This is a genomic window from Vibrio splendidus (assembly GCF_024347615.1).
Taxonomy (GTDB): Bacteria; Pseudomonadota; Gammaproteobacteria; order Enterobacterales; family Vibrionaceae; genus Vibrio; species Vibrio splendidus.
In genome coordinates, this window is the sequence record NZ_AP025508.1 from 3,684,786 (window position 1) to 3,742,456 (window position 57,671).

Genomic DNA, 57,671 nt, shown 5'->3' on the forward strand with positions numbered 1-57,671 from the left:
CTTCACCCCAGTCATGAACCACAAAGTGGTGAGCGTCCTCCCCGAAAGGTTAAACTACCCACTTCTTTTGCAGCCCACTCCCATGGTGTGACGGGCGGTGTGTACAAGGCCCGGGAACGTATTCACCGTGACATTCTGATTCACGATTACTAGCGATTCCGACTTCATGGAGTCGAGTTGCAGACTCCAATCCGGACTACGACGCACTTTTTGGGATTCGCTCACTATCGCTAGCTTGCTGCCCTCTGTATGCGCCATTGTAGCACGTGTGTAGCCCTACTCGTAAGGGCCATGATGACTTGACGTCGTCCCCACCTTCCTCCGGTTTATCACCGGCAGTCTCCCTGGAGTTCCCGACATTACTCGCTGGCAAACAAGGATAAGGGTTGCGCTCGTTGCGGGACTTAACCCAACATTTCACAACACGAGCTGACGACAGCCATGCAGCACCTGTCTCAGAGTTCCCGAAGGCACACCTGCGTCTCCGCTGGCTTCTCTGGATGTCAAGAGTAGGTAAGGTTCTTCGCGTTGCATCGAATTAAACCACATGCTCCACCGCTTGTGCGGGCCCCCGTCAATTCATTTGAGTTTTAATCTTGCGACCGTACTCCCCAGGCGGTCTACTTAACGCGTTAGCTCCGAAAGCCACGGCTCAAGGCCACAACCTCCAAGTAGACATCGTTTACGGCGTGGACTACCAGGGTATCTAATCCTGTTTGCTCCCCACGCTTTCGCATCTGAGTGTCAGTGTCTGTCCAGGGGGCCGCCTTCGCCACTGGTATTCCTTCAGATCTCTACGCATTTCACCGCTACACCTGAAATTCTACCCCCCTCTACAGCACTCTAGTTCACCAGTTTCAAATGCAGTTCCGAGGTTGAGCCCCGGGCTTTCACATCTGACTTAATGAACCACCTGCATGCGCTTTACGCCCAGTAATTCCGATTAACGCTCGCACCCTCCGTATTACCGCGGCTGCTGGCACGGAGTTAGCCGGTGCTTCTTCTGTTGCTAACGTCAAGAGATAACGCTATTAACGTTACCCCCTTCCTCACAACTGAAAGTACTTTACAACCCGAAGGCCTTCTTCATACACGCGGCATGGCTGCATCAGGCTTTCGCCCATTGTGCAATATTCCCCACTGCTGCCTCCCGTAGGAGTCTGGACCGTGTCTCAGTTCCAGTGTGGCTGATCATCCTCTCAGACCAGCTAGGGATCGTCGCCTTGGTGAGCCATTACCTCACCAACTAGCTAATCCCACCTAGGCATATCTTGACGCGAGAGGTCCGAAGATCCCCCTCTTTGGCCCGTAGGCATTATGCGGTATTAGCCATCGTTTCCAATGGTTATCCCCCACATCAAGGCAATTTCCTAGGCATTACTCACCCGTCCGCCGCTCGACGCCCATTAACGCACCCGAAGGATTGTTAGTGTCGTTTCCGCTCGACTTGCATGTGTTAGGCCTGCCGCCAGCGTTCAATCTGAGCCATGATCAAACTCTTCAATTTAAGATTTTGTGACTCAACGAATACTGACTTCAAAACTAATATTTACCGCTCTTTCGAAAAAGAACAGAAACATGTAATTCTAAAGCTATTACCATTCCAACAGAATGGTAATGAATTGACTGTGCCAAAATTAAGTAAACTTAATTTTGTATTGGTCACTCAGTTCATTGAAATCAATTTTGTTACCGAAGTAACTGCCATTCCTAAGAATGACGTTTTGATATTCATCAACGAGTGCCCACACAGATTGATAGGTTTAAATTGTTAAAGAGCGTGTTCTCTAAAAAGAGAACGCTTTCAGTGCCTTAGCACTTAAGCAGGACGCGTATAATACGCTTTCCACTTTGAAAGTCAACATAAAACTCTAAGAAACTTAGAACTCTATGGTGACTTGTCTATTAAATAGACAAAGTCGAAATTAAAGCCTGGCGATGTCCTACTCTCACATGGGGAAACCCCACACTACCATCGGCGCTATTGTGTTTCACTTCTGAGTTCGGCATGGAATCAGGTGGGTCCACAATGCTATGGTCGCCAAGCAAATTTTAAAATTCGGAAAGCTGCTTCTCTATTTAATAGAGCTATAAAAGTATTTCTCTTCAAACGCATTCAAGGTCTGTACATCTGAGTCCACAAAACCCCTTGGGTGTTGTATGGTTAAGCCTCACGGGCAATTAGTACAGGTTAGCTCAATGCCTCGCAGCACTTACACACCCTGCCTATCAACGTCGTAGTCTACGACAACCCTTTAGGACACTTATAGTGCCAGGGAAAACTCATCTCAAGGCTCGCTTCCCGCTTAGATGCTTTCAGCGGTTATCGATTCCGAACTTAGCTACCGGGCAATGCCATTGGCATGACAACCCGAACACCAGAGGTTCGTCCACTCCGGTCCTCTCGTACTAGGAGCAGCCCCTTTCAATTTTCCAACGCCCACGGCAGATAGGGACCGAACTGTCTCACGACGTTCTAAACCCAGCTCGCGTACCACTTTAAATGGCGAACAGCCATACCCTTGGGACCGACTTCAGCCCCAGGATGTGATGAGCCGACATCGAGGTGCCAAACACCGCCGTCGATATGAACTCTTGGGCGGTATCAGCCTGTTATCCCCGGAGTACCTTTTATCCGTTGAGCGATGGCCCTTCCATTCAGAACCACCGGATCACTATGACCTGCTTTCGCACCTGCTCGAATTGTCATTCTCGCAGTCAAGCGGGCTTATGCCATTGCACTAACCACACGATGTCCAACCGTGTTTAGCCCACCTTCGTGCTCCTCCGTTACTCTTTGGGAGGAGACCGCCCCAGTCAAACTACCCACCAGGCACTGTCCGTAATCCCGATTCAGGGACCAACGTTAGAACATCAAAACTACAAGGGTGGTATTTCAAGGACGACTCCATCACATCTAGCGACGCAATTTCATAGTCTCCCACCTATCCTACACATGTAGGTTCAATGTTCAGTGCCAAGCTGTAGTAAAGGTTCACGGGGTCTTTCCGTCTAGCCGCGGGTACACTGCATCTTCACAGCGATTTCAATTTCACTGAGTCTCGGGTGGAGACAGCGTGGCCATCATTACGCCATTCGTGCAGGTCGGAACTTACCCGACAAGGAATTTCGCTACCTTAGGACCGTTATAGTTACGGCCGCCGTTTACCGGGGCTTCGATCAAGAGCTTCGACCGAAGTCTAACCCCATCAATTAACCTTCCGGCACCGGGCAGGCGTCACACCGTATACGTCATCTTACGATTTTGCACAGTGCTGTGTTTTTAATAAACAGTTGCAGCCACCTGGTATCTGCGACTCTCGTCTGCTCCATCCGCAAGGGACTTCACTGATAAGAGCGTACCTTCTCCCGAAGTTACGGTACCATTTTGCCTAGTTCCTTCACCCGAGTTCTCTCAAGCGCCTTGGTATTCTCTACCCGACCACCTGTGTCGGTTTGGGGTACGATTCCTTACAATCTGAAGCTTAGAGGCTTTTCCTGGAAGCATGGCATCAATGACTTCACTACCGTAGTAGCTCGACATCGTATCTCAGCGTTAATGAAAGTCCGGATTTACCTAAACTTTCCGCCTACATACTTGAACCTGGACAACCGTCGCCAGGCCCACCTAGCCTTCTCCGTCCCCCCATCGCAATTGTAAGAAGTACGGGAATATTAACCCGTTTCCCATCGACTACGCCTTTCGGCCTCGCCTTAGGAGTCGACTTACCCTGCCCCGATTAACGTTGGACAGGAACCCTTGGTCTTCCGGCGAGGGAGTTTTTCACTCCCTTTATCGTTACTCATGTCAGCATTCGCACTTCTGATACCTCCAGCAGCCCTTACAGACCACCTTCAACGGCTTACAGAACGCTCCCCTACCCCACATACCCTAAGGTACGTAGCCGCAGCTTCGGTGTATAGCTTAGCCCCGTTACATCTTCCGCGCAGGCCGACTCGACCAGTGAGCTATTACGCTTTCTTTAAATGATGGCTGCTTCTAAGCCAACATCCTGGCTGTCTGAGCCTTCCCACATCGTTTCCCACTTAGCTATACTTTGGGACCTTAGCTGGCGGTCTGGGTTGTTTCCCTCTCCACGACGGACGTTAGCACCCGCCGTGTGTCTCCCGGATAGTACTTACTGGTATTCGGAGTTTGCAAAGGGTTGGTAAGTCGGGATGACCCCCTAGCCTTAACAGTGCTCTACCCCCAGTAGTATTCGTCCGAGGCGCTACCTAAATAGCTTTCGGGGAGAACCAGCTATCTCCAGGTTTGATTGGCCTTTCACCCCTAGCCACAAGTCATCCGCTAATTTTTCAACATTAGTCGGTTCGGTCCTCCAGTTGATGTTACTCAACCTTCAACCTGCCCATGGCTAGATCACCTGGTTTCGGGTCTAATCCTAGCAACTGTACGCCCAGTTAAGACTCGGTTTCCCTACGGCTCCCCTAAACGGTTAACCTTGCTACTAAAATTAAGTCGCTGACCCATTATACAAAAGGTACGCAGTCACACCACGAAGGTGCTCCTACTGCTTGTACGTACACGGTTTCAGGTTCTATTTCACTCCCCTCACAGGGGTTCTTTTCGCCTTTCCCTCACGGTACTGGTTCACTATCGGTCAGTCAGTAGTATTTAGCCTTGGAGGATGGTCCCCCCATATTCAGACAGGATATCACGTGTCCCGCCCTACTCGTTTTCACTGATTATGATGTGTCGGTTACGGGGCTATCACCCTTTGTTGCGAGACTTTCCAGACTCTTCACCTGCATCATTAAAAGCTTAAGGGCTAATCCAATTTCGCTCGCCGCTACTTTCGGAATCTCGGTTGATTTCTCTTCCTCGGGGTACTTAGATGTTTCAGTTCCCCCGGTTTGCCTCCTGTTGCTATGTATTCACAACAGGATACTTGCTTATGCAAGTGGGTTTCCCCATTCAGGAATCCCAGACTCAAAAGGTTATTACTACCTAATCTGGGCTTATCGCAAGTTATTACGCCTTTCATCGCCTCTGACTGCCAAGGCATCCACCGTGTACGCTTAGTCACTTAACCATACAACCCGAAAGGGTCTTAGCGTATGGCAACTAACCAAGGTTTTTGGTTGTCATCAAGAAGGGTTAATTCTTGATAACTGTTTGCTGGACTCAATTGTGAATCAATGTAAACATTGATTCGAATACAAGACACTTGAATGTGTTTGTTGTGTCTATCTAATGAAAGATAAACATTGAGAACTTTTAAATTTGATTGAATTACTCGTAAGTAAATCAATCAGTCAGCTTTCCAAATTGTTAAAGAGCATAAAGCAAAAAGCTTTAATCAATAACTTACGTTATTAATTAAAGCTCTGGCTTTAACTAAATCTAAACCATCAATCTGTGTGGACACTCATCGTGACTATCTTCGTATAAGGAGGTGATCCAGCCCCAGGTTCCCCTAGGGCTACCTTGTTACGACTTCACCCCAGTCATGAACCACAAAGTGGTGAGCGTCCTCCCCGAAAGGTTAAACTACCCACTTCTTTTGCAGCCCACTCCCATGGTGTGACGGGCGGTGTGTACAAGGCCCGGGAACGTATTCACCGTGACATTCTGATTCACGATTACTAGCGATTCCGACTTCATGGAGTCGAGTTGCAGACTCCAATCCGGACTACGACGCACTTTTTGGGATTCGCTCACTATCGCTAGCTTGCTGCCCTCTGTATGCGCCATTGTAGCACGTGTGTAGCCCTACTCGTAAGGGCCATGATGACTTGACGTCGTCCCCACCTTCCTCCGGTTTATCACCGGCAGTCTCCCTGGAGTTCCCGACATTACTCGCTGGCAAACAAGGATAAGGGTTGCGCTCGTTGCGGGACTTAACCCAACATTTCACAACACGAGCTGACGACAGCCATGCAGCACCTGTCTCAGAGTTCCCGAAGGCACACCTGCGTCTCCGCTGGCTTCTCTGGATGTCAAGAGTAGGTAAGGTTCTTCGCGTTGCATCGAATTAAACCACATGCTCCACCGCTTGTGCGGGCCCCCGTCAATTCATTTGAGTTTTAATCTTGCGACCGTACTCCCCAGGCGGTCTACTTAACGCGTTAGCTCCGAAAGCCACGGCTCAAGGCCACAACCTCCAAGTAGACATCGTTTACGGCGTGGACTACCAGGGTATCTAATCCTGTTTGCTCCCCACGCTTTCGCATCTGAGTGTCAGTGTCTGTCCAGGGGGCCGCCTTCGCCACTGGTATTCCTTCAGATCTCTACGCATTTCACCGCTACACCTGAAATTCTACCCCCCTCTACAGCACTCTAGTTCACCAGTTTCAAATGCAGTTCCGAGGTTGAGCCCCGGGCTTTCACATCTGACTTAATGAACCACCTGCATGCGCTTTACGCCCAGTAATTCCGATTAACGCTCGCACCCTCCGTATTACCGCGGCTGCTGGCACGGAGTTAGCCGGTGCTTCTTCTGTTGCTAACGTCAAGAGATAACGCTATTAACGTTACCCCCTTCCTCACAACTGAAAGTACTTTACAACCCGAAGGCCTTCTTCATACACGCGGCATGGCTGCATCAGGCTTTCGCCCATTGTGCAATATTCCCCACTGCTGCCTCCCGTAGGAGTCTGGACCGTGTCTCAGTTCCAGTGTGGCTGATCATCCTCTCAGACCAGCTAGGGATCGTCGCCTTGGTGAGCCATTACCTCACCAACTAGCTAATCCCACCTAGGCATATCTTGACGCGAGAGGCCCGAAGGTCCCCCTCTTTGGCCCGTAGGCATTATGCGGTATTAGCCATCGTTTCCAATGGTTATCCCCCACATCAAGGCAATTTCCTAGGCATTACTCACCCGTCCGCCGCTCGACGCCCAACAAATCCTCCGAAGATTCAATGTTGTCGTTTCCGCTCGACTTGCATGTGTTAGGCCTGCCGCCAGCGTTCAATCTGAGCCATGATCAAACTCTTCAATTTAAGATTTTGTGACTCAACGAATACTGACTTCAAAACTAATATTCATGTAAACATGAACATGTAATTCTAAAGCTATTACCATTCCAACAGAATGGTAATGAATTGACTGTGCCAAAATTAAGTAAACTTAATTTTGTATTGGTCACTCAGTTCATTGAAATCAAGTTTGTTACCGAAGTAACTGTTATTACGCTCTTTCGAAAAAGAACCAATAACGTTTTGATATTCATCAACGAGTGCCCACACAGATTGATAGGTTTAAATTGTTAAAGAGCGTGTTCTCTAAAAAGAGAACGCTTTCAGTGCCTTAGCACTTAAGCAGGACGCGTATAATACGCTTTCCACTTTGAAAGTCAACATAAAACTCTAAGAAAACTTAGAACTCTATGGTGACTTGTCTATTAAATAGACAAAGTCGAAATTAAAGCCTGGCGATGTCCTACTCTCACATGGGGAAACCCCACACTACCATCGGCGCTATTGTGTTTCACTTCTGAGTTCGGCATGGAATCAGGTGGGTCCACAATGCTATGGTCGCCAAGCAAATTTTAAAATTCGGAAAGCTTATCTAAAAGTTATTTCTCTTCAAACGCATTCAAGGTCTGGTATATCTGAGTCCACAAAACCCCTTGGGTGTTGTATGGTTAAGCCTCACGGGCAATTAGTACAGGTTAGCTCAATGCCTCGCAGCACTTACACACCCTGCCTATCAACGTCGTAGTCTACGACAACCCTTTAGGACACTTATAGTGCCAGGGAAAACTCATCTCAAGGCTCGCTTCCCGCTTAGATGCTTTCAGCGGTTATCGATTCCGAACTTAGCTACCGGGCAATGCCATTGGCATGACAACCCGAACACCAGAGGTTCGTCCACTCCGGTCCTCTCGTACTAGGAGCAGCCCCTTTCAATTTTCCAACGCCCACGGCAGATAGGGACCGAACTGTCTCACGACGTTCTAAACCCAGCTCGCGTACCACTTTAAATGGCGAACAGCCATACCCTTGGGACCGACTTCAGCCCCAGGATGTGATGAGCCGACATCGAGGTGCCAAACACCGCCGTCGATATGAACTCTTGGGCGGTATCAGCCTGTTATCCCCGGAGTACCTTTTATCCGTTGAGCGATGGCCCTTCCATTCAGAACCACCGGATCACTATGACCTGCTTTCGCACCTGCTCGAATTGTCATTCTCGCAGTCAAGCGGGCTTATGCCATTGCACTAACCACACGATGTCCAACCGTGTTTAGCCCACCTTCGTGCTCCTCCGTTACTCTTTGGGAGGAGACCGCCCCAGTCAAACTACCCACCAGGCACTGTCCGTAATCCCGATTCAGGGACCAACGTTAGAACATCAAAACTACAAGGGTGGTATTTCAAGGACGACTCCATCACATCTAGCGACGCAATTTCATAGTCTCCCACCTATCCTACACATGTAGGTTCAATGTTCAGTGCCAAGCTGTAGTAAAGGTTCACGGGGTCTTTCCGTCTAGCCGCGGGTACACTGCATCTTCACAGCGATTTCAATTTCACTGAGTCTCGGGTGGAGACAGCGTGGCCATCATTACGCCATTCGTGCAGGTCGGAACTTACCCGACAAGGAATTTCGCTACCTTAGGACCGTTATAGTTACGGCCGCCGTTTACCGGGGCTTCGATCAAGAGCTTCGACCGAAGTCTAACCCCATCAATTAACCTTCCGGCACCGGGCAGGCGTCACACCGTATACGTCATCTTACGATTTTGCACAGTGCTGTGTTTTTAATAAACAGTTGCAGCCACCTGGTATCTGCGACTCTCGTCTGCTCCATCCGCAAGGGACTTCACTGATAAGAGCGTACCTTCTCCCGAAGTTACGGTACCATTTTGCCTAGTTCCTTCACCCGAGTTCTCTCAAGCGCCTTGGTATTCTCTACCCGACCACCTGTGTCGGTTTGGGGTACGATTCCTTACAATCTGAAGCTTAGAGGCTTTTCCTGGAAGCATGGCATCAATGACTTCACTACCGTAGTAGCTCGACATCGTATCTCAGCGTTAATGAAAGTCCGGATTTACCTAAACTTTCCGCCTACATACTTGAACCTGGACAACCGTCGCCAGGCCCACCTAGCCTTCTCCGTCCCCCCATCGCAATTGTAAGAAGTACGGGAATATTAACCCGTTTCCCATCGACTACGCCTTTCGGCCTCGCCTTAGGAGTCGACTTACCCTGCCCCGATTAACGTTGGACAGGAACCCTTGGTCTTCCGGCGAGGGAGTTTTTCACTCCCTTTATCGTTACTCATGTCAGCATTCGCACTTCTGATACCTCCAGCAGCCCTTACAGACCACCTTCAACGGCTTACAGAACGCTCCCCTACCCCACATACCCTAAGGTACGTAGCCGCAGCTTCGGTGTATAGCTTAGCCCCGTTACATCTTCCGCGCAGGCCGACTCGACCAGTGAGCTATTACGCTTTCTTTAAATGATGGCTGCTTCTAAGCCAACATCCTGGCTGTCTGAGCCTTCCCACATCGTTTCCCACTTAGCTATACTTTGGGACCTTAGCTGGCGGTCTGGGTTGTTTCCCTCTCCACGACGGACGTTAGCACCCGCCGTGTGTCTCCCGGATAGTACTTACTGGTATTCGGAGTTTGCAAAGGGTTGGTAAGTCGGGATGACCCCCTAGCCTTAACAGTGCTCTACCCCCAGTAGTATTCGTCCGAGGCGCTACCTAAATAGCTTTCGGGGAGAACCAGCTATCTCCAGGTTTGATTGGCCTTTCACCCCTAGCCACAAGTCATCCGCTAATTTTTCAACATTAGTCGGTTCGGTCCTCCAGTTGATGTTACTCAACCTTCAACCTGCCCATGGCTAGATCACCTGGTTTCGGGTCTAATCCTAGCAACTGTACGCCCAGTTAAGACTCGGTTTCCCTACGGCTCCCCTAAACGGTTAACCTTGCTACTAAAATTAAGTCGCTGACCCATTATACAAAAGGTACGCAGTCACACCACGAAGGTGCTCCTACTGCTTGTACGTACACGGTTTCAGGTTCTATTTCACTCCCCTCACAGGGGTTCTTTTCGCCTTTCCCTCACGGTACTGGTTCACTATCGGTCAGTCAGTAGTATTTAGCCTTGGAGGATGGTCCCCCCATATTCAGACAGGATATCACGTGTCCCGCCCTACTCGTTTTCACTGATTATGATGTGTCGGTTACGGGGCTATCACCCTTTATTGCGAGACTTTCCAGACTCTTCACCTGCATCATTAAAAGCTTAAGGGCTAATCCAATTTCGCTCGCCGCTACTTTCGGAATCTCGGTTGATTTCTCTTCCTCGGGGTACTTAGATGTTTCAGTTCCCCCGGTTTGCCTCCTGTTGCTATGTATTCACAACAGGATACTTGCTTATGCAAGTGGGTTTCCCCATTCAGGAATCCCAGACTCAAAAGGTTATTACTACCTAATCTGGGCTTATCGCAAGTTATTACGCCTTTCATCGCCTCTGACTGCCAAGGCATCCACCGTGTACGCTTAGTCACTTAACCATACAACCCGAAAGGGTCTCTGTTTTACTTTCACTTTTGAAAAGTGAAAACAAACTAGTATGGCAACTAACCAAGGTTTTTGGTTGTCATCAAGAAGGGTTAATTCCTGATAACTGTTTGCCGGACTCAATTGTGAATCAAACTAAAGTTTGATTCGAATACAAGACACTTGAATGTGTTTGTTGTGTTTATCTAATGAAAGATAAACATTGAGAACTTTTAAATTTGATTGAATTACTCGTAAGTAAATCAATCAGTCAGCTTTCCAAATTGTTAAAGAGCTAGATTTCTTTCGAAACCATTTTTAAATATTTTCAGATAAAAACACTTAAAGATGGTGGAGCTATGCGGGATCGAACCGCAGACCTCCTGCGTGCAAGGCAGGCGCTCTCCCAGCTGAGCTATAGCCCCATCTTTGTATCCAGTCGATATTGGTGGGTCTGAGTGGACTCGAACCACCGACCTCCCGCTTATCAGGCGAGCGCTCTAACCAGCTGAGCTACAGACCCAATATCGTCTCTTTTACTTTCTAAACCTAATCAATCTGTGTGGACACTCATCGTGACTATCTTCGTATAAGGAGGTGATCCAGCCCCAGGTTCCCCTAGGGCTACCTTGTTACGACTTCACCCCAGTCATGAACCACAAAGTGGTGAGCGTCCTCCCCGAAAGGTTAAACTACCCACTTCTTTTGCAGCCCACTCCCATGGTGTGACGGGCGGTGTGTACAAGGCCCGGGAACGTATTCACCGTGACATTCTGATTCACGATTACTAGCGATTCCGACTTCATGGAGTCGAGTTGCAGACTCCAATCCGGACTACGACGCACTTTTTGGGATTCGCTCACTATCGCTAGCTTGCTGCCCTCTGTATGCGCCATTGTAGCACGTGTGTAGCCCTACTCGTAAGGGCCATGATGACTTGACGTCGTCCCCACCTTCCTCCGGTTTATCACCGGCAGTCTCCCTGGAGTTCCCGACATTACTCGCTGGCAAACAAGGATAAGGGTTGCGCTCGTTGCGGGACTTAACCCAACATTTCACAACACGAGCTGACGACAGCCATGCAGCACCTGTCTCAGAGTTCCCGAAGGCACACCTGCGTCTCCGCTGGCTTCTCTGGATGTCAAGAGTAGGTAAGGTTCTTCGCGTTGCATCGAATTAAACCACATGCTCCACCGCTTGTGCGGGCCCCCGTCAATTCATTTGAGTTTTAATCTTGCGACCGTACTCCCCAGGCGGTCTACTTAACGCGTTAGCTCCGAAAGCCACGGCTCAAGGCCACAACCTCCAAGTAGACATCGTTTACGGCGTGGACTACCAGGGTATCTAATCCTGTTTGCTCCCCACGCTTTCGCATCTGAGTGTCAGTGTCTGTCCAGGGGGCCGCCTTCGCCACTGGTATTCCTTCAGATCTCTACGCATTTCACCGCTACACCTGAAATTCTACCCCCCTCTACAGCACTCTAGTTCACCAGTTTCAAATGCAGTTCCGAGGTTGAGCCCCGGGCTTTCACATCTGACTTAATGAACCACCTGCATGCGCTTTACGCCCAGTAATTCCGATTAACGCTCGCACCCTCCGTATTACCGCGGCTGCTGGCACGGAGTTAGCCGGTGCTTCTTCTGTTGCTAACGTCAAGAGATAACGCTATTAACGTTACCCCCTTCCTCACAACTGAAAGTACTTTACAACCCGAAGGCCTTCTTCATACACGCGGCATGGCTGCATCAGGCTTTCGCCCATTGTGCAATATTCCCCACTGCTGCCTCCCGTAGGAGTCTGGACCGTGTCTCAGTTCCAGTGTGGCTGATCATCCTCTCAGACCAGCTAGGGATCGTCGCCTTGGTGAGCCATTACCTCACCAACTAGCTAATCCCACCTAGGCATATCTTGACGCGAGAGGTCCGAAGATCCCCCTCTTTGGCCCGTAGGCATTATGCGGTATTAGCCATCGTTTCCAATGGTTATCCCCCACATCAAGGCAATTTCCTAGGCATTACTCACCCGTCCGCCGCTCGACGCCCATTAACGCACCCGAAGGATTGTTAGTGTCGTTTCCGCTCGACTTGCATGTGTTAGGCCTGCCGCCAGCGTTCAATCTGAGCCATGATCAAACTCTTCAATTTAAGATTTTGTGACTCAACGAATACTGACTTCAAAACTAATATTCATTCGAAAATGAACATGTAATTCTAAAGCTATTACCATTCCAACAGAATGGTAATGAATTGACTGTGCCAAATAACCGAAGTTATTCGTATTGGTCACTCAGTTCATTGAAATCAAGTTTGTTACCGAAGTAACTGTTTTATCCAAAGGATAAAACGTTTTGATATTCATCAACGAGTGCCCACACAGATTGATAGGTTTAAATTGTTAAAGAGCGTGTTCTCTAAAAAGAGAACGCTTTCAGTGCCTTAGCACTTAAGCAGGACGCGTATAATACGCTTTCCACTTTGAAAGTCAACATAAAACTCTAAGAAAACTTAGAACTCTATGGTGACTTGTCTATTAAATAGACAAAGTCGAAATTAAAGCCTGGCGATGTCCTACTCTCACATGGGGAAACCCCACACTACCATCGGCGCTATTGTGTTTCACTTCTGAGTTCGGCATGGAATCAGGTGGGTCCACAATGCTATGGTCGCCAAGCAAATTTTAAAATTCGGAAAGCTTATCTAAAAGTTATTTCTCTTCAAACGCATTCAAGGTCTGGTATATCTGAGTCCACAAAACCCCTTGGGTGTTGTATGGTTAAGCCTCACGGGCAATTAGTACAGGTTAGCTCAATGCCTCGCAGCACTTACACACCCTGCCTATCAACGTCGTAGTCTACGACAACCCTTTAGGACACTTATAGTGCCAGGGAAAACTCATCTCAAGGCTCGCTTCCCGCTTAGATGCTTTCAGCGGTTATCGATTCCGAACTTAGCTACCGGGCAATGCCATTGGCATGACAACCCGAACACCAGAGGTTCGTCCACTCCGGTCCTCTCGTACTAGGAGCAGCCCCTTTCAATTTTCCAACGCCCACGGCAGATAGGGACCGAACTGTCTCACGACGTTCTAAACCCAGCTCGCGTACCACTTTAAATGGCGAACAGCCATACCCTTGGGACCGACTTCAGCCCCAGGATGTGATGAGCCGACATCGAGGTGCCAAACACCGCCGTCGATATGAACTCTTGGGCGGTATCAGCCTGTTATCCCCGGAGTACCTTTTATCCGTTGAGCGATGGCCCTTCCATTCAGAACCACCGGATCACTATGACCTGCTTTCGCACCTGCTCGAATTGTCATTCTCGCAGTCAAGCGGGCTTATGCCATTGCACTAACCACACGATGTCCAACCGTGTTTAGCCCACCTTCGTGCTCCTCCGTTACTCTTTGGGAGGAGACCGCCCCAGTCAAACTACCCACCAGGCACTGTCCGTAATCCCGATTCAGGGACCAACGTTAGAACATCAAAACTACAAGGGTGGTATTTCAAGGACGACTCCATCACATCTAGCGACGCAATTTCATAGTCTCCCACCTATCCTACACATGTAGGTTCAATGTTCAGTGCCAAGCTGTAGTAAAGGTTCACGGGGTCTTTCCGTCTAGCCGCGGGTACACTGCATCTTCACAGCGATTTCAATTTCACTGAGTCTCGGGTGGAGACAGCGTGGCCATCATTACGCCATTCGTGCAGGTCGGAACTTACCCGACAAGGAATTTCGCTACCTTAGGACCGTTATAGTTACGGCCGCCGTTTACCGGGGCTTCGATCAAGAGCTTCGACCGAAGTCTAACCCCATCAATTAACCTTCCGGCACCGGGCAGGCGTCACACCGTATACGTCATCTTACGATTTTGCACAGTGCTGTGTTTTTAATAAACAGTTGCAGCCACCTGGTATCTGCGACTCTCGTCTGCTCCATCCGCAAGGGACTTCACTGATAAGAGCGTACCTTCTCCCGAAGTTACGGTACCATTTTGCCTAGTTCCTTCACCCGAGTTCTCTCAAGCGCCTTGGTATTCTCTACCCGACCACCTGTGTCGGTTTGGGGTACGATTCCTTACAATCTGAAGCTTAGAGGCTTTTCCTGGAAGCATGGCATCAATGACTTCACTACCGTAGTAGCTCGACATCGTATCTCAGCGTTAATGAAAGTCCGGATTTACCTAAACTTTCCGCCTACATACTTGAACCTGGACAACCGTCGCCAGGCCCACCTAGCCTTCTCCGTCCCCCCATCGCAATTGTAAGAAGTACGGGAATATTAACCCGTTTCCCATCGACTACGCCTTTCGGCCTCGCCTTAGGAGTCGACTTACCCTGCCCCGATTAACGTTGGACAGGAACCCTTGGTCTTCCGGCGAGGGAGTTTTTCACTCCCTTTATCGTTACTCATGTCAGCATTCGCACTTCTGATACCTCCAGCAGCCCTTACAGACCACCTTCAACGGCTTACAGAACGCTCCCCTACCCCACATACCCTAAGGTACGTAGCCGCAGCTTCGGTGTATAGCTTAGCCCCGTTACATCTTCCGCGCAGGCCGACTCGACCAGTGAGCTATTACGCTTTCTTTAAATGATGGCTGCTTCTAAGCCAACATCCTGGCTGTCTGAGCCTTCCCACATCGTTTCCCACTTAGCTATACTTTGGGACCTTAGCTGGCGGTCTGGGTTGTTTCCCTCTCCACGACGGACGTTAGCACCCGCCGTGTGTCTCCCGGATAGTACTTACTGGTATTCGGAGTTTGCAAAGGGTTGGTAAGTCGGGATGACCCCCTAGCCTTAACAGTGCTCTACCCCCAGTAGTATTCGTCCGAGGCGCTACCTAAATAGCTTTCGGGGAGAACCAGCTATCTCCAGGTTTGATTGGCCTTTCACCCCTAGCCACAAGTCATCCGCTAATTTTTCAACATTAGTCGGTTCGGTCCTCCAGTTGATGTTACTCAACCTTCAACCTGCCCATGGCTAGATCACCTGGTTTCGGGTCTAATCCTAGCAACTGTACGCCCAGTTAAGACTCGGTTTCCCTACGGCTCCCCTAAACGGTTAACCTTGCTACTAAAATTAAGTCGCTGACCCATTATACAAAAGGTACGCAGTCACACCACGAAGGTGCTCCTACTGCTTGTACGTACACGGTTTCAGGTTCTATTTCACTCCCCTCACAGGGGTTCTTTTCGCCTTTCCCTCACGGTACTGGTTCACTATCGGTCAGTCAGTAGTATTTAGCCTTGGAGGATGGTCCCCCCATATTCAGACAGGATATCACGTGTCCCGCCCTACTCGTTTTCACTGATTATGATGTGTCGGTTACGGGGCTATCACCCTTTATTGCGAGACTTTCCAGACTCTTCACCTGCATCATTAAAAGCTTAAGGGCTAATCCAATTTCGCTCGCCGCTACTTTCGGAATCTCGGTTGATTTCTCTTCCTCGGGGTACTTAGATGTTTCAGTTCCCCCGGTTTGCCTCCTGTTGCTATGTATTCACAACAGGATACTTACTTATGTAAGTGGGTTTCCCCATTCAGGAATCCCAGACTCAAAAGGTTATTACTACCTAATCTGGGCTTATCGCAAGTTATTACGCCTTTCATCGCCTCTGACTGCCAAGGCATCCACCGTGTACGCTTAGTCACTTAACCATACAACCCGAAAGGGTTTCTATTTGCTTTCACTTTAAAAAGTGAAGACAAACAAGCGTATGGCAACTAACCAAGGTTTTTGGTTGTCATCAAGAAGGGTTAATTCTTGATGACTGTTTGCCGGACTCAATTGTGAATCAATGTAAACATTGATTCGAATACAAGACACTTGAATGTGTTTGTTGTGTTTATCTAATGAAAGATAAACATTGAGAACTTTTAAATTTGATTGAATTACTCGTAAGTAATCAATCAGTCAGCTTTCCAAATTGTTAAAGAGCATAAAGCAAAAAGCTTTAATCAATAACTTACGTTATTAATTAAAGCTCTGGCTTTAACTAAATCTAAACCATCAATCTGTGTGGACACTCATCGTGACTATCTTCGTATAAGGAGGTGATCCAGCCCCAGGTTCCCCTAGGGCTACCTTGTTACGACTTCACCCCAGTCATGAACCACAAAGTGGTGAGCGTCCTCCCCGAAAGGTTAAACTACCCACTTCTTTTGCAGCCCACTCCCATGGTGTGACGGGCGGTGTGTACAAGGCCCGGGAACGTATTCACCGTGACATTCTGATTCACGATTACTAGCGATTCCGACTTCATGGAGTCGAGTTGCAGACTCCAATCCGGACTACGACGCACTTTTTGGGATTCGCTCACTATCGCTAGCTTGCTGCCCTCTGTATGCGCCATTGTAGCACGTGTGTAGCCCTACTCGTAAGGGCCATGATGACTTGACGTCGTCCCCACCTTCCTCCGGTTTATCACCGGCAGTCTCCCTGGAGTTCCCGACATTACTCGCTGGCAAACAAGGATAAGGGTTGCGCTCGTTGCGGGACTTAACCCAACATTTCACAACACGAGCTGACGACAGCCATGCAGCACCTGTCTCAGAGTTCCCGAAGGCACACCTGCGTCTCCGCTGGCTTCTCTGGATGTCAAGAGTAGGTAAGGTTCTTCGCGTTGCATCGAATTAAACCACATGCTCCACCGCTTGTGCGGGCCCCCGTCAATTCATTTGAGTTTTAATCTTGCGACCGTACTCCCCAGGCGGTCTACTTAACGCGTTAGCTCCGAAAGCCACGGCTCAAGGCCACAACCTCCAAGTAGACATCGTTTACGGCGTGGACTACCAGGGTATCTAATCCTGTTTGCTCCCCACGCTTTCGCATCTGAGTGTCAGTGTCTGTCCAGGGGGCCGCCTTCGCCACTGGTATTCCTTCAGATCTCTACGCATTTCACCGCTACACCTGAAATTCTACCCCCCTCTACAGCACTCTAGTTCACCAGTTTCAAATGCAGTTCCGAGGTTGAGCCCCGGGCTTTCACATCTGACTTAATGAACCACCTGCATGCGCTTTACGCCCAGTAATTCCGATTAACGCTCGCACCCTCCGTATTACCGCGGCTGCTGGCACGGAGTTAGCCGGTGCTTCTTCTGTTGCTAACGTCAAGAGATAACGCTATTAACGTTACCCCCTTCCTCACAACTGAAAGTACTTTACAACCCGAAGGCCTTCTTCATACACGCGGCATGGCTGCATCAGGCTTTCGCCCATTGTGCAATATTCCCCACTGCTGCCTCCCGTAGGAGTCTGGACCGTGTCTCAGTTCCAGTGTGGCTGATCATCCTCTCAGACCAGCTAGGGATCGTCGCCTTGGTGAGCCATTACCTCACCAACTAGCTAATCCCACCTAGGCATATCTTGACGCGAGAGGTCCGAAGATCCCCCTCTTTGGCCCGTAGGCATTATGCGGTATTAGCCATCGTTTCCAATGGTTATCCCCCACATCAAGGCAATTTCCTAGGCATTACTCACCCGTCCGCCGCTCGACGCCCATTAACGCACCCGAAGGATTGTTAGTGTCGTTTCCGCTCGACTTGCATGTGTTAGGCCTGCCGCCAGCGTTCAATCTGAGCCATGATCAAACTCTTCAATTTAAGATTTTGTGACTCAACGAATACTGACTTCAAAACTAATATTCATGTAAACATGAACATGTAATTCTAAAGCTATTACCATTCCAACAGAATGGTAATGAATTGACTGTGCCAAATAACCGAAGTTATTCGTATTGGTCACTCAGTTCATTGAAATCAAGTTTGTTACCGAAGTAACTGTTATTACGCTCTTTCGAAAAAGAACCAATAACGTTTTGATATTCATCAACGAGTGCCCACACAGATTGATAGGTTTAAATTGTTAAAGAGCGCTAGCGTTTTGTGATTTACATCTCAGCCACTAGGGGTGCGTACTATACCTGCACCACTTAGAGAGTCAAGGGTTATTTTCAACTCCTTTTTCTCTACCGATTTCGCTGTGTGACTTTCGTCTCACTCCGTGTCGGTGAGGCGGCATTATAGAGAGATCGACATAGAGCACAAGGGCTTTTTTGAATAAAAGTTTTGTTCGCCTAAAAAGCCACCAGATCCGCATTTTTCGAATAAAAACTAAACATTTGAGACGTATCACAGCAATACATTGGCAAAATGGAAACCATGAACGTAAGATTCATGTATCTATTTTGTTAAGAGTAGATGCGTCTATTTCGTTTATTAATATGTAGTATTCCGATATGAACTCAAAAAAATCGATGTTGTTAATTGTCGCACTAGCTGTTCTAGGTGGCATTGTTTTCTCTCAGGTAGATATATCGCCTGCAATTACCTTTATCCTTGGTGTCTTGGCTTCCGCTTTTGTTGTTAACTTTTCAAGCACCGACTCAAAATCAGATTCAGAACCTAAGGCATCAACAAAAACACTTTATGTAGGTAACCTTCCATACAAAGCGAATGAATCACACGTACGTGAATTATTCTCAGAGTATGGTGAAGTATTTGCAGTACGCTTAATGAAAGACAAACGTACTGGTAAAAGAAGAGGCTTTGGATTTGTCGTAATGGCTAGCAATGATGTGAATCATGCTATTTCAGAACTTAACGATAAAGATTACATGCAACGAACTTTAAAAGTGCGAGTTGCAAATGATCCTAAACATCCAGAAACGGACGAAGCTGAACTGAGCTAAATCCTAACTGCTTTAACATGCTATTTAGTGCACTTTCTTTCTTAGGAAGTGCACTACAAAAAACCTCGCGCACTCCCCCTTCTTTATTACCACTTTCCAAATCCAATAAATCTTGAACTCGCTTCGCAATCGCTTTACCGGAATCAACCAATAAAACACTCTTACCTAAGACTTGTTGAATCTCAGATTTTATCAGCGGGAAATGTGTGCATCCTAAAACGGCCACATCGATTGTATTGATCATCGGTTGAAGGATTTGCTGCAACTCTTCAAGGTCAATCGCCTCACCTCTGAGTTTATCTTCGGCCATATCCACCAGCCGAGTAGAACCTAAAAGCTCGACTTTTTTATTACTAGAGAAGTTTTTGATGAGCTCGTGTGTGTATTCACGAGTAATCGTTGCAGGTGTTGCAATCAGACCAACGGCTTTATTGGCAAGTAGGGATGCAGGCTTGATTGCCGGAACAACCCCGACAATTGGGATTGAGTTATTAGCCCGAAGTGTAGGTAAGACAATCGTACTTGCTGTATTGCAGGCTATCACCACAATATCAATAGCGTGGCTAGCCACAAAACTGGTGACGATGCTTTGAACTCTGTGGATAAGGACTTGCTGGTCGAGCTCACCGTATGGGTAAGCCTCGTTATCGAATACATAAGTATAGTTATGATTCGGTAGTAACTGGCTTATCTCTTTATATACGGATAGACCACCCACCCCAGAATCAAAGACCAATATGTTTTTTTGTAGACTATCCGACACAACGATTACCTGTAATAAGTTTCGCTGCAATGATACCCCTTCGCTTAGTTTTCGCCAATCCTCACTCTATATAATGCAAGCTTGATAACGTTGATGAACAAAGCGCTCACCTTGCTCTACATTTTCTAGGTCTATCTTGAGCTTACCTCTAAAGCATGGCGCTGACGTCACTAAGGTATGGAACTCACCATCTTCGCCACATGGATCGACATGACTCGGTAAGCTGTCTATTAGGTCAAACGTGTATTCTTTCCCGCAATAGCTCATGTCTAATGCATCGCTATCGACTGTGACAAGAAAGGTTTCGATTCCTCTGTCTATTATTTCACTCGCAAGTACCTGACTGCTCTCTCCCATTAGAGGAAATACACACTCCCAACCTGCTGGTTCTATATAGCTTCTTCGATAATCAGCAATGCCATTACAGAACATGTCTCCAAACGCGACCGCATCAATTGATAAGCCAGAACCTTTAAGTGCGGAGACAATAGTACTTTGATAAATCTCATTACTAGGGAACACTTCTGGAAGCTCAATCGTGATTAATGGTAAACCGACTAATTGCGCCTGCATTGCAACAACATCAATCGGAGTCACTTGGAAAGGAACCTCATCTCCAACATATGTCGTATAGAGAGCGACAACTTCATATTCGGAGCTTTCAAGTAGACGCTCCAGCGTTAATGTCGAGTCTTTACCTGACGACCAACTTATGACGACTTTCTTTTTCATTGATATACCCAATAAGAAAAAACCGCCCGGAGGCGGTTTAGGTGTAAATTAGAATTGGTAAATAGCATTTACGTAATATGTACGCTCTGGAGATGGGTATCCACCAGCTGTCTCATACTCTTCATCAGTCAAGTTATCTACTCGACCATTTAAAGTAAGGTTTTCATTCGCATAGTAGTTAACTGACACATCAAATAAACTATATGCTGCAAGATCTTCAGATAAGTCAGGTCGCTCACCTACGTATTGGTAACCTAATGAAACATCAACCTCATCAAAACTAGCTATCGCATTATACTTGTAGCTCTCTTTGGCGCGGCGGACTAGCTGCTCACCTGATTGGTCTTCAGGATCTTGAAAATTAGCGCTTACTTGATGGTTAATAAAGTATGTATCAAAACCTACGACAATTTCCACACCACGCAATTGGCTTTCACCATCAGTGTTGTAGTACTTACTCGTCGCATAGTTATAATCAATCAAGTCTTCGACATTAGTATCATATCCAGTAATCGACCAATCAACGCCTTTAATTAGGCCACTAAAAGTCAGCTCTACCGAATCAGCTTTTTCCGCTTCTAGCTGCTCATTACCGTAGTAGCTATATAATTGATACAAGTTAGGCGCCTTGAAGGATGTACCATAAGCTGCTTTAACAACAAGCCACTCCGCATAACGATAGCCTAACCCTGTGTTATAAGTAGTTTCGGTACCAAATTGCTCATTATCATCAACACGAAGGCTCAGCTCACCAAACACTTTATCCGCATCTGCGTTTAGTGCTGCGAAGTATGCAACGTTAGTTCTGTCATATTCAGTATTTGATGGTTTTACAATGTAAGCTTCATCTCGCCAATCAACACCACCACTTAGAGTTAGTGCTGAAGCCACTTTGTATGAGTTTACCCACTGTAGGTTTAACTGCTCAAGTTCATCAGATGTTGCCGATGCTGAGTTTTTACCTAGAGATTGCTCGTAGTTCCAGTTGTCTTGGTTCTGATAGTTAATAAGGAAATCTGACTTGAGTTCACTACCGCTAAATTTAACGCCAGCGGCAACCGTAGAGTTTTGAACTTCAGCTTCTTTATATGAATGAGCAGTACCGAATGAACCATCGTACTGAGAGATCGTTTCAAACATTCTGAAGTTCGCGAAACCACTCCATTGCTGATCAAAATTATGTACGTAGCCAATTAGCGCGTTGCGTGATTCAAATCCATGACGGTCTCCATCGTTTACACCTGGTAATGGGTGAACGTTGTAACCCTCATCAGAGTCGTAGCCAACGGATACGTTCAAGTGACCGTTTTCACCAACCTTATTACCACTAACAAAGCTAAGCTCTTGATAATCTAAACTTCCCAGCCCCGCACTTACTGCTGTTTCTTCATTGTCAGAACTCGCAACTGTAATGATATTAATAACACCACCGATCGCCTCAGAACCATACATTGATGCACGAGCTCCACGAACATATTCCACTCGGTCAACAAATGTGATTGGTAACTGACTAAAATCGACACCACCCTTTGCTGCTCGAGCAAAACGAATACCGTCAATTAATACGAGAACCTGATCAGAGTTAGCTCCTCGAACAAAGATCGAAGCTTGTTGGCCTCTACCGCCATTCTGTGTAACTTGAATACCCGTTAATCGTTTGAAGACATCAGTTAATGACTTAGCTTGAATACGAGCTATATCTTGACGTGTCACAACCTCAACTTGAGCAACAACACTTTCGGTGCTTTGCTCAAAACGGTTAGCCGTAACCACCATAGTTTCATCGGCAGATGCTTCTTGGGCGTGTAAATTGGAGATAGGTGAAAGTAGCGATGCTACAGCAACCGCTAAAAGGGATTTGTTCATGTTGTGATCCTAAATCGCGTAAAGTCCTACCAAGCCACATTGTATGGCTTAGCCGCTGGCAGGTATTCGGACTCAAGAGCACAACCTTATGGTTTACCTCATATTCGACTTCCCACAAAAAGCTATTTGCAGTGTCTTTGAATACTCGTTCTCTCTTACCGCTGCGCGTCAGTTCTGGATTTACACCAGATTCCCTCTTCAGCCATCTATACATCCAAATGGCACCAGCTTGCGGGAGATAGTATTAACCTATGAATCATTTGTCTAGTCTAAGATAGTTATAAGCTATAGTTTTCATGCTCGATTTACATTGAATAGCTCTCAACACTGGACAAGCGCCTGTGATTGAATAAAATCTGCGCTCTTGATTTAAAAGCACGACAGCAAAAAGGCATAACAATGGCGAATTTAGATGTAAACCCGCAACGCTACCAAGAACAACTAGCAGAAAAGACTGAACGTCTTACTGAAATGTTCTCACAATACGATGTGCCTGAGTTGGAAGTGTATAAATCTCCAGAACAACACTACCGCATGCGTGCTGAATTTCGCGTGTGGCATGAAGGTGACGATATGTATTACGTCATGTTCAATCAAGAGACCAAAGAAAAATACCGTGTAGACCAGTTCCCAGCAGCTAGCCGTCTTATCAACGATTTAATGCCTCTACTAACAGATGCAATGAAAGACAACCACTCTCTACGCCACAAGCTATTCCAAGTAGATTTTCTTTCTACGTTGAGTGGTGAGATTTTGGTATCACTGCTTTACCACCGTCAATTGGGTGAGCAATGGATTCAAGATGCTAAAGCACTGAAGCAGCAATTGAATGATGAAGGTTTTAACCTAAACCTGATTGGCCGTGCGCGTAAGATGAAAATCGTCCTTGATCGCGACTACGTAATTGAAAAGCTAGACGTGAATGGTGACAGCTACATTTACCAACAAGTAGAGAACAGCTTTACTCAACCAAACGGTAAAGTAGCAGAGAAAATGCTTGAATGGGCTGTCGACTGTACTCAAGACAGCAAAGGTGACTTATTAGAGCTTTACTGTGGCAACGGTAACTTCTCATTAGCTCTGGCACAAAACTTTGAGCGTGTACTTGCAACTGAGCTAGCGAAGCCATCTGTTGAGTCTGCTCAATACAACATTGCGGCGAACAAGATTGATAATGTTCAGATCATTCGTATGTCTGCGGAAGATTTTACCGTAGCAATGGAAGGTAAGCGTGAATTCCGCCGCCTACAACAAGCAAACATCGATCTAAAGAGCTACAACTGCAACACTATCTTTGTTGATCCACCGCGTTCAGGTATGGACGTTGATACTTGTAAAATGGTTCAAGGCTACGAGCGTATCATGTACATCTCTTGTAACCCTGAGACATTGAAAGAGAACCTAGACATTCTAAGCGAAACACACGACATCACTCGTTTTGCTCTATTTGACCAGTTCCCTTATACGCACCACATGGAAGCCGGTGTATTCCTAGAGCGTAAAGCGTAAGTCTCGCTATCTAGGTCGAAGTCGAAGCTAAACAGCAGATACAAAAAAACGAGCCAATTGGCTCGTTTTTTTATTTATACGTTGGTTTAAGCGGTTTTACCGATAAAGCCTAGTTTCTTACCTACCCAAGCGAGCAGTAGCATCGCGACGATAATCGCGAAGAAGTTTGATCCTGCATCAGGGTGTTGTGCTTTCACAAAAGCCGAATGGCCAAATGCACCTACAAAGAAACAAGCTAAACCCACTAATGGAATATCTTCAGATACTGGATTAGTTAGGTATTCTTGGTAAAGCGCTTGTACAGCCAAAACTAAAGCAATCAATGGGAAAATAGAGAAGCCCACTTCGCTCATTGTTACCCAAGATAACAGTGCATCACCACACACACCTGCAACAACAGCAAGTACGAGTGTCTTTCTTTCAGAACCACGGTTTACAGTATTATTTTCATTCGACATTATTCAATCCCGCCTTTTAATCGGTTACGTTCACGTTCTTTACGATACCAAAAAGCACCTTTGGCCATCATTCGCAATTGCATGATCAAGCGATCAGCCAATTCATCTCGCTGACGTCGATCTAAATCTAATGCTTCTGCCCCTGAGTTGAAGACCAAAATGACGGAGGCTTCAGCTTGAGTAAAAGCTTCATCTCGTGTCATGCCAGTCGTTATCAAATATTCGGTTAACTCAGCAGAGAAGTGCTGTATCTCACGAGCTACCGCAGCACGAAACTCAAAAGAGGTTCCTGAGCGCTCTCGCAATAACAGTCTGAATACGTTTGGGCTGCTTTCAATGAACTCCATAAAGGTTTCAACCGAGGTACGAATCACACTGCCTTCTTTTACTATGCGTTGCCTAGCTTGACGCATTAGCTGACGCAACAGTAAGCCACCTTCATCAACCATGGTTAAGCCAAGCTCATCCATGTCTTTGAAATGACGATAAAAGGAAGTCGGCGCTATTCCAGCCTCACGAGCAACTTCTCTCAAGCTTAGGTTGGAAAAGCTACGATCGGCACTGAGCTGGCTAAATGCTGCGTCGATTAAGCTGCGACGAGTTTTTTCTTTTTGCTGCGCGCGAATGCCCATTGGTTTCATACTTTATCAAACTCTTCTTTTACAGCCTAAACAGGCATGCCTAATACTCTGTTCAATATAACGCGAATCACATATTTATATAAGGCACTCTGGTTATATAAGACACTAAACACACCTCTTTGTTCACGTACCGAAGTAAATACGTTCGAAGAAAAAATTTCAATATCCACACTGTCATTTGGAGACATACGACATACCAAATATTATTTTTTCGATAACACTGCGTGATCCCACCGACTCTCTGATGCCCTTTTCATGTACCCAAGAACAGAATCAGTTAAAATCTCGCTAAAGCAATGTTAATCAAATATAACAAGGAAGATATCTATGCCGCACTCCAACCACTTTGATGTAATCGTAATTGGTAGTGGCCCCGGAGGAGAAGGGGCAGCGATGGGATTAACCAAAGCCGGGTTGAACGTTGCAATCATTGAAAAAGAGAGCAGCGTTGGTGGTGGTTGCACCCACTGGGGAACGATTCCTTCAAAAGCGCTACGTCATGCAGTAAGCCGCATCATTGAATTCAATAGCAACCCGCTGTTTTGTCAGAATAATAAAAGCATTCACTCAACGTTCTCCAACATTCTGGGGCATGCTAAGTCAGTCATCGACAAACAGACTCGATTGCGTCAAGGCTTCTACGACCGTAACCAGTGCACATTAGTGTTTGGTACTGCGCGTTTTATCGATACTAACACTATCTCTGTAATGCAGAGCGATGGTACTGAAGAACATTACAGCGCAGACAAATTTGTTATCGCAACAGGTTCTCGCCCTTATCAGCCAGACAACGTCGACTTTCTGCATGAACGTATCTACGACAGCGACTCGATTCTTTCTCTTAAACACGACCCTCAACACATCATCATCTATGGTGCTGGCGTTATTGGTTGTGAATACGCTTCAATCTTCCGTGGTTTAGGCGTTAAAACCGATCTTATTAATACTCGCGATCGCCTGTTGTCATTCTTAGACAATGAAACCTCGGATGCTCTGTCTTATCACTTCTGGAACAGCGGCGTTGTTATTCGTAACGATGAAACCTTTGAGAAAATTGAAGGTACTGACGATGGCGTGATCATTCACTTAGAGTCTGGTAAGAAAATGCGTGCCGACTGTCTACTGTATGCCAATGGCCGAACGGGTAATACTGACAAGTTGAATCTTGGTGCCGTTGGCTTAGAAGCGGACTCTCGAGGACAAGTATCAGTCAACAGCAACTACCAAACCAGTGTTGAACATGTTTACGCTGTTGGTGATGTGATTGGTTATCCTAGCCTAGCAAGTGCTGCTTATGACCAAGGTCGATTCGTGGCTCAAGCCGTGGTGAAAGGTGAAGCAGAACGACACCTTATCGAAGACATCCCAACAGGTATCTATACCATTCCTGAGATCAGCTCTGTCGGTAAAACAGAACAAGAGCTTACTGCGGCTAAAGTACCTTATGAAGTGGGACGATCTTCATTCAAACACTTAGCTCGTGCTCAAATCGCAGGTAAAGATATTGGTAGCTTGAAGATACTTTTCCATCGTGAAACTAAAGAGATTTTAGGTATCCACGTTTTTGGTGAGCGTGCTGCTGAGATCATCCACATCGGTCAGGCAATCATGGAACAGAAAGGCGAAGCCAACACCATCGAGTACTTTGTGAATACGACCTTCAACTATCCAACAATGGCCGAAGCTTATCGCGTCGCAGCGCTGAACGGACTTAACCGTTTGTTCTAAACAAAGAACCAATAGGACTATTTGACTACCTGTAGGCCAAATACATAAACAGCAAGCCATGAGCTTGCTGTTTTTATTTAAACTACTGAATTATATAATCATGCTAGCAATTAGATCATGGTGTTCCAAATGCCACTTTACCTGCACAGCTTCTCTTTTTCGCTCCCTGAACTAATCTATCTAATCTATCTAATCTATCTAATCTATCTAAGCTAAGCGAGAAACTCCCCTTTCTTCCACTGAGAGATAAATAGAACACCAAGACCAATGCCGCGCATTGCCATAAAGCTCAACATTGCTAGCCACAGCGCATGGTTCTCTAAACCTGATGCTAAGTAGAAAATCGCAAAGAAACTGCAGGTGGCCACAAACATACTGTTACGCATATCTTTGCCTTTGGTAGCGCCCACGAAAATCCCGTCTAGCAAGAAGCACCACATAGAAATGAGCGGCATCGCAATCAGCCATGGCAGATACACCTCAGCCTGACTCTTAACCTCTGGAATTGTAGTAATCATATTAATCAAACTAGACCCAGCAATCGCGAACGCTATGGTCAGTATCAAACAAATATTGAAGCTCCAGAAGAAAGTGCCAATCAAAGACTGATTTAACTCTTCTTTATCTTTCGCGCCAATCGCCTTTCCGACCATAGCTTCCATTGCATAAGCAAAACCATCCATCCCATAAGAGATGATCATCAAGAAGCTCATCAATACCGCATTGGCCGCCACCACATCATCACCAAAGCTTGCGCCTTGGAAGGTCATAAAAGTGAAAGTCGCTTGCAGACACAGCGAACGCAGAAAGATATCGCGATTCAGTTTTACGAAACGACTCAAACCTTGGCTGGTTTTCTTAAGCAACTCCCATGGAGATGGCAGTTGCCTCTTCATCCAGATTCGATAAACACAAATTAAGCCAAACGTTAGACCCGCATAGTCCGCTATCACCGATGCCAATGCCGCACCTTCAACTTGCCAGCCGAGGCCAATCACAAATACGATATCTAAAACAATGTTGGTGATATTAGTGATAATCACCATCCACATTGGCGCTTTGGCATTTTGGGTTCCGAGCAACCAACCTAACAGCACAAAGTTAGTTAGCGCAGCAGGTGCACTCCAGGCACGGATAGAGAAGTACTGCAGGCCATAATGTTTGACTTGCTCGCTGGCACTGCTCAATGAGAAAACCGCATCCGCAACAAAGCTGTGTAAAAGCAAAAAGACACCAGCAAACCCTAAGGCCATAGTCACGCCTTGCACAAAGACTAAACCAAGCTGCTTACCATCATTCGCACCATAAGATTGCGCGGCCAATCCAGTCGTCGACATACGCAGGAAACCAAGCAACCAGAAGGTCACACTGATCATGGTGCCGCCTAAGGCCACACCACCTAAATACCAAGAATGCTCTAGGTGACCGATAACTGCAGCATCAACTAAGCCCAGCAGTGGAACCGTAATATTAGAGAGAACCATCGGGATCGCGAGCAATAGCACTTTTTTGTGCATCGCCTGATTGGATAGCGTTTGAAAAATAGTTTGGGGATTAAATAGCTTCACGATCACCTCTTTGATTAGAGGCGATAGTTTAACCTAGTGGGTGGGCTTTCACTATGTTGTGGGGTTTTACTTATCTTGATACGTCTATTCAGCTACCTGCAAACAAAGTCGCTAGCACTACCACTTAACAAGCACTAACTGTGGCGTTAAGCGCTTTTTGACCTGAGAAATCTTACACAGTAATCGCTGCCACAATTTCCAACGATTGCATTGTTGATCAAGTGGAGAAAACGCTTTTACCCATTGCGCCCATGGCAACCAATTAAGAACACTGTCTACTGGAGAAGATAAGCCATGTGCATATTTTCCTGAACCAAGCTTTTGCCCCAGAGCACTAGAGCTTTTGTCTCCAGCTAACACTAAACACGCGTGTGCATGAGTAAAGTAACGACTCAATGACTGAATAAAATATGCAGTTTGTTGTTCATTGCAATCAAGCAAAGCATGCTCGCACACCACCATCACTGAGGCTTGTTCTGGGATGTTGAGCTCATCTAACCAAGTCAGATCGTCAACCGAACCACACTCCAAACGGTAGCGCTCATTCTTGTGAAACAGGCGTTGGCGCCAAACTAGATTTTCAGTTACATCCAATTCAACCCAATGACAGCGGCCATTATCTAAACGGTAGAAACGAGTATCGAGGCCTGCCCCAACATTGATAATCCAAGCATCTGGGTTATGAGATAGAAATTGTTGAACTTGAGAGTCACAAAGCTGAGTCAATGTTGCGTAGAGAAGTTGTTGTTGGTCGAGTTCACCAGTAAGACATTCTGGTGCTAATTGGCAGCGCTTGCAGGCTTGAGCTGCGATAGGGTCATAGACTAGGCCGTCATCGGCAAGGCTTTCGCGGCTGCGAAACCAAAGATGTTGAACGAGATCCGTCGGAACTTGGAATTCCTGATGTGCAGACCCTTGATCAAAAGGAGCCTTTTGAACAGAAGAGCGCGGCTTAGGAATAAGCGGCTTTATTTGAGGTTTGGTTGGATTTGGCATCATCATCTTCCTTGTATCTCGACAAAGAAGATGATAATGAATATCAATTACAATAACAAGTTATTGAGAATAAATATCAATAAGCTGTTTGTACTGATTACATCCAGTCCGTGTTGCGGATAATACCAACAGCCAGCCCTTCAATAGACAAGTGTTGAGATTCTAGATCGACATGGATTGGAGAAAACTCTTCATTTTCAGCGTGTAACAGCACCGTTGAACCTTTACGTTCTAGGCGTTTTACCGTTACATCATCATCGACACGAGCCACGACAACCTGACCATCGCGGACATCTTGTGTTTTATGAACAGCTAATAGATCACCGTCCATAATACCGATGTCTTTCATACTTTCGCCATTTACACGAAGTAAGAAGTCAGCTTGTGGTTTAAACATGCCTGGATCAACTTGATAATGCATTTCTACATGCTCTTGAGCCAAAATAGGCTCACCAGCGGCAACCTGACCGATTAGTGGTAAACCTTGCTCTTCATTCGCTGCATCTTCAAGCAAAATACGAATACCACGAGACGCACCCGGGATAATCTCAATCGCTTCTTTACGAGCAAGAGCTTTTAAATGTTCTTCTGCAGCATTAGCAGAACGGAAGCCAAGTTCGCGCGCGATTTCTGCACGTGTCGGTGGCATACCGAAATCTTCGATCTTACTTTTGATAAGGTCAAAAACTTGTTGCTGGCGGGGCGTTAACGGCTTCATGATTCACCTGTCTTTTTATACAGTTGACTGTGAGTATATCCAGTAACTGAACAAAAGCAAAGCAATTGGTTGTTTTTAGTTCATTTTTAGCGAATTACAAAAACAAGATCTCTAGCCACACGTAACCCGCTAATACTAAACAGATAAAAACTGCAGCTGAGCCAACATCTTTCGCCATCCCAGAAAGCTCATGATGTTCACTACCGATTCGGTCAACGACCGCTTCAATCGCGGTATTGATCAACTCGACAACCATCACCAACACGACGGCTGAAATCATCAAGATTCTCTCAACTTGGCTTACATCTAAGTAAAACGCCAACGGAATAAGCACTGCGGCCATGAATACTTCTTGTCGAAATGCCGCCTCGTTTTTAAACGAGCTCGTGATGCCTTGCCATGAAAAGCCCGCCGCTTTCACGATACGTTTGAATCCGGTGTTTGATTTTTTGGTCATTTTTAACCCTATACTCAATCAGTCGATGAATGATTTTCCACAAACTTAACGGCAATATGACTATTTCCATTAAAAGGTTAGACCAGTTTCTGGTATTCTTGCATCGATTAAATTTACGCCTAGGCTTATCCCTATTTCACTCACAGGATTTATCCTTTTCATCATAGAAATAGAGATACGCTTGAGCACATTGAAATAACTATTGAGGCAGTGAACCTATATGTCTTCTGGACAATCTTTTTCACGTTCATTAATGAAGCTACCTTTATCCGTATTGGTAAAGGGCACATCAATTCCTTCAAACCCTGTTGAGGATTTGAACATTGATTTGAGCAAACCGATTGTATACGCCTTACCGTTTCGCTCAAGTGTAGACATTCTTACATTGCAAAAACATGCACTTGAATTAGGGTTACCTGATCCGTTGAGCAAGCTTGAAATCAATGGCAAATCACTGCAACGCTACGTTTTTATCTCTTCTCGCAAAACTCTACTGCAAGACGATGATTATGTACCAAGCTCATCAATTGAAGTCTTCTCTGAGCTGCTTTCACTGCATGCTGAAGACTCTGATCTCGACGTTCAAGTTATCCCTGCTACTGTATTGTGGGGTCGTAAGCCTGGTAAAGAGAATAACCAGAAACCTTACCTACAAGCAATGAACGGCTTAGAGAAATCAAAAGCGGTATTACTGGCAGGTCGTGACTGCTTGGTTCGCTTTAGTCCTGTGGTTTCTCTGCGTTACATGGCTAACTCACACGGCACCGACAACACCATCGCACACAAACTGGCGCGCGTGGCACGTATTCACTTTTCTCGCCAAAAACTGGCAGCATCAGGTCCTAACCTGCCAAGTCGCCAAGCTCTGTTTGACCGCCTACTAAAATCTGAAGCGATCAAGAAAGCGATTGAAGATGAAGCACAAGCAAAGAACATCTCGATCGAGAAAGCGAGTAAAGAAGCTCAAGACATCATGGACGAGATTGCTGCGAACTTCTCTTATTCGCTAATCAAACGCGGTGAGAAGATTCTTGGTTGGTTGTGGAATAAGTTGTACCAAGGCCTGCATATCAGCAACGCTTCAACCGTTCGTAAGCTGGCTCAAGATGGTCACGAGATCGTTTATGTGCCTTGTCATCGTAGTCACATGGATTACTTACTACTTTCTTACGTGCTTTACCACGAAGGCATGGTGCCGCCGCATATCGCTGCGGGTATCAATCTGAACTTCTTCCCTGCCGGTCCTATTTTCCGTCATGGTGGTGCGTTCTTTATTCGTCGTAGCTTCAAAGGCAACAAGCTGTACTCGACTATTTTCCGTGAATATCTGGCGGAATTGTTCGCCAAAGGTTACTCGGTCGAGTATTTCAGTGAAGGTGGTCGCTCTCGTACAGGTCGCCTGCTACAAGCTAAAACCGGCATGTTGGCGATGACTATTCAGGCTATGCTGCGCGGCATGAACCGTCCAGTGACGTTAGTACCTGTGTACATCGGCTATGAGCACGTAATGGAAGTGGCGACCTACGCAAAAGAACTTCGTGGTAAGCGCAAAGAAAAAGAAAATGCAAGCCTAGTGATTCGTACGCTCCGTAAACTGCGCAATTTTGGTAAAGGCTACGTGAACTTTGGTGAGCCGATTCAGCTTAACCAATATCTGAACGAGCACGCTCCAGAGTGGACTAAAGATATCGATCCAATGGGAACCAGCAAGCCACAATGGATGAATCCAGTGGTCAATGACCTGGCAACCAAAATGATGACACACATTAACGATGCGGCAGCGACCAACGCACTAACACTTTGTGCAACGGCGTTACTGGCTTCAAGACAGCGTGCATTGTCTCGTGATTCTTTGGTTTCTCAGATCAACTGTTACCTGTCTCTGCTTAAGAACGTACCTTACTCTGATACATTTACGGTACCAAAAGACAGCGCTGATGATCTGGTAAAACACGCTGAATCGCTGAACAAGTTCCTAATTGAATCAGACTCAATGGGCGACATCATTTCGCTAGACCGTCACCAGTCAATTCTGATGACCTACTACCGTAATAACATCATTCATTTGTTTGCTCTACCATCATTAATTGCTCAGATGACCATTCGTCAGCACGGCCTAACCATTGACACGATTCAAGAGAACGTTGCTGCTATCTACCCGTTCTTGAAGAAAGAGTTGTTCTTAAGCTACGACGAAGATCAGCTTGAAAGCGTGGTGGCGAACATCATTGAAGAGCTTGTTGGCCAAGGTATGCTTGTAGTGTCGGACAACCAAGTCACCATCAACCAGTCAAACAGCCAAGCACTGATGCTGTTAGGCCGTACGATTTCAGAAACGCTACAGCGCTACTCTATTGCTTTGAACCTATTGGCAGAAAACCCTGATCTGGATAAATCTGATCTTGAGCAGAAGAGCCAAGACATCGCACAACGACTGGGACGTCTACAAGGCATTAATGCACCAGAGTTCTTCGATAAAGGTGTGTTTGCGTCGATGTTCGCAACTTTGAAACAGCAGCAATATTTGGATAACGATGGTAACTGCGATTTAGAAAAGACTCAGCAATTCGCTAAGCTTCTTTACTCAATGCTTTACCCAGAGGTCCGTCTGACGATTCAAGAGAGTATTCACCAAGCAGAGTAACCGCTTGGTTAGCAATTACGTTAATCGCTAGACTGAACACGATCAAAAAAGGCACCCATTGGGTGCCTTTTTATTGAGCGTTCGTTTAGCAAAACTCATGCTTACCAGAAGGTAATAAATAAGCCTGCTGTCACTACCATTCCAACATAATTGTTGTTTAGGAAAGCTTGGAAACATAAATCTCGATCACGGTGGCGCATCAGATGTTGTTGATACACAAACAAGCCCCCCACAACCAGCAGTGCCCAATAAAAGGTATCTCCTAATTGGTAATGCATGCCTAACGCTATTAGCATCGCCAGTGTTACTAGCTGTAAGAAGCCAACAATAAGCTTGTCGAAACGACCAAATAGAATAGCCGTCGATTTGATGCCAATTTTTAAGTCGTCATCTCGGTCAACCATTGCATATTGTGTGTCGTAGGCAATCGTCCACAACGCATTGATAATGAAAATAAACCAGACCACACTAGGTAGCTCATTAGTTTGCGCCGCCCAAGCCATTGGGATAGCCCAACTAAACGCTAAGCCGAGGAACAACTGTGGAAGGTGCGTAAAACGCTTCATAAAAGGATAAATGAAGGCTAAGCCAACACCGATAACAGAAAGCTTAATCGTCAGCGGATTCATGGTTAACACCAGTAAGAATGAAACCATGGCTAGCACTAAAAAGAGCAGAATAGCTTCCTTACTGGAAACCAAACCGGAAGGTAATGGGCGCTGCTTAGTTCGTTTTACATGACCATCCACTTTACGGTCAGCAAAATCATTAATCACACAGCCAGCTGAACGCATCAATACCACGCCGAGTACGAAAACAACCAAGACATCAAAATCAGGCATGCCTTGCGCAGCAATAATCAGAGACCATAAGGTCGGCCAAAGGAGTAATAAGGTACCAATCGGGCGATTCATTCGCGTTAATTGCCAATACGCCTTCGCTTTGGTGGCAAACATTTACACACTCTCCTTAGAGTAAATGGGTGATGTTGGCAAAAACAGTTCTGCCACAAGCATCGGTTTATGGTTCATCCATAATCGAGAACGACGCGCGAGCAGTCGCTCATCGCCAGCGATAACCCAACCGACTTGCAGCGCATCTCGCTCCACGTTCTCAGCGCTGAACACGGTTAAACCAAGTGGGACATTACCTTGTTGAGAAAGGTCAGAGTGCTGATGATCTTCTAATGTGACTCTAGGAATCAAGGTTCGCCCTAACACCCACGGCTCATCATCACCCTTCAAAATCACTTTACGCAGTAAGCAATCAAACGATGATAAAAGAAGTTCCTCGTCCTGTTGTAGCATTGAGCGTTCTACAACTTGATTATGAAGCAACTCAACAGACAGGTGCTGACAGCTCTTGCCCAACTTGCGGGAAAGAGAACCTTGCTCCAAAAGCCACTCTCTGGTGATTTTATTAGGAAAATCAAATGTTTCTGTGCTTTGCCAATCTACATTCATTAACGAATTAAGATACAGCGATATTGGCTGATTCATACTAGTATTCAATAGGTGACTTTACACGTACAATAAAGCTTCAACTTTCGAACAAAATTAAAGCGTTCTTCGAATTGTAAACGTATTTAGATTTAGACCGCTCATTGTAACAAGACTAATGCGTTTCGAATATCGCGAATAAACTAAAGAAAAGTCACAAATATGCACAAACGTTATGTAGCCCAAATATTTCTTGCGATTACCCTACTCTTTTCAGCATCAAGTTTCGCTGAAGAGGAATCAGCACCCAAACTAGCCTACTTCACGCTAGAGCCTGACCTGACCACCAATTTTTACACTAAAGGTAAAAAACTGGGCTACATTCAGGTTCGTCTCGATATTATGGTTGCGAATAGTAACGACTTGGCAGCCATTGAGCACCACCAACCACTGATTCGTGATGCTGTGATTGAATTGCTCGGTAAACAAAACGAAGAAACCATTAAGTCTCTATCTGGTCGTGAAGATTTAAGAAAAACCTTAGTTGAACATCTCAACAAGGTATTGCTTCCTGAAACAGGCAAAACCCTCATTGCTGACCTACTGTTTACCAAATACCTTTATCAGTAATAATGGTGTAAAAACGAATCCAAATAAAAAAGCGGCTCATCTGGCCGCTTTTTTTTGTCTCTATTATTTAACTACTGCCAAAAAGCATCTACTCGCTTCGTGCTGAACTCGGTGCTTTCATAGCATCAATCCAACCAATAATGACACCAGCGGCTAGGCCAGCCAAATGAGCGGTGTTTGCAATGGCCATGAATGGTTGCATGTACCCAAGCACTAGCCACACCAACATAAAGCCGACGATCTGTCTTGGAATGCCTAAACCAAGCTGAGGGGCTTTTGCACCCACCACCCATAGATAACCAACCAAGGCATACACAACACCAGACAAACCACCGAAATTCGCCCCTTCAACCCAGTACTGCCCAGCACCTGAAAGCGCAGAAGAGACAGCAAAGATCTGAAGTAGCTTGAGGCTACCTAGTTTTTTCTCAATATCCCCACCTAACTGCCACCACCACAAAATATTAAATGCGATATGCATAACAGAGAAGTGCAGAACAGCATGACTTAACCAACGCCACAATTGCCATTGTTGTCCGTCAACCGCAGGGAAATGTAGGGCGTTGAAAATAGCTTGACCAAAACCGACTTGCTGCAGTGCAAAAATCACCACACACACCAACATCAGGCTGAGTGTCACGGGGCCCGCTTTGGCTTTTATCATGCCCATGAAGCTTGGCGTGTGATAATGAAAGTTGCTCTTTCTGGTCTCTGCCATGTCCCAAGATGCTGCTTGATAGCGCTTATGATTGGGTTCCGACAGGAAACGATTGAGCTCGGCCTCGGTTTCAACCTGATATTGACCCTCAAGAAGCCAAAGAGCAAAACGCCCTTCTCCCTCAGGTGACATCTGAATAGGGATCTGACGAGAGGCCATATAATCAATAAACGCTTGAGCAAGACGTGGATTGTCTAACACCATCAATCTAATCATTGTTACTTCCTATTCATGCTATGAGAGATGCTTGAAGCGGTTCAAGTGATAAAGGCTATTAACCCGCGATCACTGGAAGTTCAGCACGATGCCAAGCTTCAAATCCACCATCAACACTATATACCTCTTCAAAGCCTTGGTTCACTAAATATTGTGCCGCACCTTGGCTACTAATACCGTGATAACACATCACTAAGATTGGCTGTTCGAACTCAACCTCATCCATGAACGACACCATGGTATCGTTAGTAAGATGGTAAGCGGTTTTTGAGTGAGCTACCGCAAAAGACTGCGGGTCACGTATATCGACAAGTCGAGCTTCGCCTTGTTCAATAAGGGCTTGAGCACCTTTAACATCGATATGTTTAAACTGGTCCATGACTTTCTCTTTTATACTGATTTACTTTGCTGCCATTGTAACCTATCCCAAGGCTAACAATCACATCCACTTAATAAGGTTATCCACCAGCGATCACTTTTACACCATTTGTGGATAAACCTGTGAATTGCGTGAATAAAGTGCTTTTTTAAAAATAGATCCACAACATGTAGTAATGATCCTGATCTAGCTGTGGGTTACTTAAAACATATCCCCACTGGAAAAACCCCTTCAAAGCCTTACTACACCCTGCTTTTAGACAGCTGACGAATAAACTTCTCACAGAGTTATCCACAAAATCACTTTGCAAATTTCGATCGCAAAAATTGAGAAATCGATCCAAAACAAAAAGGCCGAGATCTCTCGATCTCGGCCTTTTCAAAATTCAGCTATTTGTTAGCTCTACTAGAAGCTAGATGCTATTAGAAATCGCCAACGGCTTGTTTCAATTTCTTCATCGCATTCTTTTCTAACTGGCGAACACGCTCTGCAGAAATGCTGTAGGTATCCGCTAAGTCTTGCAATGTCGACTTGTTATCATCCAACCAACGTGAGCGCACAATGTGCTGGCTGCGTTCGTCTAAGCTCTTCAATGCGAGTCCTAAACGATTATTGGTATGAGATTCCCAGTTCGCCGCTTCAACCGTTTCTGCAACGTCTGACGCTTTGTCTTCTAGGTAGTAAACTGGAGCCGTGTAAGCAGAACCACCGTCATCGTCATCCATCGGGGCTTCAAACGTAGCGTCTTGTGCCGCTAAGCGAGATTCCATTTCACGAACTTCTGAAGGCTCAACACCCAACTCACGTGCAACCGTCTCAACTTCGCCGTTATTGAACCAACCTAAACGCTTTTTAGACTTACGCAGGTTAAAGAACAATTTACGTTGTGCTTTCGTTGTTGCGATCTTAACGATACGCCAGTTACGCAAAACGTACTCATGAATCTCAGCTTTGATCCAGTGAACAGCAAAAGAAACTAGACGAACACCAACTTCTGGATTGAAGCGCTTAACAGCCTTCATCAAGCCGATGTTACCTTCTTGGACGAGATCAGCCATTGGTAGCCCGTAGCCAGAGTAGCCTCTTGCAACGTGTACCACGAATCTTAGGTGGGAAAGGATCAAGCCTTTCGCAGCGTCGATCTCACCTTTGTAATGTAATCGCTCTGCAAGTCCACGTTCCTCTTCAGGAGTCAGCATAGGGTAGCTGTTCGCTGAGCGGATATAGCTATCTAAACTATCTTGTGTGACTAAAGCCATTTGATACGCTTGGTTTGCCATTCGGTTCCTCATCAATCTCTGATCTGGAGTAATACATCTATTAAAACCCGACAATCTTGAACCTAAAATGAACAGGTTTCAAGGAGGGGGAAGTAATTATGCATAATCAATTCTTCTATACAAGGCAAAAACTGGTTAAGAACTGCCTATTTTTCGTATAAATATGACTCTATTCACCTAAACTGGTTCAATTTCTTTTAGGTGACGCTGTGCAGAAAGCTTCGCAGCCACACTACCAAGCAGGGTTCCGACGATCAAAAGTAATAAAGACTCATCCCAACTCAGGCCAATTAAGCGGAAATGGCTATCATAAAGCTGAGCCAAATCATCCACTGCACTGTTGAGCAATACGGTAATCAATGCCGTCATTACCCAAGCACTAATCGAACCTAAAACGCCAAACCACATCCCAGCATAAAGGTATGGTCGAAGAATGTAGCTGTCGGTAGCACCAATCAGCTTCATGGTTTGAATCTCATCTTTATGCGCCAACACATTAAAGCGTAATGTATTACCAATAATCAAAAATACCGCGCCCAACATCAATACCGTTAGGGTAATAACGATGACCGCTGCTAATGCTTTGATCGCATCTAATCGAGCTAACCAATCTTCGTCTAAACGAACATCGGTCACGAGCTCTTGTTTTTTAACGTTGCTTGCTAATTCTTTGATTAAGACATCACTGTGTACGCTTGGCGTAATCACCAACACACCTGGCAATGAATAGTCATCTAGGATAGTCAGGGCATCTTCAAAACCAGAATATTGGCTTAGATCCGCAAGCCCTTGTTGCGGTGAAATGTATTCCACCAGCTCGACTTGATCCCAACTTTCAATTTCATCCTTAAGCACCATTACTCTCGGCTCAGGAATACCATCCTCTACATAAGCACTTATTTGTGACGGGCTGGTGACATCTTGAGCCACTTCACCAACGTTCTTGCCCAGTAGGTACAAACAAGCTGGCATCGCTAAAGCCATTGAGATCACCGCAAGGGTCAACAAGTTGCCCAACGGACGTTGCCACATTTGCGAGAACGATGACTTAGCTTGTTTCCAATGAACAACAAAGAAACCGTCGCTCGAAGCCCGGTTTGCTACTCGATTGGATTGAGGTTTCTTAATGCGCTTATTCGCGGCCATAGTCTTCAACCTCACTCAAAAAGCCTTGGTTTAATTCAAGATGACGGTACTGAGGGCGAGTGTTCACTAACCCGATATCGTGCGTCGCTAGGATGATCGTGACACCTGCGCGGTTGAACTCTTCAAACAAACGTAATACACGGTTAGATAATTCAGGATCGAGGTTACCGGTCGGCTCATCCGCTAAAAGCAGAGTTGGACGGTTAACCACAGCGCGAGCGATACCCACGCGTTGCTGCTCACCACCAGAAAGCTGGCTTGGCAAACAACGGGCTTTGTCTAGTAAGCCGGTTTTATCCAACGCAGCACTGACTCGGCGTTTTATTTCATTTTCAGAAATAGATTCAATACGCATAGGCAGTGCGACGTTATCAAAAATCGAGCGATCCATCAGTAGGCGATGGTCTTGAAAGACAATCCCGATGTTACGACGTAAGAAGGGAATGTCTTTAGCTGGAATACGAGTGATATCGTGATCGTTAAACCAAACACGTCCGTCAGTTGGACGCTCGATGGCGCAGATCAACTTCAGCAAGGTACTTTTACCAGCGCCAGAGTGCCCACCCAAAAAAGCCATCTCTCCACGTTTAAGGTGAAAGTCCACTTTTTGGAGCGCTTGTCGTCCGCCTCGGTAGGCTTTGCTCACTTGCTGAAATTTGATCACCGAAAATTCCTCTTACGATCACTCATATCAAATTTAAAACGGTAGCAGGTTAAGGATAAACCACTTTGCTACTCGCGTTACTCTTCGCGGCTAAATAGTGCTTCAATAAAGTCTTTAGACTCAAATGGACGCAGGTCATCAATACCTTCACCCACACCAATGTAGCGGATTGGAATCTGGAACTGATCAGCAATTGAGAAAATCACGCCGCCTTTCGCCGTACCATCTAGCTTAGTGAGCGTAATACCCGTTACCGGCGCTACTTCACTGAATAGTTTCGCTTGGCTGATCGCATTCTGACCAGTGCCAGCATCTAGTGTAAGCATGATTTCGTGCGGTGCAGAGTCATCAATCTTCTTCATTACACGAACAATCTTACGCAGCTCTTCCATCAAGTTGCTCTTGTTCTGCAAACGACCTGCAGTATCAGCAATCACAACATCAACACCACGCGCTTTCGCCGCTTCAATGGCATCGTAGATAACAGACGCGCTATCGGCACCTGTGTGCTGAGCGATCACAGGAACGTTATTACGTTGACCCCAAACCTGAAGTTGTTCAACCGCTGCCGCACGGAAGGTATCACCCGCCGCCAACATCACTTTCTTGCCTTCACTTTGGAATTGTTTAGCCAGCTTACCGATGGTGGTTGTCTTACCGACACCGTTCACGCCAACCATTAAAATAACGTAAGGTGTTTTAGTCGTATCAACAACCAGTGGCTGTTCCACTTGGCTTAAGATATCTGCCATCTCTTCTTTGAGCAGACCATATAGAGCTTCACCGTCTTTTAGGTCATTGCGAGATGCTTTTTCTGTCAGGTTTTCAATGATCTTAACCGTGGTATTCATGCCCACGTCAGCGATCAGAAGTTGCTCTTCTAGTTCTTCAAACAGATCTTCATCGATTTGTTTACCCTTGAACAAGCCAAAGAAGCCAGCACCGATGTTTGCTTTAGTGCGGCTAAGACTACGCTTAAGGCGCGCAAAGAAGCTTTCTGTCGGCTTATCTTGAACTTCTTCAACCTGAGCTTGAGGAACAGCAACTTCTTCCTTTTCTGCTTCTGCTTCTGCTTCTGCTTCTGCTTCTGCTTCTGCTTCTGCTACGACAGGCTGCTGCTCTTGCTGAATCTCTTCAAGCGCTTGCTCTGAATCAACTGGCTTAGATTCAACTGGCGTAGTTGCCTCTAGTTCAGACTCGGCTTGTTCAACCTCGACTTGTGATTCAACTTCAGTTTGATCTTCAACGTTTTCTACGTTCGCTTCATTCTGAGTTTTTGGGCTTTGTTCTTCGTCACCAAAACCAAGCCACGATAATAATCCGCGCTTCTTTTTTTCCGTCATCAGAGGAGTTTCCTAGATCTACTAATTAGCTGTATTGACTTAATACACGTCGACTCTTTGCTATTGTTATACAATACAAGCTTGTACAAACGAATAGTAAAGAAAAATGACAAAGCAGTGATAAGTTTGCTTTTAGCTTGATACACTTTGTCATTGCAAATTTATTTAATACTCGAACCCACTTAAATTGGGCTCGGTATAGTATCACTTTATTAGCGGTCAAAAAATCTATGGTAAGACGTCGCCAGCAAAACACATCACAAAAAAAGCCATCCGGAGGCTTTGTTCGAATTATTAGTGGCTCATGGAGAGGTAGAAAGCTGCCTGTTCATGATTTAGAAGGATTACGCCCAACCATTGACCGAGTAAAAGAGACACTCTTTAACTGGGTGGCTCAAGATATCCCACATTCAACTTGCTTGGATGTATTTGCCGGTTCTGGCGGTCTAGGTTTTGAAGCTGCTTCTCGCCAAGCAAAAATGGTGACACTGCTCGAAATGAATCAAAAGGCGGCCAAACAGCTTTCTGATAACGCGAAAGAGCTTAAGGCAGACAACATCAATGTCGTGAATACTGATGCTATCTCTTTCCTTAAGAAGCCAGGTACTCCTTACGATATGGTTTTCCTTGATCCACCATTTCGTAAAGGCTTACTTGCAGAAACTGTACAACTGCTTGAGAGCAATGGCTGGTTGGCAGACAACGCCATCATTTACGTCGAGACAGAAAAAGAGCTGCAGCTTGAGGCTATGCCAGAGAACTGGGAATTGCATCGCGATAAGACCACTGGCCAGTCTAGCTACCGACTGTTTAATCGAACCACTGAAGAATAGGAGTTATTGAATGAAGTTCTTACTTCCACTAGCAAAAGTAGCCATCGCCTTTGTTTGGTTTATCTTAATCGTAAATATTTTCTATCCATTCCCGGGTAATGCTGCGATTGCGCTTTATATCATGACAGCGTTCTTGTTCTTCATGCACGGCCTGCAGATGCTGATTTTTATCGGTGCATTCGGCGATAAGATCGAAATGTCACGTTGGGAGAAGTGGTCAATATTGATTTTCGGAGTCTTTGCCCTCCTCGATATCCGACGCAAACACATGATGTAATCAAGCTTAAGCTCAGATATAAAACGCTTAGCTACAGAAAACATCATGACAGAAACATTAAATACAAGAACGCCGCTCATTTGAGCGGCGTTTTTTTATTCAGCAATGATACTGATGTTAGCCCATGTAGCCTTTTACACCATCTAGGAACATTTGCGTCGACAACATAACCAACAACAAGCCCATCAAGCGTTCGATGGCTTTAAGGCCTCGCTCACCTAGCACTCGCAGGAAGAAACCATTAAACATCAGAATAAAGAAGGTCGCGCCCCAAGCCAGCATCACTGCGCCTGAAAGCTCTAACATGTTGTCAGGGTGCTGTGTCGACAACAGAATCAATGCAGCAATCACCGACGGGCCTGCAATCATAGGGATCGCCATCGGCACGATAAACGGTTCTTCACCCGCCGCTAGGCCGGTAATACTACCCGCGCTTGGGAAAATCATCTTAATCGCGATGATGAACAGAATAATACCACCAGAGATACTCAAGGTTTCAGGCTGCACGTGCAGGAAGTTCATAATGCTTTGGCCAGCAAACAAGAACAACAGCAGGATAATCAGTGCAAACATCAGTTCACGAACAAGAACAATACGGCGACGCTTCGGATCAATATGCTTAAGGATAGAGAGCACGATTGGTAGATTGCCAAGCGGGTCCATAATAAGAAACAGCATGGTTGCTGCAGATAAAATTTCCATAAGTTTGTCTCGAAAAGCGTAAGTGCGCGGAGTATAGCAGCCTCAACATTGATTTTCGAACGCAGTAATAAAAGGATTAATTTACGTAATTAGAAGGGAATTTTGCGAGAGCAGATAGAAAGCTAGAAGAGATAATTTAAAGAGTGGATCCGAAAACATCGCATCCACTCATCTTATATAAAAGTCAAAAGGCTCAAAAAACCAGTTGTTACTCGAGATTAGTGGTTACACACACGTTCACGATTGGTGCAAAGTTTGTCATCAACAACCACGACCTTTTCCATCTTCAGGAAAAATTTCAGCAGGCCATCCAAATCCAGACCATTTAGCTTACACGTATGGAAGCGAGTTTCTGCACCATATGTTTGAGCGAGCTCTTGCGTCAACTCTTCACGAGTCAGGGGCTTTTCACTCAGTAGGTTTAAAACGTTGTGTGCATGAATTTCGGTAGTCATAACTCTATCCCATGTTTAATGAAGTAGACGTAGAGTACCTACTTTCATCTTAGCTGCCTTGATGTAGCTCAGAATTAAGCTAGCTCTACCCTAAATGGTAAGGGAAGCAACAATGAGAGCGTGCGCGAGAAAGTAACTGCCCGTCACCCAAAAGTAGGCACCCTTAATTGGGCTACGATAGAAATTTAGCGCATACGCCAGGGCCGAAAGTAGTAACACGCTACAGCCAGCAAAACCAACCGCATGTGACAATTGAGGATCAAGCAACCAGAGCTCACCAGAAGCCCATGCAAGCTGAATAAGCACGATACCCATGATAACCACAGGAAAGACGAGTTTGTCTAAGCGAGGCAGAAGTAAGAAGAAAGCAACGACACAAGCCGCTAATAGAAGCGCGAACAACCACCAGACCATTTCTCCTGATAGCTGTAACCAAAATGCTTTGCTGTAACAGAGCTGAGCCAATAAGAAGCACACAAAATGCAGAGGACGTTTTTGAGTAACCGTATGAAGGACATCTGCGATTGCAGAGATCGCCAACCCAGCGACTATCCAATAGGTAAAGTCAGCAACGACAGATTGAGTTAAAGCAATGGTCGCCAATAATACAAAGGTAAATACCTTATACGACAAGGCCTGACCGATATGTCCATGTTTCGTTCCTGCTATTGCTCCGATACCAGATAAGGAAACCGCCAACCAACTCCACATACCATTTGCCCCATTGCTTTAAATCGTCGCCAGTCTAGGCACACGAGTGTTGATGTAAAGCCTCAGCCCCTCAAAATTGGATCTTGATTACGCTTCCACTAAAAAGAGCCTCTTTAGATTGAAGTCGTAACAATTACTATGATGACTATGGCTATTCTTTTAAAACTAGAGCGATTCATCGACAAACTTATTTAAATTGGCATTAGAGCGTCCAGACTTGAATTTTAGTCACTTCTAACCTATAGACTCCTTATAAAGCCCCCATATATCGTCAAATACCACACTTGAAAATTTAAAAACACTGCACTTAAGATCAATTATAACAATAACTTAAACAAACAAATACAGAATTAATAGGGGAATGAAAACACCACATCACTCTAGACTTACAAAGTAAGTGGCTTGCTTTCTTAAAACCCAACTTTGTCAGGTTTTTTCAAGTCCTCTGTAAAAATTCCTACAAAAATCAATCCGAAAAATTTAAAATAGAACAAAATCAAAGCCAGAAACCACCAACCCCTATTAATACAGTTTAACAACCTTTAACAATATAAATTACACAAAATGACCATTATAAAACAACAACTTAAATCAAAAATGGATAAACATGAAGCACAACGTATAAAATAAGAACACACCAAAAAACACAGTTAAACACACCCAAACAAGCCAAAAACCAATAGTTTTCTACTACTTTTAAAGCTTTCGAAAGTAATTCTTGATCTAAACCTATAAGTAGTGCTATTCTTTAAAACATAGCGAGAGACAACCAAATTTAGGAGTAGTGTTATGATTTCATCTTCGCAAAGACAAGGACTTGTAATGATCGCGGTAGTTGTAGGTCTAATGACACTACCGATGATGTACTAAGCAAGTTACAAATAAAAAAAGGGACGCCATGAGCGTCCCTTTTTTTGTTCAATTTTTTCACTTCGAAAACAGATGCAGCGTTAGCACATCCCAGTTCGCATAATAGAAACCCGCAGCTGCTAAAGTCATTGCCATCATCAGTAAGATCGCAACTCGCCAGATAAAACGACCACTACGTGGAGTCAGCTCCTTCTCACAGTCGTTACACATCATGATGAACTTATGTTGGTCTTCCAACTTAGCCTCATGTTCATTGACTACCTTATTACGACACGTTGCGATATAACGCAGCTTGCTCACCATATCGTGCGGTAGCCTTTCTTCACAGCTTGTTACAAGCTCATGCAATCCTTCGCCTTCGGCATGATATTGAAGCCTCAATAACTTCTCTATATTGCGAGTTCTTGTCACCACTTTTTCAATATCGGTCATCTTGGCCCTCCCACTCCACACTATAATTCTAGTCGAGCATTCCCTTATTTTTATACAAATTTACTGATATTTACGTGAGAAAGAGACAATAAATAACAATGCTTTATCCCAAACAAGCCACTAAATGTGATGTCTGCCGAAAAATAATCAGCTTGGCTTACAACAGTTCACGAATAACAGCTTTAAACACATATCCCTATTGCTTGAAAGACTAGAATAACCATCACGACTACATGGAGGTTATATGCCTAATTCACTCTTTTTTGCCATCTTTGCACTTGCTGGTCTAGCGGCTTGGGTATTTATTGGTTTCTATCGAAAACACTCGCAAGGTGAAAATGCGCCAGAAAAGAAAGTGAATGTCACGGTGTTAGACAAACAATCCATCGACCTTCCTGACGCAGAACCTGGCCAAGAAGATCAAGAGTACTGGATTTACGTTCAACGTGGTGTCGTTGGTCCAAAACGAGAATTCCAAGTCGGCATCCACTACTTCCACGCCCTTAACCCTGGCGACAAAGGAACCTTAACCTACCAAGGCGATAAGTTCTTACACTTTGCGTTGAAGCGCTAACCCTAGCCGCCTCAACTGTCTCTTCTAAGCAATCCATCAGAAAGCCTTAGCACCCACCGCTAAGGCAATAACCAACGCGTTCTCTCTGACTTAGAGACCAACCAGCTCATCCATAACGCGCCAGCTCCGCTGATCACGATCCATAATGGAATAACCCAAGCAGGATGTCCTTGGTACCAACCGAATTCTTTCATTGGCCATAAGAAAATCGGGTGCAGCAGGTAAATACCTAAGCTGTGCTTACTGATAAAACCAACCACTTGATTGCTCTTCTCAGACAAGCCTTCACCATAGTAACGGCACACCATGAACACCATGCTCGCCGCTAATACGGTATTCAACGTCTTGTAAGATAACCAACGCCCTACCGTGTACTCTTCTGCTACCAAGCTTGCATCAACCACCATGTAAACCGTAGTCAGTAACGCTAACCCACCCAGTAACACACTCACGCCAACTGTCATCTTGTTAAGTGGCACAATCTTGTACAGCAAGTAACCCAATGGTAAGTAGCCGGTGTACAACCACAATTCGTGACTCCAAGGGCCATCGATTTTTAGTAAGAACAGCAATGTTGTGAACAACCATACCGCCGTAAAGGCATAGACAGATCTATCACCGTACTTTCTGACCATGATCTGCAAGAACGGAATAACAAAGTAGAGTGGGATAAAGTAATAAAAGAAGCCAAGGTGATAGTAGGTATAGTGATGATAGCTATTGAGTAGCACATCCCAACTAACGTCAGCATCAAAGCCCATCGCAGACCAACCCGATAGGTAGGTATAGAACAGCGACCAGGCAATGAAAGGGATCAGCACCTTACCCAGACGACGCTTGAGGTAGTACTTGGCGTCAAACGGGCGCTGATCACTCAGCATCAGAGCACCAGTAATCAATATGAACACCGGCACTGCCCAACGACTGAAACCGTTCACCGTAATGGCGGTCAGCCATTCACCGAAAGGAATGGTGCCTAATTCATTGCGATAAGGCGCCAAAACATGAATCGCGATAACCGCTACGGCCGCGACACATCGTGCTAAATCAAAAAAGAGAATTCGCAGCTTCATGTAAATGCCTGATTAATATTCAATCATTCTACTATAGCAATAAAAAAGCTGACCGGAATAAATACCAAGTCAGCTTAGTGTTAAAGGAGACGCTTATCGCGAATTTAGCTCATACGACGCTAGCTTATGCCGCTGAGATTTGCGGCACTTTAGGTAAACGCAGAGAGATCACCGTCGTTATCGCTAAGAACGCAAAAGATACCCACAAACACGCAGACAAACCGGCCATTTGGAATACCAACCCTGACAAGATAGTGCCAATCAAACGGCCCATTGCATTTGCCATGTAATAGAAACCGACATCAAGAGAAACGCCATCGCCTTTCGCATAACTCACAATAAGGTATGAGTGCAGCGATGAATTCACCGCAAAGATGGCACCAAACACCATCAAGCCACCGATAATAACGAACTCGGGTTGCCAGCCAATTTGCACCGCATAGGCAATACCGGCAGTCACGATAGCCAACGCACCTGCCCATAACAACGCGGCATGGCCATCTGGCACCTTGCCTTGTGCTTTACCAGTAATCTTGGGTGCAATGCCCTGCACAAAGCCATATGCGATGGTCCAAACCGCTAAGAAGCCACCCACCCATGAGTGATCCCACCCAAACACGCTGCCTAGGTAAATCGGCAAAGCAATCACAAACCACACATCACGAGCACCAAACAGGAACATACGCGCAGCAGATAGGATGTTGATGGATTCAGACTTAGAGAAGATCTGTTTGAATTTAGGTTTGGTTTTAGCTTTACCCATGTCCGCTTCTAAGCTCGCCAAGCTGCCGATGAACACTAATGTCAGTACAGCAGCCATCGCAAGCACTGCATATTGGAAACCAATTGTTGAAAGCAGCAAACCACCAATAAAGAACCCTGCGCCTTTAAGCGCATTCTTAGAGCCGGTCAGAATCGCTATCCACTTATAAAGCGCACCCTGCTGTTCATCAGGTACCAGAGTCTTAATCGAGCTCTTGGCACTCATCTTATTGAGGTCTTTAGCAATACCAGACAAAGCCTGCGCCGCCATTACCCAAGGAATGGTCAACATGGCTGATGGCACCGCGAGCATACCCAAGGCGACGACTTGCATCCCTAACCCGATGTTCATGGTCTTGTTGAGGCCAAGACGCGCCCCTAACCAGCCACCGATTAGGTTGGTCACCACACCAAAGAATTCATAGAAAAGGAACAGTGAGGCGATTTCTAGTGAACTGTAGCCAAGGTCGTAAAAATACAGAACCACCAGCATACGAAGTGCACCATCAGTAATGGTGAAGTTCCAGTAGTTGAAAGTCACCAACATATATTGGCGAACGCTCTTACTTAGATTTGAAAACATAACGCTATCTCTGCAATCTAAACAAAAAGAGCTTTTGGATCATGATAAGTTCAACACTCCAGATACCAAAAGCTCCCTGTATTCCAACAATGGCTTATTAGCTGTTCGCTACGCCATTAATGTATTCAACCTGAATAGGCTTAGTAAATGCGCCCGGACGCAGTGCCTGCACCTCTTGAACAATCTTGCTCAGATCCCAGCTCTTCTCTAGCAGCAGATGTGCAGCGAGTAAACCAGTGCGACCAGAACCGCCCATGCAGTGCATTGCTACCTTGCCGCCGTTATCAACCACTTGATGCAACGCAGGGCTAGCCGCTTGCCATTTCGCAGCAAAATCAGCACCCGGTGCACAGTCGTCTTCAATTTCGGTCTGGAACCATTGCATGCCTAGCGCACGTGTTTTTTCGCCAAGTGCCGCCACGTCTTTACTTGCAAGCTCATGGTCATCAAGTGCTGTCACGATAGCTTCAACGCCTTGTGCTTTCAGTTGCGTTAATGATGCATCTAGGTCAGCGTCTTTAGTACCTGGGCACGGAGTAAGCACTAACGCACCAGTTTCTAGATCTAGTTGCCATGTTGGGTGTGTCATTATGTATTCTCTTAAAATTCTTATAGAACCGATACTCAAAATAATTGGAGTTGCAGGTAGGCAACCTTTTCCCTAAAAAGGAATGAAGTTCAGCCCTATGAGCATAGTGGGTCTATGTGATTAGGGCGGCCGGCGTTCCGGTGAACTTACGCAGTTAACAACGCTGCAGCTTTAAGTATGAAGAGTATTATGCTAAACCGACGGTACGAACCAGCTCAGCGGTACGTGTCGCGTAACCCATCTCGTTGTCGTACCAAGCGTAGATCTTAACCATGCGCTTACCGACCAACATCGTTGATAGTGCATCCACGATGGTTGAGCGTTGATCGCCTTTGTAATCGATAGAAACCAGTGGACGCTCTTCAAAGCCAAGAATGCCTTTCAGTTCGTTCTCAGACGCTTCTTTCAGCATCGCGTTAACTTCTTCTACCGTGGTGTCTTGCTTCACTTCGAAGATGATGTCTGTCAGAGAAGCATTCGCTAGTGGTACACGAACCGCGTGGCCGTTGATACGGTTTTCAAGCTCTGGGAAGATCTCAACAATCGCTTTGGCGCTGCCCGTTGTTGTTGGGATAAGGCTCATGCCACATGCTCGTGCACGGCGTAAGTCTTTGTGGGGCGCATCAAGAATCGTTTGCGTGTTAGTTAGATCATGAATAGTGGTGAAAGCTGCGTTCTCGATACCAAGCTTCTCGTTGATCACCTTAACCACTGGCGCGAGACAGTTGGTTGTACAAGACGCTGCCGTTACGATTTTATGTACCGCAGGATCGAAGATATTGTCGTTCACACCGACAACGATGTTTGCGATGCCTTCTTCTTTCACAGGAGCTGATACCACAACGCGCTTCACACCTTGCTCTAGGTATTTGTTTAGGAAAGATGTCTTACGGTGAACACCTGTCGCTTCGATAACCACATCACAACCAGACCAATCGATCGCATCAATGTCGCGCTCTTTTGTGGTTTTGATGCGTTGACCATTGATGATCATCTCGTCGCCTTCAACAGCCACTTCGTGATTCCAACGACCTTGAACCGAATCGAATTCAAGAAGGTGAGCCAATGTTGCTGTGTCGCCAGCAACATCGTTAATTTGAACAAATTCTAGCTCATCCCAATCGAATGCTGCGCGAAGTGCTAGACGGCCGATACGACCAAAACCATTAATACCTACTTTGACTGTCATTTTCTGTTCTCTCAGTTAATTGCCTTCATATTTGAAGCCGCAGCGTTGTTGACTACGTTCACTTACCGGATCGCCGGCCTCCCTAATCACATAGAGCCACTATGCTCACAGGGATAAGTTCACTTGTCGCCTAGCTGCAACTCCAACTATTTCGGCATTAAGTTTTAATGTATTTAAACGCAACATACTGGGCGTGAGTTCATCGACTCTAAGCGCTCAATATCTTGCTGGTATTCAGTTTTCAAACAGTTCGATGCGATAAGGTCGTCAATTAACTTTAGCATCCAACCTGGTAAATCTTGTGACAGGCGGTAAAACACCCACTGCCCTTGGCGAACATCAGTCAAAATGCCGTTTGAACGCAACTGCGCAAGATGGCGTGAAACCTTTGGCTGACTTTCTTGCAATGCCTGAGTCAACTCACCAACCGATAAGCACTCATTGCGAACGATCAACATTAAGCAACGCACTCGCGTTTCATCGGACAGTAATTTAAAAAATTGGTGAGGAAGCATAAATACATACTCATATATGGATATGCATATATATTAGATATAAAAAAACGCACGTCAAGGCGTGCGTTATAATTGTCATAAAAGTTTAACGAAGATAAATCAGAGCTGATTGGTTACGTTATGACTCCAGCGTCGAGCTTCGGTGAGCTCAGTTTTAACCTGTTCCACACTCAATCCTAAATGAGCACAGTGCTCATCCATCTGCTGCCAATCGGCATGCTCAAAGCTCTCTTCAAGGGCCAGCAAGGTTCCATATGGCCCTTCTCTACGTAGCAGAGCCACCTTGATACTTTTACACAAGGGCAGTTGCTCAACTAAATTCTCTAACGACAAGTCGAGCAGCGCATCAAGCAACGAGAACAAACCAATCATAAAGGCTTGCTCGGCATGCCCTTCAAATGCCTGATAACGAGACATACGTTGGCAGAACTGAGCTCGCTGAAGCGATAAGCCATATAGCTCTTTTGGCTTCTTATCAGAGACATAAGACGCCACCGCCAACGAGACAAACATTTTCAGCTTCTCTTGCCCCAGATAAACCAAAGCCTGGCGGAACGAAGAGATGGTGACCTCAAGACGAGGTGACATGGTATTCACAAAACGCAGTAACTTATACGACAAGGCAACATCTTTCGCGACGATGCTTTCGACACGTTGAAAGTTGACTTCCGGCTTACACACTTCTTGGAACAGCTCCATAGCAATTACTTGCTCAGGGCTAATGTACTTGGTCTTGATGATTTCAGGTTTGCTGAAGAAGTACCCTTGGAAGAACTTAAAACCCGCCTCTTTCGCTTGCTTAAACTCTTGCTCAGTTTCGACTCTTTCAGCCAGAAAGCTAAACTTCTTCCCTTGATGAGCTCTTACCAAATCACACGCTTCATTCAAGCCCATTTGCATGATATCGAGCTTAACAATATGCGTGTATTTAAGGAATCGTTCCCATTCTGGCGTAGAGGTAAAATCATCTAGGGCAATCATGTACCCCGCTTGATAGAGCTCTTTGACCGCTTCTAACAGCTCATCCGTCGGTTGGCAGGTTTCAAGAATCTCGACCACCACCTTGTCTTTCGGCAAGCCTAAAGGAAGTCGACGAATCAAGCTTTGATGAGGGAAATTAATAAAACAGCGCGAAGATGGAATCGAAGGGTTATGCCCAACCGATAAGAAGTTCTCAACAATCAGACGATACGTTGCTCGATTAGACTCAATATGCGCTGGGTAGGCATTCCTTTCTCCGTCGCGAAACAACAGCTCATAACCAAGCGTGTTCTTGTTACGGTTTAAGATAGGTTGTCGAGCAACGTAGGTAGCGGTCATTTATCTATAACTCTATTGATTTATCTATAACTGTATTGCTTTACTAAGCTTTAGCGGCAGCAAGCAAGGCACCGCAACCCATGAACATACCACCAAATATTTTATTTATCTTACTCATTATACGATCAGAACGAATAAAACGTCCCATTTGTGAAGCTAATGAGGTGTAACCCAACATAACAACACTATCAATGAATACGGTTGTAACTCCTAGCACTAATAACTGCGGTGCTTGCGGTTGTGTAGGATCGATAAATTGAGGAAACAAAGCCACCAAAAACACGATAGATTTTGGGTTAGTTAGATTGATAAGCACGGCATTTCTAAGCAGCTTACCACTCGATAGCGTTGAGCTTTCTTCTGAAGCCACCAAGCTAGAATTATCACGCCATTTTTGAATACCCAACCAAACAAGGTAAACCACGCCTACCCATTTGATGATGGTGAACGCCAACGCAGATTGAGCCACCAGTGCACCAATACCGGCACCCACCAGCATGATGTGGAATGCAAGACCGAGCTGTAAGCCGGCGATCGACGCAAGTGACTTCTTGGTGCCATAACTTAGCCCATTGCTGATTGAGTTAACGGTACCAGAGCCCGGAGCCAAACTAAACAATATCGCCGTGACGACATAAGCAAGCCAAACATGAGTATCCATTTGCATTTCCTTACTAGTTCTTTAATCTAACAACATTAGTAGCGATAAAGCTCTCACATGCATCAGTTCAGGTAACTTCCCATGGAAAACCACAGTGCCGCCCCATTTTCGTACACGCAAGAACCTGAGTTCGAGCAAGCGATTAAACACCCGATCTCTGCCCTTTGGCAACAACGTAAAGATGGGTATGTCACATCATCAGGTAAAAAGAAGCTGTACTGGTGTAGCCTAACCTCACCAACGCACACCAAAGCCATTGTGATTTCAAATGGCCGCATTGAGTGTTGCTTGAAATACCAAGAACTCTTTTATGATTTTTATCAGCAAGGCTATGACGTTTATTCATTTGACCACCAAGGTCAAGGCCAGTCGGAACGCATGGTAACAGACTCTGACATTGGTCACATTCATGAGTTTGATGATTACGCCTCAGATATGTCTGACGTCATTGCCAGTTTTGACCTAAGCCGATACTCCAATCGCTACCTACTGGCACACTCAATGGGCAGCACCATAGCCACTCGCTATCTACAAACTCATCCCGATCACCCGTTTGACAAAGTTACTCTGTGCGCTCCGATGTTTGGGATTAAGACTGAATGGTACTTCAAGCCCATCGCGATGGTTGTTGGACAAGTACTCACCGCTTTCTATGCTAAGCCGACTTATGCCCCGGGGCAGCAAGCGTACTACTCTAAGCCCTTCGAAAATAACTTACTCAGCCACAGCAAGGTACGCTATCACTGGTTCCGTTGCTTGTATGACGGCTCCCCTTCTTTGCAGGTTGGCGGACCAAGCACTCGCTGGGTATGGCAAGGGTTAATGGCAGCCAAGCAGGCGATACAACAAACTCGTCAAATCAAGATCCCACTGCTATTGATTCAAGCTGGTGAGGAGAAGATTGTCAGCAACAGCGCTCAAGTGAAGTTCATCAATAAACTGAAGAAAACCAACTCAGCCTGCCAGTTTAAGGCCATTGAAGGGTCTAAGCATGAGGTGCTGTTTGAGAAAGACGAATATCGCAATCAAACACTGAATGCTATCAATCAGTTTTTTGCCTAGAGCTAATAAACTAATAAACTAATAAACTAATAAACTAATAAACTAATAAGCGAATAAGCTGAGTAACCGACCAAGAACATAAGCGCTAAAGAGGAAGAGAAGTAAGTGAGCTTTGCCCTCTTTTCTTGCATGAAATTGGCATACAATTTCTACCTAGAGATATTGTAGTTAAAACGATTCTAGCGTTGGCTAGCGTCGATATTGGTTAAGCATTTTTGCAATGAGGGTTAAATGAGTATTCCTGCACTAAAAGATTCCGTGAAAATTGTTGCTTCTGATTTAGATGGTACGCTTTTGGCTCCCAACCATCAGCTAAGCGACTTTACCAAGCTAACACTTAAGAAATTACACGACCAAGGTTATACCTTTATCTTCGCTACGGGTCGTCACCACGTCGATGTGGCGGGTATTCGTCAGATCGCAGGTATTCCGGCGTACATGATCACTTCAAACGGTGCACGCGTGCATGACCAGAACGATCAACTGATGTATAGCCAGAACGTGCCTCAGGAACTCGTTCAACCTGTTATCGATATTGTTCGCCAAGACCCAAATCTCTTTATTCACATGTACCAGAATGAAGATTGGCTACTGGACCGTGAAGACGAAATGCTGGCAAAATTCCACAGTGAGTCTGGCTTTAGCTACAAGCGCTTTGAAGCAGAAAATGCACCAAGCGAAGGTATTGCGAAAGTCTTTTTCACTCACCCAGAGCAGGACCACGAATATCTCGTCACGTTTGAACAAAAGCTAAGAGATGCTTTTGGCGACAAACTGAACATCGCCTTCTCTACACCTTGGTGTCTGGAAGTGATGGCCGCTGAAGTCTCTAAAGGCCACGCCCTAGACGCTGTTGCGAAATCACTGAACCTGACACTGGATAACTGTGTTGCCTTTGGTGACGGAATGAACGATGCCGAGATGCTGGCTATGGCAGGCAAAGGCTTAGTGATGGGTACATCGCATGAGAAAGTATTTAAAGCTTTACCAGACAATGAAGTGATTGGCAGCAGCGCAGACGACGCCGTTGCTCACTACCTAGAAAAGCACCTGCTCTAATCTCGTCGAAGAGATCTGAATAAATAAAAAGGCAGCCAATGGCTGCCTTTTTTGAACCTTACGTAAAAAGCTCTCTCTAACGCTAACGAGAACCTAGCACTTCTTTGCTTAAGATCGCCTGCCACTCTTGCTCTGTAACTGGCATGATGGATAAGCGATTGCCCCGTTTAACCAACAGCATTTCTGCTAGCTCAGGCATCGCTTTAAGCGTTGCCAAAGGAATTAAGCGCTCAGTCACTCGCACAAACTCGACATCCACCATTATCCAGCGCGGGTTGTCTGGCGAAGACTTGGCATCGTAGTAATCACTTTCTGGATCGAATTGAAAATGGTCTGGGTAGGCTTCTCTGGTTACTTTAGCGATCCCCGCTACGCCAACTTTCTTACATGATGAATGGTATATCATCACCAGGTCTCCAAGCTTAACGTCATCGCGCATCATGTTTCGAGCCTGATAGTTGCGTACACCCTCCCAACAAGAGGTTTTTTGTACTCTCAGAGTCTGAATAGAGAAGGTGTCGGGTTCTGTTTTAAATAACCAATATGCCATAATAAATCCAATTAACGGTTGCTCCGAGGAAGATATAACATGAAGGTAATGAAAAACCCAGTGACATGGCTAGTCGCATTCGCTCTACAAGGCTGTGTTACGGCACCTGATACGCCGCAACAACCTGAACTGCCTCCAGCAACCTTGGATGAGCCACTGAGCATTCAACCGCAAACCTTCATCATGCGTGGTCAGGTAGTGGTTGGCCATGAAAGCCGAACCTTCACCCCTTGCGGTAGCCAACAACAATACTGGTTAGATTTAACGCCAGAACTCGCATTAGAAGCGCAAGGGCTCTCAACGAGACCTTACCAAGCCTTATACGGCGAGCTGATTGGTCATCTAACCGTACCGAGCCAAACAGGGTATAACGCAGATTTCACGGCACGTTTCGTGGTTGATCAAGTGAATATTCTCACCGCAGAAAACCCTGACCGTTGTGACCAACCCCTGCGTTCAACACGTGTATTCGGCAATGAACCTTTCTGGTCAGCAAGCTTCGATAAAGACCAGCTCAAATACACTAAGATGGGCGAACAGCCACAGATCCTCGATATTGAATCAAGCCGCACCACACCAAGCAGTCGTGATTACCAATTAGAAGGTAAAGCAGCGCAAGGCCAACTCAACCTTACGAAAGAGAGTTGCAGCGACGGCATGAGCGATTCTATCTATGGATGGCATGCCAAGCTTAGCCTTAATGACAGTAACTATAATGGCTGTGCAACGGTCTCTAACCAAGATCCAACATTGGACTGGAGCGGGCTCTACTTCGCTAGCTCAACGCAGAACACTGGATTCTCTATCAACCTTGAGCTCAACGATGACCACAGCGCCATTACGACATACTCGTACAGCAATGGAGACCCTTCGATTGTTGAACAAGGCTTCTGGCAGCAACTGAACCAAAATCAGGTACAAGTGGTTATGACTCGCCACCAGCAACAGTATTTAATCTCCGAGCGCATCTTCACGCTCGATAGCGGCAAGCTGGTCGCTGAAAAAGAGAAAGTGGGCAACGTTGTCTACCCGATTGCCAATGGCGGTCTGGTGCTATTCGAAGCTAAGAATACACAAACGCAAGTCAACACCACCGCTAACGTTGATCTAACCGCAAAGCAGGTGAACTCCAGCGATCAACTTGATCAAAAAGTCGACCAAGCGATCCGCGAATACTTTAAGATCAATAACACCTCACCAGACAATACTAAGTACCGCTGGTTAACCTACGACTTAAATGGCGATGGTAAAGAAGAACTGTTTGCCCAGCTCGATTGGTGTGGCTCTGGTGGCTGTACACTGCTTATTTTTGAAAATCATCAAGATAACTGGCGCTTCAATAGCCGAGTGACACTGGTTAAGGGCGATATACGCTTAGGTAAATCGCAAAACCACGGTTGGCAAGATCTGATCTTCAATGTCAGCGGCGGCGGTGCAACACCAGCGAAGCACACATTGTCATATTCAGGTGTGAGCTACCCACTCAACCCAAGTGTCGCTCCAGTTGCAGATGATGCTGATATCAGCGACGTGGTTTTGTTTGCTGATGGTGTATCACCTGCACAAAGTGGAGTTAAGCTGTAAAGATGAGTAACCAACAAGCTTGCCATGGTTGTGGCTTCACTCACCAGTGCGTTTGTCATCTAATACCGACGGTTGAAAGCCAAACCGATCTTGTCCTACTGACTCATGAGAATGAGCTGTCACGAGACACCAACACCGGAAAGTTGCTTCAGCAATCCCTTGAGCAGTGTCAGTCCATTGTGTGGCAAAGGAAAACACCACCAGCCGAGCTAATGGCGCTGCTTGAAGATGAAACACGACAACCGTTTCTTTTATTCCCGAGTGATCAAAGCATCGAGTGTCAGCAAGCAGTGATGACCCAAGCCATGAGTCGAAAACCGCTATTCATTATCTTGGATGGCACATGGCAAGAAGCGAAGAAGATGCTTAACAAGAGCTCGTGGTTACAAGCTGTCCCACAAGTTCACCTCGACATCACCAGCGAATCCTCTTACACCTTGCGCCGCAATCAAGACAGTGGCCATCTGTGTACTTGCGAAGTGGGTATTGAGTTACTCAAATCTTTAGGTGAAAGCGAACCTGCCAAGCTTATTGATGACTACTACCAACAGTATCTAAAAGTATTCCACGCCGACAAATGTGGCCACGCTCTCAAATAGATCAAGCAGGCGCGCGAGAAGGCAATAAGCACATTTCAGGGCGGGACAGATACTAAAAACAAAAAGGGTGAGCCATAAACTCACCCTTTTTACATTGTACTTTCGTTATTGAACCAACCAGTGTTTCACGTGAAACTCTCGCTCCATCAAAACAAACGCTGAGGTTGACCAAAGTAATACCCTTGCAGGTAATCGA

At 45.8% G+C, this 57,671-nt stretch carries 42 protein-coding genes, 2 tRNA genes, 10 rRNA genes and 1 riboswitch (2 of these 55 cut by a window edge); of the genes, 12 read left to right on the plus strand and 42 right to left on the minus strand.

The genetic code is table 11. The features are described from left to right. From OCU90_RS16580 to OCU90_RS16635, 12 genes are all read right to left on the minus strand, one after another. A 16S ribosomal RNA gene (locus OCU90_RS16580) occupies window positions 1-1,507 on the minus strand (it extends 48 nt beyond the left edge of the window). A 423-nt stretch (window positions 1,508-1,930) separates the two neighbouring features. Beyond that, window positions 1,931-2,046, minus strand: a 5S ribosomal RNA gene (rrf, locus tag OCU90_RS16585). Between the two features lie 114 nt (window positions 2,047-2,160). Further along, window positions 2,161-5,054, minus strand: a 23S ribosomal RNA gene (locus OCU90_RS16590). 356 nt (window positions 5,055-5,410) lie between these two features. Next, window positions 5,411-6,965: ribosomal RNA gene (locus OCU90_RS16595) — 16S ribosomal RNA — on the minus strand. Between the two features lie 426 nt (window positions 6,966-7,391). After that, window positions 7,392-7,507: ribosomal RNA gene (gene rrf, locus OCU90_RS16600) — 5S ribosomal RNA — on the minus strand. Between the two features lie 98 nt (window positions 7,508-7,605). Then, window positions 7,606-10,499: ribosomal RNA gene (locus tag OCU90_RS16605) — 23S ribosomal RNA — on the minus strand. A gap of 335 nt (window positions 10,500-10,834) precedes the next feature. After that, window positions 10,835-10,910 (minus strand) — tRNA-Ala (locus OCU90_RS16610). A 21-nt stretch (window positions 10,911-10,931) separates the two neighbouring features. After that, a tRNA-Ile gene (locus OCU90_RS16615) sits at window positions 10,932-11,008 on the minus strand. Between the two features lie 67 nt (window positions 11,009-11,075). Then, window positions 11,076-12,630: ribosomal RNA gene (locus tag OCU90_RS16620) — 16S ribosomal RNA — on the minus strand. A 410-nt stretch (window positions 12,631-13,040) separates the two neighbouring features. Further along, window positions 13,041-13,156 (minus strand): 5S ribosomal RNA (gene rrf / locus OCU90_RS16625). Window positions 13,157-13,254: 98 nt separating this feature from the next. After that, window positions 13,255-16,148: ribosomal RNA gene (locus OCU90_RS16630) — 23S ribosomal RNA — on the minus strand. A 389-nt stretch (window positions 16,149-16,537) separates the two neighbouring features. Then, window positions 16,538-18,092 (minus strand): 16S ribosomal RNA (locus OCU90_RS16635). The 16S, 23S and 5S rRNA genes sit together here with 2 tRNA genes alongside, the layout of an rRNA operon. A gap of 635 nt (window positions 18,093-18,727) precedes the next feature. Here OCU90_RS16635 and OCU90_RS16640 point away from each other — a divergent pair. Next, window positions 18,728-19,180 (plus strand): RNA recognition motif domain-containing protein, encoded by a 453-nt coding sequence (locus OCU90_RS16640; RefSeq protein WP_004736687.1) that lies wholly within the window; start codon window positions 18,728-18,730, stop codon window positions 19,178-19,180. Here OCU90_RS16640 and murI read toward each other — a convergent pair. From murI to btuB, 3 genes are read right to left on the minus strand one after another with little or no spacing between them, the layout of a single operon-like run. Beyond that, on the minus strand, window positions 19,143-19,949 hold the full coding sequence (gene murI, locus OCU90_RS16645; protein WP_061025687.1) for a glutamate racemase: 807 nt from the start codon (window positions 19,947-19,949) through the stop codon (window positions 19,143-19,145). The genes OCU90_RS16640 and murI overlap by 38 nt on opposite strands. 60 nt (window positions 19,950-20,009) lie before the next feature. Beyond that, the gene (locus OCU90_RS16650) at window positions 20,010-20,675 is read right to left on the minus strand and encodes a Dph6-related ATP pyrophosphatase (RefSeq protein ID WP_061025654.1); all 666 of its coding nucleotides are present in this window, start codon (window positions 20,673-20,675) and stop codon (window positions 20,010-20,012) included. A gap of 48 nt (window positions 20,676-20,723) precedes the next feature. Continuing rightward, on the minus strand, window positions 20,724-22,541 hold the full coding sequence (gene btuB, locus OCU90_RS16655) for a TonB-dependent vitamin B12 receptor (protein WP_061025657.1): 1,818 nt from the start codon (window positions 22,539-22,541) through the stop codon (window positions 20,724-20,726). 40 nt (window positions 22,542-22,581) lie between these two features. After that, a riboswitch (cobalamin riboswitch) is annotated at window positions 22,582-22,785 on the minus strand. A 155-nt stretch (window positions 22,786-22,940) separates the two neighbouring features. Here btuB and trmA point away from each other — a divergent pair. Next, complete coding sequence (trmA, locus tag OCU90_RS16660) at window positions 22,941-24,050, plus strand: tRNA (uridine(54)-C5)-methyltransferase TrmA (RefSeq protein WP_017104715.1); 1,110 nt, start codon at window positions 22,941-22,943, stop codon at window positions 24,048-24,050. Between the two features lie 86 nt (window positions 24,051-24,136). On the opposite strand, the gene OCU90_RS16665 is transcribed toward trmA, so the two are convergent. Together OCU90_RS16665 and fabR are read right to left on the minus strand one after the other, a co-directional pair. Beyond that, a complete protein-coding gene (locus OCU90_RS16665; RefSeq protein ID WP_004736696.1) occupies window positions 24,137-24,508 on the minus strand; it encodes a YijD family membrane protein in 372 nt (123 codons plus the stop codon). Then, complete coding sequence (gene fabR / locus OCU90_RS16670; protein ID WP_004736697.1) at window positions 24,508-25,149, minus strand: HTH-type transcriptional repressor FabR; 642 nt, start codon at window positions 25,147-25,149, stop codon at window positions 24,508-24,510. The genes OCU90_RS16665 and fabR overlap by 1 nt, the downstream gene beginning before the upstream one ends. Before the next feature lie 327 nt (window positions 25,150-25,476). On the opposite strand from fabR, the gene sthA reads away from it, so the two are divergent. Then, a complete protein-coding gene (sthA, locus tag OCU90_RS16675; protein WP_004736699.1) occupies window positions 25,477-26,877 on the plus strand; it encodes a Si-specific NAD(P)(+) transhydrogenase in 1,401 nt (466 codons plus the stop codon). 212 nt (window positions 26,878-27,089) lie between these two features. Here sthA and dinF read toward each other — a convergent pair whose 3' ends face one another. The 4 genes from dinF to OCU90_RS16695 form a co-directional block, all read right to left on the minus strand. Then, window positions 27,090-28,445 (minus strand): MATE family efflux transporter DinF, encoded by a 1,356-nt coding sequence (dinF, locus tag OCU90_RS16680; protein ID WP_181359983.1) that lies wholly within the window; start codon window positions 28,443-28,445, stop codon window positions 27,090-27,092. 117 nt (window positions 28,446-28,562) lie between these two features. Further along, complete coding sequence (locus OCU90_RS16685; protein WP_029404910.1) at window positions 28,563-29,441, minus strand: class I SAM-dependent methyltransferase; 879 nt, start codon at window positions 29,439-29,441, stop codon at window positions 28,563-28,565. Window positions 29,442-29,538: 97 nt separating this feature from the next. After that, window positions 29,539-30,159, minus strand: a complete 621-nt coding sequence (gene lexA, locus OCU90_RS16690) for a transcriptional repressor LexA (RefSeq protein ID WP_004736702.1) — start codon at window positions 30,157-30,159, stop codon at window positions 29,539-29,541. Between the two features lie 94 nt (window positions 30,160-30,253). After that, window positions 30,254-30,616, minus strand: a complete 363-nt coding sequence (locus OCU90_RS16695; RefSeq protein ID WP_004736703.1) for a diacylglycerol kinase — start codon at window positions 30,614-30,616, stop codon at window positions 30,254-30,256. A 220-nt stretch (window positions 30,617-30,836) separates the two neighbouring features. Here OCU90_RS16695 and plsB point away from each other — a divergent pair, with 220 nt between their 5' ends. Next, window positions 30,837-33,260, plus strand: a complete 2,424-nt coding sequence (gene plsB, locus OCU90_RS16700; protein ID WP_061025659.1) for a glycerol-3-phosphate 1-O-acyltransferase PlsB — start codon at window positions 30,837-30,839, stop codon at window positions 33,258-33,260. Window positions 33,261-33,361: 101 nt separating this feature from the next. Here the strand turns inward: plsB and ubiA are convergent, their stop codons facing one another. Together ubiA and OCU90_RS16710 are read right to left on the minus strand one after the other, a co-directional pair. After that, complete coding sequence (gene ubiA, locus OCU90_RS16705; protein WP_061025661.1) at window positions 33,362-34,216, minus strand: 4-hydroxybenzoate octaprenyltransferase; 855 nt, start codon at window positions 34,214-34,216, stop codon at window positions 33,362-33,364. Beyond that, window positions 34,217-34,759, minus strand: coding sequence for a chorismate lyase (locus OCU90_RS16710; protein WP_004736706.1), 543 nt, complete (start codon window positions 34,757-34,759; stop codon window positions 34,217-34,219). A gap of 162 nt (window positions 34,760-34,921) precedes the next feature. Between OCU90_RS16710 and OCU90_RS16715 the strand changes: the two genes are divergently transcribed. Beyond that, window positions 34,922-35,329, plus strand: a complete 408-nt coding sequence (locus OCU90_RS16715; RefSeq protein WP_004736708.1) for a flagellar basal body-associated protein FliL — start codon at window positions 34,922-34,924, stop codon at window positions 35,327-35,329. An 88-nt stretch (window positions 35,330-35,417) separates the two neighbouring features. Here the strand turns inward: OCU90_RS16715 and glpG are convergent, their stop codons facing one another. The 6 genes from glpG to ftsY all read right to left on the minus strand — a co-directional run bounded on the left by glpG (window position 35,418) and on the right by ftsY (window position 41,075). Next, the gene (glpG, locus tag OCU90_RS16720) at window positions 35,418-36,263 is read right to left on the minus strand and encodes a rhomboid family intramembrane serine protease GlpG (RefSeq protein ID WP_017079821.1); all 846 of its coding nucleotides are present in this window, start codon (window positions 36,261-36,263) and stop codon (window positions 35,418-35,420) included. 58 nt (window positions 36,264-36,321) lie between these two features. Next, window positions 36,322-36,642, minus strand: coding sequence for a thiosulfate sulfurtransferase GlpE (gene glpE / locus OCU90_RS16725; RefSeq protein WP_004736711.1), 321 nt, complete (start codon window positions 36,640-36,642; stop codon window positions 36,322-36,324). Between the two features lie 422 nt (window positions 36,643-37,064). After that, window positions 37,065-37,922 (minus strand): RNA polymerase sigma factor RpoH, encoded by an 858-nt coding sequence (rpoH, locus tag OCU90_RS16730; protein WP_026012297.1) that lies wholly within the window; start codon window positions 37,920-37,922, stop codon window positions 37,065-37,067. A 177-nt stretch (window positions 37,923-38,099) separates the two neighbouring features. Then, a complete protein-coding gene (gene ftsX, locus OCU90_RS16735; RefSeq protein ID WP_061025663.1) occupies window positions 38,100-39,068 on the minus strand; it encodes a permease-like cell division protein FtsX in 969 nt (322 codons plus the stop codon). Continuing rightward, window positions 39,055-39,732 (minus strand): cell division ATP-binding protein FtsE, encoded by a 678-nt coding sequence (gene ftsE, locus OCU90_RS16740; RefSeq protein WP_004736585.1) that lies wholly within the window; start codon window positions 39,730-39,732, stop codon window positions 39,055-39,057. The genes ftsX and ftsE overlap by 14 nt, the downstream gene beginning before the upstream one ends. A 77-nt stretch (window positions 39,733-39,809) precedes the next feature. Then, complete coding sequence (gene ftsY, locus OCU90_RS16745) at window positions 39,810-41,075, minus strand: signal recognition particle-docking protein FtsY (protein ID WP_061025665.1); 1,266 nt, start codon at window positions 41,073-41,075, stop codon at window positions 39,810-39,812. 230 nt (window positions 41,076-41,305) lie between these two features. Between ftsY and rsmD the strand changes: the two genes are divergently transcribed. After that, a complete protein-coding gene (gene rsmD, locus OCU90_RS16750) occupies window positions 41,306-41,908 on the plus strand; it encodes a 16S rRNA (guanine(966)-N(2))-methyltransferase RsmD (RefSeq protein WP_004736589.1) in 603 nt (200 codons plus the stop codon). A 10-nt stretch (window positions 41,909-41,918) separates the two neighbouring features. Beyond that, a complete protein-coding gene (locus tag OCU90_RS16755; RefSeq protein WP_004736590.1) occupies window positions 41,919-42,185 on the plus strand; it encodes a DUF1145 domain-containing protein in 267 nt (88 codons plus the stop codon). A 117-nt stretch (window positions 42,186-42,302) separates the two neighbouring features. Here OCU90_RS16755 and OCU90_RS16760 read toward each other — a convergent pair whose 3' ends face one another. The 4 genes from OCU90_RS16760 to OCU90_RS16775 all read right to left on the minus strand — a co-directional run bounded on the left by OCU90_RS16760 (window position 42,303) and on the right by OCU90_RS16775 (window position 45,355). Beyond that, a complete protein-coding gene (locus OCU90_RS16760) occupies window positions 42,303-42,887 on the minus strand; it encodes a YhgN family NAAT transporter (protein WP_009848232.1) in 585 nt (194 codons plus the stop codon). A gap of 218 nt (window positions 42,888-43,105) precedes the next feature. Further along, on the minus strand, window positions 43,106-43,342 hold the full coding sequence (locus OCU90_RS16765) for a YecH family metal-binding protein (RefSeq protein ID WP_017084862.1): 237 nt from the start codon (window positions 43,340-43,342) through the stop codon (window positions 43,106-43,108). 90 nt (window positions 43,343-43,432) lie between these two features. Beyond that, entirely contained in the window at window positions 43,433-44,053 is a 621-nt protein-coding gene (locus tag OCU90_RS16770) for a lysoplasmalogenase (RefSeq protein ID WP_004736594.1), read from the minus strand. 927 nt (window positions 44,054-44,980) lie between these two features. Further along, window positions 44,981-45,355, minus strand: coding sequence for a hypothetical protein (locus OCU90_RS16775; RefSeq protein WP_004736595.1), 375 nt, complete (start codon window positions 45,353-45,355; stop codon window positions 44,981-44,983). A 244-nt stretch (window positions 45,356-45,599) separates the two neighbouring features. Here OCU90_RS16775 and OCU90_RS16780 point away from each other — a divergent pair, with 244 nt between their 5' ends. Next, the gene (locus OCU90_RS16780; RefSeq protein WP_004736596.1) at window positions 45,600-45,929 is read left to right on the plus strand and encodes a DUF2500 domain-containing protein; all 330 of its coding nucleotides are present in this window, start codon (window positions 45,600-45,602) and stop codon (window positions 45,927-45,929) included. A 59-nt stretch (window positions 45,930-45,988) separates the two neighbouring features. On the opposite strand, the gene OCU90_RS16785 is transcribed toward OCU90_RS16780, so the two are convergent. The 7 genes from OCU90_RS16785 to rhtB form a co-directional block, all read right to left on the minus strand. Continuing rightward, complete coding sequence (locus OCU90_RS16785) at window positions 45,989-47,002, minus strand: acyltransferase (protein WP_061025667.1); 1,014 nt, start codon at window positions 47,000-47,002, stop codon at window positions 45,989-45,991. A 124-nt stretch (window positions 47,003-47,126) separates the two neighbouring features. Further along, window positions 47,127-48,347 carry an organoarsenical effux MFS transporter ArsJ gene (gene arsJ / locus OCU90_RS16790; protein WP_061025669.1) on the minus strand — a complete coding sequence of 407 codons (1,221 nt, stop codon included), beginning with the start codon at window positions 48,345-48,347 and terminating at the stop codon, window positions 47,127-47,129. A gap of 97 nt (window positions 48,348-48,444) precedes the next feature. Further along, window positions 48,445-48,936, minus strand: coding sequence for a cyclin-dependent kinase inhibitor 3 family protein (locus OCU90_RS16795; RefSeq protein WP_061025671.1), 492 nt, complete (start codon window positions 48,934-48,936; stop codon window positions 48,445-48,447). A gap of 187 nt (window positions 48,937-49,123) precedes the next feature. After that, window positions 49,124-50,125, minus strand: coding sequence for an ArsJ-associated glyceraldehyde-3-phosphate dehydrogenase (locus OCU90_RS16800; protein WP_017083181.1), 1,002 nt, complete (start codon window positions 50,123-50,125; stop codon window positions 49,124-49,126). 173 nt (window positions 50,126-50,298) lie between these two features. After that, on the minus strand, window positions 50,299-50,640 hold the full coding sequence (locus OCU90_RS16805) for a metalloregulator ArsR/SmtB family transcription factor (RefSeq protein ID WP_004736602.1): 342 nt from the start codon (window positions 50,638-50,640) through the stop codon (window positions 50,299-50,301). A gap of 99 nt (window positions 50,641-50,739) precedes the next feature. Next, on the minus strand, window positions 50,740-51,960 hold the full coding sequence (locus OCU90_RS16810; RefSeq protein ID WP_054548349.1) for an EAL and HDOD domain-containing protein: 1,221 nt from the start codon (window positions 51,958-51,960) through the stop codon (window positions 50,740-50,742). 43 nt (window positions 51,961-52,003) lie between these two features. Continuing rightward, entirely contained in the window at window positions 52,004-52,621 is a 618-nt protein-coding gene (gene rhtB / locus OCU90_RS16815) for a homoserine/homoserine lactone efflux protein (RefSeq protein ID WP_004736604.1), read from the minus strand. Between the two features lie 81 nt (window positions 52,622-52,702). On the opposite strand from rhtB, the gene OCU90_RS16820 reads away from it, so the two are divergent. Together OCU90_RS16820 and OCU90_RS16825 are read left to right on the plus strand one after the other, a co-directional pair. Next, window positions 52,703-53,683, plus strand: a complete 981-nt coding sequence (locus OCU90_RS16820) for an alpha/beta fold hydrolase (RefSeq protein WP_061025672.1) — start codon at window positions 52,703-52,705, stop codon at window positions 53,681-53,683. Window positions 53,684-53,914: 231 nt separating this feature from the next. Further along, entirely contained in the window at window positions 53,915-54,742 is an 828-nt protein-coding gene (locus tag OCU90_RS16825) for a Cof-type HAD-IIB family hydrolase (protein WP_004736606.1), read from the plus strand. 82 nt (window positions 54,743-54,824) lie between these two features. Here OCU90_RS16825 and OCU90_RS16830 read toward each other — a convergent pair whose 3' ends face one another. Further along, the gene (locus OCU90_RS16830; protein WP_061025674.1) at window positions 54,825-55,292 is read right to left on the minus strand and encodes an EVE domain-containing protein; all 468 of its coding nucleotides are present in this window, start codon (window positions 55,290-55,292) and stop codon (window positions 54,825-54,827) included. Window positions 55,293-55,331: 39 nt separating this feature from the next. Here OCU90_RS16830 and OCU90_RS16835 point away from each other — a divergent pair, with 39 nt between their 5' ends. Continuing rightward, the gene (locus OCU90_RS16835) at window positions 55,332-56,876 is read left to right on the plus strand and encodes a COG3650 family protein (RefSeq protein WP_061025676.1); all 1,545 of its coding nucleotides are present in this window, start codon (window positions 55,332-55,334) and stop codon (window positions 56,874-56,876) included. Between the two features lie 2 nt (window positions 56,877-56,878). Then, the gene (locus OCU90_RS16840; RefSeq protein ID WP_061025678.1) at window positions 56,879-57,475 is read left to right on the plus strand and encodes a tRNA-uridine aminocarboxypropyltransferase; all 597 of its coding nucleotides are present in this window, start codon (window positions 56,879-56,881) and stop codon (window positions 57,473-57,475) included. 146 nt (window positions 57,476-57,621) lie between these two features. Here OCU90_RS16840 and OCU90_RS16845 read toward each other — a convergent pair whose 3' ends face one another. Next, window positions 57,622-57,671, minus strand: partial view of a bifunctional diguanylate cyclase/phosphodiesterase gene (locus tag OCU90_RS16845; RefSeq protein WP_061025679.1) — the end only. The gene runs 2,431 nt beyond the window's last position; the window shows 50 of its 2,481 coding nt (coding positions 2,432-2,481); its start codon lies beyond the right edge, outside the window; its stop codon occupies window positions 57,622-57,624.

What these genes read in the sequence shown, in the direction of transcription:
- OCU90_RS16805 (WP_004736602.1), bottom strand. Translation starts at nt 50,640, where the DNA reads ATGCTTCCTCACCAATTTTTTAAATTACTGTCCGATGAAACGCGAGTG.
- OCU90_RS16765 (WP_017084862.1), bottom strand. Translation starts at nt 43,342, where the DNA reads ATGACTACCGAAATTCATGCACACAACGTTTTAAACCTACTGAGTGAA.
- OCU90_RS16800 (WP_017083181.1), bottom strand. Translation starts at nt 50,125, where the DNA reads ATGACAGTCAAAGTAGGTATTAATGGTTTTGGTCGTATCGGCCGTCTA.
- OCU90_RS16825 (WP_004736606.1), top strand. Translation starts at nt 53,915, where the DNA reads ATGAGTATTCCTGCACTAAAAGATTCCGTGAAAATTGTTGCTTCTGAT.
- sthA (WP_004736699.1), top strand. Translation starts at nt 25,477, where the DNA reads ATGCCGCACTCCAACCACTTTGATGTAATCGTAATTGGTAGTGGCCCC.
- ubiA (WP_061025661.1), bottom strand. Translation starts at nt 34,216, where the DNA reads ATGTTTGCCACCAAAGCGAAGGCGTATTGGCAATTAACGCGAATGAAT.
- OCU90_RS16770 (WP_004736594.1), bottom strand. Translation starts at nt 44,053, where the DNA reads ATGTGGAGTTGGTTGGCGGTTTCCTTATCTGGTATCGGAGCAATAGCA.
- OCU90_RS16810 (WP_054548349.1), bottom strand. Translation starts at nt 51,960, where the DNA reads ATGACCGCTACCTACGTTGCTCGACAACCTATCTTAAACCGTAACAAG.
- OCU90_RS16715 (WP_004736708.1), top strand. Translation starts at nt 34,922, where the DNA reads ATGCACAAACGTTATGTAGCCCAAATATTTCTTGCGATTACCCTACTC.
- rsmD (WP_004736589.1), top strand. Translation starts at nt 41,306, where the DNA reads ATGGTAAGACGTCGCCAGCAAAACACATCACAAAAAAAGCCATCCGGA.
- OCU90_RS16640 (WP_004736687.1), top strand. Translation starts at nt 18,728, where the DNA reads ATGAACTCAAAAAAATCGATGTTGTTAATTGTCGCACTAGCTGTTCTA.
- OCU90_RS16685 (WP_029404910.1), bottom strand. Translation starts at nt 29,441, where the DNA reads ATGCCAAATCCAACCAAACCTCAAATAAAGCCGCTTATTCCTAAGCCG.
- OCU90_RS16785 (WP_061025667.1), bottom strand. Translation starts at nt 47,002, where the DNA reads ATGAAGCTGCGAATTCTCTTTTTTGATTTAGCACGATGTGTCGCGGCC.
- OCU90_RS16795 (WP_061025671.1), bottom strand. Translation starts at nt 48,936, where the DNA reads ATGACACACCCAACATGGCAACTAGATCTAGAAACTGGTGCGTTAGTG.
- OCU90_RS16835 (WP_061025676.1), top strand. Translation starts at nt 55,332, where the DNA reads ATGAAGGTAATGAAAAACCCAGTGACATGGCTAGTCGCATTCGCTCTA.
- OCU90_RS16775 (WP_004736595.1), bottom strand. Translation starts at nt 45,355, where the DNA reads ATGACCGATATTGAAAAAGTGGTGACAAGAACTCGCAATATAGAGAAG.
- OCU90_RS16695 (WP_004736703.1), bottom strand. Translation starts at nt 30,616, where the DNA reads ATGACCAAAAAATCAAACACCGGATTCAAACGTATCGTGAAAGCGGCG.
- OCU90_RS16780 (WP_004736596.1), top strand. Translation starts at nt 45,600, where the DNA reads ATGCCTAATTCACTCTTTTTTGCCATCTTTGCACTTGCTGGTCTAGCG.
- OCU90_RS16710 (WP_004736706.1), bottom strand. Translation starts at nt 34,759, where the DNA reads ATGAATCAGCCAATATCGCTGTATCTTAATTCGTTAATGAATGTAGAT.
- OCU90_RS16830 (WP_061025674.1), bottom strand. Translation starts at nt 55,292, where the DNA reads ATGGCATATTGGTTATTTAAAACAGAACCCGACACCTTCTCTATTCAG.
- glpG (WP_017079821.1), bottom strand. Translation starts at nt 36,263, where the DNA reads ATGATTAGATTGATGGTGTTAGACAATCCACGTCTTGCTCAAGCGTTT.
- OCU90_RS16820 (WP_061025672.1), top strand. Translation starts at nt 52,703, where the DNA reads ATGGAAAACCACAGTGCCGCCCCATTTTCGTACACGCAAGAACCTGAG.
- arsJ (WP_061025669.1), bottom strand. Translation starts at nt 48,347, where the DNA reads ATGTTTTCAAATCTAAGTAAGAGCGTTCGCCAATATATGTTGGTGACT.
- rhtB (WP_004736604.1), bottom strand. Translation starts at nt 52,621, where the DNA reads ATGGATACTCATGTTTGGCTTGCTTATGTCGTCACGGCGATATTGTTT.
- OCU90_RS16665 (WP_004736696.1), bottom strand. Translation starts at nt 24,508, where the DNA reads ATGTCGAATGAAAATAATACTGTAAACCGTGGTTCTGAAAGAAAGACA.
- OCU90_RS16840 (WP_061025678.1), top strand. Translation starts at nt 56,879, where the DNA reads ATGAGTAACCAACAAGCTTGCCATGGTTGTGGCTTCACTCACCAGTGC.
- OCU90_RS16760 (WP_009848232.1), bottom strand. Translation starts at nt 42,887, where the DNA reads ATGGAAATTTTATCTGCAGCAACCATGCTGTTTCTTATTATGGACCCG.
- plsB (WP_061025659.1), top strand. Translation starts at nt 30,837, where the DNA reads ATGTCTTCTGGACAATCTTTTTCACGTTCATTAATGAAGCTACCTTTA.
- OCU90_RS16650 (WP_061025654.1), bottom strand. Translation starts at nt 20,675, where the DNA reads ATGAAAAAGAAAGTCGTCATAAGTTGGTCGTCAGGTAAAGACTCGACA.
- ftsX (WP_061025663.1), bottom strand. Translation starts at nt 39,068, where the DNA reads ATGGCCGCGAATAAGCGCATTAAGAAACCTCAATCCAATCGAGTAGCA.
- lexA (WP_004736702.1), bottom strand. Translation starts at nt 30,159, where the DNA reads ATGAAGCCGTTAACGCCCCGCCAGCAACAAGTTTTTGACCTTATCAAA.
- glpE (WP_004736711.1), bottom strand. Translation starts at nt 36,642, where the DNA reads ATGGACCAGTTTAAACATATCGATGTTAAAGGTGCTCAAGCCCTTATT.
- rpoH (WP_026012297.1), bottom strand. Translation starts at nt 37,922, where the DNA reads ATGGCAAACCAAGCGTATCAAATGGCTTTAGTCACACAAGATAGTTTA.
- btuB (WP_061025657.1), bottom strand. Translation starts at nt 22,541, where the DNA reads ATGAACAAATCCCTTTTAGCGGTTGCTGTAGCATCGCTACTTTCACCT.
- OCU90_RS16755 (WP_004736590.1), top strand. Translation starts at nt 41,919, where the DNA reads ATGAAGTTCTTACTTCCACTAGCAAAAGTAGCCATCGCCTTTGTTTGG.
- ftsY (WP_061025665.1), bottom strand. Translation starts at nt 41,075, where the DNA reads ATGACGGAAAAAAAGAAGCGCGGATTATTATCGTGGCTTGGTTTTGGT.
- trmA (WP_017104715.1), top strand. Translation starts at nt 22,941, where the DNA reads ATGGCGAATTTAGATGTAAACCCGCAACGCTACCAAGAACAACTAGCA.
- fabR (WP_004736697.1), bottom strand. Translation starts at nt 25,149, where the DNA reads ATGAAACCAATGGGCATTCGCGCGCAGCAAAAAGAAAAAACTCGTCGC.